Annotated in this window: 37 protein-coding genes and 1 pseudogene (1 of these 38 only partly in view); 27 read left to right on the top strand and 11 right to left on the bottom strand. The window is 71.1% G+C overall.

Translation table 11 applies throughout. The features are described from left to right. Nucleotides 1-257: 257 nt before the first annotated feature. Complete coding sequence (locus H488_RS28635) at nucleotides 258-1,760, bottom strand: GntP family permease (RefSeq protein ID WP_031283075.1); 1,503 nt, start codon at nucleotides 1,758-1,760, stop codon at nucleotides 258-260. 188 nt (nucleotides 1,761-1,948) lie between these two features. Between H488_RS28635 and H488_RS28630 the strand changes: the two genes are divergently transcribed. Next, nucleotides 1,949-2,710 (top strand): FadR/GntR family transcriptional regulator, encoded by a 762-nt coding sequence (locus H488_RS28630; RefSeq protein ID WP_017833614.1) that lies wholly within the window; start codon nucleotides 1,949-1,951, stop codon nucleotides 2,708-2,710. A 1-nt stretch (nucleotide 2,711) separates the two neighbouring features. After that, complete coding sequence (locus H488_RS28625; RefSeq protein ID WP_017833613.1) at nucleotides 2,712-3,488, top strand: SDR family NAD(P)-dependent oxidoreductase; 777 nt, start codon at nucleotides 2,712-2,714, stop codon at nucleotides 3,486-3,488. A 67-nt stretch (nucleotides 3,489-3,555) separates the two neighbouring features. Here the strand turns inward: H488_RS28625 and H488_RS28620 are convergent, their stop codons facing one another. From H488_RS28620 to H488_RS28610, 3 genes are all read right to left on the bottom strand, one after another. Further along, on the bottom strand, nucleotides 3,556-4,971 hold the full coding sequence (locus H488_RS28620) for an alpha/beta hydrolase family protein (protein WP_017833612.1): 1,416 nt from the start codon (nucleotides 4,969-4,971) through the stop codon (nucleotides 3,556-3,558). A gap of 113 nt (nucleotides 4,972-5,084) precedes the next feature. After that, nucleotides 5,085-5,561, bottom strand: coding sequence for a MarR family winged helix-turn-helix transcriptional regulator (locus tag H488_RS28615; RefSeq protein WP_017833611.1), 477 nt, complete (start codon nucleotides 5,559-5,561; stop codon nucleotides 5,085-5,087). Between the two features lie 134 nt (nucleotides 5,562-5,695). Beyond that, nucleotides 5,696-6,679: an aldo/keto reductase gene (locus tag H488_RS28610; RefSeq protein WP_017833610.1), complete on the bottom strand. Its 984-nt coding sequence runs from the start codon at nucleotides 6,677-6,679 to the stop codon at nucleotides 5,696-5,698. A 190-nt stretch (nucleotides 6,680-6,869) separates the two neighbouring features. Between H488_RS28610 and H488_RS28605 the strand changes: the two genes are divergently transcribed. The 8 genes from H488_RS28605 to H488_RS28570 all read left to right on the top strand — a co-directional run bounded on the left by H488_RS28605 (nucleotide 6,870) and on the right by H488_RS28570 (nucleotide 17,176). Continuing rightward, on the top strand, nucleotides 6,870-7,910 hold the full coding sequence (locus H488_RS28605; RefSeq protein WP_017833609.1) for a LacI family DNA-binding transcriptional regulator: 1,041 nt from the start codon (nucleotides 6,870-6,872) through the stop codon (nucleotides 7,908-7,910). Nucleotides 7,911-8,081: 171 nt separating this feature from the next. Further along, a complete protein-coding gene (gene araB, locus H488_RS28600) occupies nucleotides 8,082-9,770 on the top strand; it encodes a ribulokinase (protein ID WP_017833608.1) in 1,689 nt (562 codons plus the stop codon). Next, the gene (locus H488_RS28595; RefSeq protein WP_017833607.1) at nucleotides 9,767-10,519 is read left to right on the top strand and encodes an L-ribulose-5-phosphate 4-epimerase; all 753 of its coding nucleotides are present in this window, start codon (nucleotides 9,767-9,769) and stop codon (nucleotides 10,517-10,519) included. Before araB ends, H488_RS28595 begins: the two co-directional genes overlap by 4 nt. Beyond that, nucleotides 10,494-12,008 carry an L-arabinose isomerase gene (gene araA / locus H488_RS28590; RefSeq protein WP_017833606.1) on the top strand — a complete coding sequence of 505 codons (1,515 nt, stop codon included), beginning with the start codon at nucleotides 10,494-10,496 and terminating at the stop codon, nucleotides 12,006-12,008. Before H488_RS28595 ends, araA begins: the two co-directional genes overlap by 26 nt. A 137-nt stretch (nucleotides 12,009-12,145) precedes the next feature. Continuing rightward, complete coding sequence (chvE, locus tag H488_RS28585) at nucleotides 12,146-13,264, top strand: multiple monosaccharide ABC transporter substrate-binding protein (RefSeq protein ID WP_017833605.1); 1,119 nt, start codon at nucleotides 12,146-12,148, stop codon at nucleotides 13,262-13,264. A gap of 82 nt (nucleotides 13,265-13,346) precedes the next feature. Continuing rightward, a complete protein-coding gene (gene mmsA / locus H488_RS28580) occupies nucleotides 13,347-14,876 on the top strand; it encodes a multiple monosaccharide ABC transporter ATP-binding protein (protein ID WP_017833604.1) in 1,530 nt (509 codons plus the stop codon). 3 nt (nucleotides 14,877-14,879) lie between these two features. Then, nucleotides 14,880-16,133: a multiple monosaccharide ABC transporter permease gene (gene mmsB / locus H488_RS28575; protein WP_017833603.1), complete on the top strand. Its 1,254-nt coding sequence runs from the start codon at nucleotides 14,880-14,882 to the stop codon at nucleotides 16,131-16,133. Further along, on the top strand, nucleotides 16,130-17,176 hold the full coding sequence (locus H488_RS28570; protein WP_017833602.1) for an aldose epimerase family protein: 1,047 nt from the start codon (nucleotides 16,130-16,132) through the stop codon (nucleotides 17,174-17,176). The genes mmsB and H488_RS28570 overlap by 4 nt, the downstream gene beginning before the upstream one ends. Before the next feature lie 213 nt (nucleotides 17,177-17,389). Here H488_RS28570 and H488_RS28565 read toward each other — a convergent pair whose 3' ends face one another. The 4 genes from H488_RS28565 to H488_RS28550 all read right to left on the bottom strand — a co-directional run bounded on the left by H488_RS28565 (nucleotide 17,390) and on the right by H488_RS28550 (nucleotide 21,721). Further along, on the bottom strand, nucleotides 17,390-18,238 hold the full coding sequence (locus H488_RS28565) for a formate/nitrite transporter family protein (RefSeq protein ID WP_017833601.1): 849 nt from the start codon (nucleotides 18,236-18,238) through the stop codon (nucleotides 17,390-17,392). A gap of 185 nt (nucleotides 18,239-18,423) precedes the next feature. Further along, nucleotides 18,424-19,365, bottom strand: a complete 942-nt coding sequence (locus H488_RS28560; protein WP_017833600.1) for a sugar phosphate isomerase/epimerase family protein — start codon at nucleotides 19,363-19,365, stop codon at nucleotides 18,424-18,426. 89 nt (nucleotides 19,366-19,454) lie between these two features. Then, a complete protein-coding gene (locus H488_RS28555; protein ID WP_017833599.1) occupies nucleotides 19,455-20,231 on the bottom strand; it encodes an SDR family NAD(P)-dependent oxidoreductase in 777 nt (258 codons plus the stop codon). A 65-nt stretch (nucleotides 20,232-20,296) separates the two neighbouring features. Next, nucleotides 20,297-21,721 carry a GntP family permease gene (locus H488_RS28550; protein ID WP_017833598.1) on the bottom strand — a complete coding sequence of 475 codons (1,425 nt, stop codon included), beginning with the start codon at nucleotides 21,719-21,721 and terminating at the stop codon, nucleotides 20,297-20,299. Nucleotides 21,722-21,927: 206 nt separating this feature from the next. Here H488_RS28550 and H488_RS28545 point away from each other — a divergent pair, with 206 nt between their 5' ends. From H488_RS28545 to H488_RS28525, 5 genes are all read left to right on the top strand, one after another. Next, nucleotides 21,928-22,641, top strand: a complete 714-nt coding sequence (locus H488_RS28545; RefSeq protein WP_017833597.1) for a GntR family transcriptional regulator — start codon at nucleotides 21,928-21,930, stop codon at nucleotides 22,639-22,641. Nucleotides 22,642-22,818: 177 nt separating this feature from the next. Next, nucleotides 22,819-23,814 carry a 3-hydroxyacyl-CoA dehydrogenase family protein gene (locus H488_RS28540; RefSeq protein ID WP_109268466.1) on the top strand — a complete coding sequence of 332 codons (996 nt, stop codon included), beginning with the start codon at nucleotides 22,819-22,821 and terminating at the stop codon, nucleotides 23,812-23,814. A gap of 95 nt (nucleotides 23,815-23,909) precedes the next feature. Further along, nucleotides 23,910-25,646, top strand: a complete 1,737-nt coding sequence (locus tag H488_RS28535) for a dihydroxyacetone kinase family protein (RefSeq protein WP_031283068.1) — start codon at nucleotides 23,910-23,912, stop codon at nucleotides 25,644-25,646. Between the two features lie 9 nt (nucleotides 25,647-25,655). Continuing rightward, entirely contained in the window at nucleotides 25,656-26,462 is an 807-nt protein-coding gene (locus H488_RS28530; protein ID WP_017833594.1) for a triose-phosphate isomerase, read from the top strand. Next, nucleotides 26,462-26,926 carry a ribose-5-phosphate isomerase gene (locus H488_RS28525; RefSeq protein ID WP_017833593.1) on the top strand — a complete coding sequence of 155 codons (465 nt, stop codon included), beginning with the start codon at nucleotides 26,462-26,464 and terminating at the stop codon, nucleotides 26,924-26,926. Before H488_RS28530 ends, H488_RS28525 begins: the two co-directional genes overlap by 1 nt. An 82-nt stretch (nucleotides 26,927-27,008) precedes the next feature. On the opposite strand, the gene H488_RS28520 is transcribed toward H488_RS28525, so the two are convergent. After that, nucleotides 27,009-27,875 (bottom strand): alpha/beta fold hydrolase, encoded by an 867-nt coding sequence (locus H488_RS28520; protein WP_017833592.1) that lies wholly within the window; start codon nucleotides 27,873-27,875, stop codon nucleotides 27,009-27,011. 134 nt (nucleotides 27,876-28,009) lie between these two features. Between H488_RS28520 and rocD the strand changes: the two genes are divergently transcribed. Beyond that, nucleotides 28,010-29,275, top strand: coding sequence for an ornithine--oxo-acid transaminase (gene rocD / locus H488_RS28515; protein ID WP_017833591.1), 1,266 nt, complete (start codon nucleotides 28,010-28,012; stop codon nucleotides 29,273-29,275). 6 nt (nucleotides 29,276-29,281) lie between these two features. Here rocD and H488_RS28510 read toward each other — a convergent pair whose 3' ends face one another. Next, the gene (locus tag H488_RS28510; RefSeq protein WP_017833590.1) at nucleotides 29,282-29,788 is read right to left on the bottom strand and encodes a glutathione peroxidase; all 507 of its coding nucleotides are present in this window, start codon (nucleotides 29,786-29,788) and stop codon (nucleotides 29,282-29,284) included. A 93-nt stretch (nucleotides 29,789-29,881) separates the two neighbouring features. Continuing rightward, complete coding sequence (locus tag H488_RS28505) at nucleotides 29,882-30,604, bottom strand: GntR family transcriptional regulator (protein WP_017833589.1); 723 nt, start codon at nucleotides 30,602-30,604, stop codon at nucleotides 29,882-29,884. 148 nt (nucleotides 30,605-30,752) lie between these two features. Between H488_RS28505 and H488_RS28500 the strand changes: the two genes are divergently transcribed. The 11 genes and pseudogenes from H488_RS28500 to H488_RS28445 form a co-directional block, all read left to right on the top strand. Continuing rightward, entirely contained in the window at nucleotides 30,753-32,090 is a 1,338-nt protein-coding gene (locus tag H488_RS28500; protein WP_035923529.1) for an ABC transporter substrate-binding protein, read from the top strand. A gap of 66 nt (nucleotides 32,091-32,156) precedes the next feature. Continuing rightward, the gene (locus tag H488_RS28495; RefSeq protein ID WP_017833587.1) at nucleotides 32,157-33,134 is read left to right on the top strand and encodes a carbohydrate ABC transporter permease; all 978 of its coding nucleotides are present in this window, start codon (nucleotides 32,157-32,159) and stop codon (nucleotides 33,132-33,134) included. Between the two features lies 1 nt (nucleotide 33,135). Then, nucleotides 33,136-33,996: a carbohydrate ABC transporter permease gene (locus H488_RS28490; protein WP_017833586.1), complete on the top strand. Its 861-nt coding sequence runs from the start codon at nucleotides 33,136-33,138 to the stop codon at nucleotides 33,994-33,996. A gap of 52 nt (nucleotides 33,997-34,048) precedes the next feature. After that, complete coding sequence (gene nagB / locus H488_RS28485; RefSeq protein WP_031283062.1) at nucleotides 34,049-34,837, top strand: glucosamine-6-phosphate deaminase; 789 nt, start codon at nucleotides 34,049-34,051, stop codon at nucleotides 34,835-34,837. Further along, nucleotides 34,834-35,820, top strand: coding sequence for a family 43 glycosylhydrolase (locus tag H488_RS28480; RefSeq protein WP_017833584.1), 987 nt, complete (start codon nucleotides 34,834-34,836; stop codon nucleotides 35,818-35,820). Before nagB ends, H488_RS28480 begins: the two co-directional genes overlap by 4 nt. A 5-nt stretch (nucleotides 35,821-35,825) precedes the next feature. Then, on the top strand, nucleotides 35,826-37,055 hold the full coding sequence (gene nagA, locus H488_RS28475) for an N-acetylglucosamine-6-phosphate deacetylase (RefSeq protein WP_017833583.1): 1,230 nt from the start codon (nucleotides 35,826-35,828) through the stop codon (nucleotides 37,053-37,055). Nucleotides 37,056-37,122: 67 nt separating this feature from the next. After that, nucleotides 37,123-37,941, top strand: a pseudogene (locus H488_RS36600) (IS5 family transposase). A gap of 333 nt (nucleotides 37,942-38,274) precedes the next feature. Further along, a complete protein-coding gene (locus H488_RS28460) occupies nucleotides 38,275-39,045 on the top strand; it encodes a HEAT repeat domain-containing protein (protein WP_202804020.1) in 771 nt (256 codons plus the stop codon). Nucleotides 39,046-40,690: 1,645 nt separating this feature from the next. After that, nucleotides 40,691-40,867 carry a thiomuracin/GE37468 family thiazolyl RiPP peptide gene (locus tag H488_RS28455; protein ID WP_017833579.1) on the top strand — a complete coding sequence of 59 codons (177 nt, stop codon included), beginning with the start codon at nucleotides 40,691-40,693 and terminating at the stop codon, nucleotides 40,865-40,867. A gap of 95 nt (nucleotides 40,868-40,962) precedes the next feature. Beyond that, nucleotides 40,963-43,611, top strand: coding sequence for a lantibiotic dehydratase (locus H488_RS28450; protein ID WP_017833578.1), 2,649 nt, complete (start codon nucleotides 40,963-40,965; stop codon nucleotides 43,609-43,611). After that, nucleotides 43,608-44,147, top strand: partial view of a lantibiotic dehydratase C-terminal domain-containing protein gene (locus H488_RS28445; RefSeq protein ID WP_017833577.1) — the 5' portion only. Its footprint extends 399 nt past the window's final position; the window shows 540 of its 939 coding nt (coding positions 1-540); the start codon lies at nucleotides 43,608-43,610; the stop codon falls past the right edge of the window. Before H488_RS28450 ends, H488_RS28445 begins: the two co-directional genes overlap by 4 nt.

Below are 44,147 nucleotides of genomic sequence, written 5' to 3'. Positions count from 1 at the left end.
ACGATTCAATAACCCATCGCGCCGCCGTCCCGGTCGCGTCCTCGATCCCGCACGGAAGATGTGAAACCCATGACTGCATTCGACGACATAAAACCCCTTCGAAAACCGATGACGCGTTGGTGAGCACGGCACACCCTTTCAGGAAGCGGGAGGGAGGATCTCCGGACAGCGTAGACGGGGCGGCGTGCCCTGGCACGCCGCCCCGTCCCGGTCGGAGCCCGGCTGTCCCGCCGGGTCGGACCATGGTCCGCCCGGGTTCAGCCCAGGATGAGGTTGAGGACGAACAGCAGCGGGATGGACCCGGCCCAGACGGCGGTGGTGATCCCGGACCAGCCCTTCAGCGCGTCCGTGCCCTCCAGCCCGGTGAAGCGGGTGACCACCCAGAAGTAGGAGTCGTTGAAATAGCTGAACACCATGGAGCCCGCCGTGCAGGCCACGGCGGCGACGACGGGGTCGATGCCCAGGGTGGTCACCAGCGGCGCCGAGACGGAGGCCGCGGTGATCATGGCCACCGTGCCGGAGCCCTGGGCGATGCGCACGAGGGTGGCGATGAGGAACGGCACGAGGAATGCGGGCAGCGGGGTGGAGGCGATGGCCTCGGCCAGGGCGTCGCCCACGCCGGAGCTGCGGAGCACCTGGCCCAGCGCGCCGCCGGCGCCCGTGATGAGCAGGATCAGACCGGCCGAGGCCGCGGCCTCGGCGAACCAGCCGTGGGCCTTGTTCCGGGGCGTCCACCGGGGCAGGAGCACGTAGAGGGCCAGGACCATGCCGATGATCAGCGCGACCACCGGGTTGCCGATGAAGGCGAACGGGACCGCCCAGGCGGAGGGCTCGTACCCGTCGCCGCCCACGACCCCCTGGGCGTTCTGGTCGATCGCGCCGGTGACCGTGTTGAGGATGATCAGCAGCAGCGGGATGACCAGCGGCAGGGATCCGACGAACGCGCCGATCCGGTGCGGCTCGGCGCCGGCCGGCGGCTCGCCGAGGTCGTGGGGCGGCTCCGCGGCGGGCGCCTGGGCAGCCTCGTCGTCGAGACCGTCCCGGGGGCCCTCCTCCAGGTCCGTGCTCCCGACATGGGAGCTGCCCCCGACGCCGGCCGTGGCAACGGTGCCGTAGACGGCCTCGCGCACGTGCTCCTCGATCTTGGGCTCGAGCTGAGGGCCGATCCACTTGGCGTAGAAGACCACGACGGGCAGCAGGAGCACGGTGAAGGCCAGGCCGACGAGGATGATCGCTCCGATGTCCGCGCCGAGGATGCCGGCCACGGCCAGGGGGCCCGGGGTGGGCGGCACGAGGTGGTGGGTGAGCGTCATGCCGCAGCCCAGCGCCAGGGCGAGGGTCACGTAGCCGGCGCGCTTCACCCGGGCGATGGACCGGGCGAGCGGGTTCATGATCACGTAGCCGGAGTCGCAGAACACGGGGATCGAGACCAGGGCGCCCACGCTGCCCATCGCCCACGGCTCGCGGCCGTGGCCGAAGACGCGGAGGAAGGCGAGGGCGAGCGCGTTGGCGGCCCCCGACACCTCGAGGATCTTGCCGATGCCCACGCCGAGGCCGATCACGATGCCGATCGAGGCCAGGGTGTTGCCGAAGCCGGTGGTGATGGCCGAGACGATGTCGAGCACCGGCTGGCCCGCGACCAGACCGGTGACGAGGGCGGCGATGAGCAGCGCCACGAACGCGTCCAGGCGCGTGCGCAGCACCAGGACGATGATGGTGGCGATGCCCAGCACGAGTGCCAGGAGTAGTTGCAGATCCACGGTGATCGGCTCCTCGGGGACGTGGGACGGCCGGGCTGCTGCCCGGGCGCGGGAATTGACGAGAGCGGCGCTCCATGTGAGGCTAGTCACACATATGACGTCTGACAAGAGGCAGGTACGCGCCGTGAACCCCGATCCCGACGTGCGCACCGCTCCCCCCGCGAGGGCCGCGGCGCACCGGCGAGCCGATGGCTAGGAAGTCGCTGGTCGAGGCCGTCGCCGAGGACCTGCTCGAGCGCATCCTCGGCGGCGAGGTGGCCCCGCACGAGGCCCTGCCCCCCGAGGCCGAGATCGCCCGGGAGTCCGACGTCAGCCGGCTCACCGTGCGCGAGGCCCTCAAGGCGCTCCAGGCGCAGAACATCGTCTACGTGCGGCGCGGCCTCGGGACCTACGTCAACCCCCCCGACGCGTGGACCGGCCTCGAGGCGATCCTGAAGGCCGCCTCCCGGGGGGCGACCTCCCACCAGGTGGCGCTGCGGCTGCTGGAGGTGCGGCGCATGGTGGAGACCGGCTCCGCGGAGCTGGCCGCCGTGCACGTCACCCCGGAGGACCTCGCCGCGATGGAGACCGCGGTCCGGGACCTCCAGCGCGCGCACGAGGCGCGGGACCTGGACGGGGTCACCCGTGCTGACATGGCCTTCCACGACGCGGTGCTCCGGGCCTCGGGCAATCCGTTCGTGCCCGTCCTGCTGGCCCAGCTCTCCCAGCTGCTCTACGCCGAGCGGCGGGCGACCTCCGCCTTCCCCGAGGTGCAGCGGCACGCCATCGAGCACCACCGGCTCGTCCTGGAGGCCATCGGCGCCCGCGACCCCGAGACGGCGCGCAAGGCCATGGAGGCCCACATCGACCAGACCTACGCCGACTACGAGCACTACATCGGCCGCGGGGCCGCACCCGGCGGTCCCGACCCGGCACCCGGACCCTTTCCCCACAGCACAGGAGACGACTGACATGACCGAGACCATTCCCTTTCCCGCCGAGCGCACCGCCGTGCTCACCGGCGCCGCCTCCCCGCGCGGCATCGGCCGCGCCACCGCCGACCTGCTCGCGAGCCAGGGCTGGAACGTCGCCGTCCTCGACATCGACGGCGAGGCCGCCGCGGAGGCCGCCCAGGACATCGCCGGACGGCACGGGGTGCAGGCCCTCGGGCTGCGCACGGACGTGTCCGACCAGGCCTCCGTGGACGAGTCCGTCGCACGGGTCGAGGCGGAGCTCCCGCCGATCGTGGCCCTCGTCAACCTCGCGGGCATCAGCTCGCCCACGGAGTTCATGCAGGAGACCCGGGAGGCGTGGGACCGGGTCTTCGCCATCAACATGACCGGCACGTTCATGGTGACCCAGCGCGTGCTGGCCGGGATGATCGAGCGCAAGGTCGGCCGCGTGGTCAGCGTCTCCTCGATCTCCGCCCAGCGCGGCGGCGGGACCTACTCCAAGGTGGCCTACAGCGCGTCCAAGGCTGCGATCATCGGCTTCACCCGGGCCGTGGCGCGCGAGATGGGCGAGCACGGGATCACCGTGAACTGCATCGCCCCCGGCCCCGTGGACACCGACATCATGGGCGGCACGCTGAGCGACGAGCGCAAGGCGGACATGTCCAAGGACATCCTGGTGGGCCGCGTGGGCACCGTGCGGGACATGGCGGCCCTGCTCGCGTTCCTCGTGGGACAGGACGCCGGATTCATCACCGCGGCGACATACGACATCAACGGGGGGCTGCAGATCTCCTAGCCGGACCGCGGGAACCGGGCGGGAACCCCTGGGGTCCCGCCCGGTCCGCATCCTGCAGGGCCCCGGATCAGGGCGCGGCGTACCAGGTGCGGTCGCCGACGAACTCGTCCGGTCGGTGGTCGACGAAGGCTGCGCCGTCGAGATCGAGGGACTCGGCGCTGCGCTGGAGCGAGGCCGTCCTGGCGAGGGATCCCCAGCGGCCCGTCTCCAGGCGCTCGTCCATGGCCTCGACGGCGGCGACGTTCTCGGCGACGGTGAAGGTGCAGTGCCCCTCCCGGTCCACGAAGGCCTGCCGGAACAGGGACTGCTCGCCGGCCCGGCGGACCGTCTCGGCGTACTCCTCCTGGTACTCGACCGGGGCCAGCAGGTCGACCAGCGTGTGGGTGGCCAGCACGGGGACCTGCAGCTCGCCGGTGGGCGTCGAGGTCCGCAGCATCCACTCCAGGCCGTCCTCGTCCGGGGTGATGTCGGCGCTGCGGCTCAGCGTCCCGAGGTCCGCGGCGAGATCGAGGCCGGCGAGCCGGTACAGGTGCCGGACCTGGTGGCGCTGGTCGGAGGAGCGCAGCAGCCGGGCGTAGTCGACCCCGGCGGTCCAGCCGCTGTCGCCGCCGGCGGCCTCGACGATGGTGTGGCGGCGCTCGATGACGGTCGGCAGGGTCTGCAGCACCAGTTCGGCCTGGGCGGCCGCCAGCACCTCGGGGTCCTCGGCGTCCACGCCGTCCAGTTCCGTGGGGGTGTGCAGCAGGGCCGCCACCAGGGCGATGCGGGCCCGGCCCTCCGCGGAGCCGCGGGCCTCCTCCAGGGCCTCGCGCAGCGCGGTGATCGTCGCGTCGGACTGGCCCGGGGCGGTGAAGCCGGTCAGCTGCACGTCCTGACCCGGCAGCAGCAGCTCCGCCGCGGCGTGGGCGGCATCCAGCTGGTAGTTGTTCAGGGCCACACCGCCGCCCACCAGCCCGCAGGTGCTGACGGCGCCGTCGATGCCGGCCCCCGGCACCTCCGCCATCAGACTCGTGACGAGCCCGCCCATGGAGCGGCCCATGGCGATGACCCGGTCGGCCTCGCCGAAGCGCTGCTCGAAGGCCGCGAGGGTGTCCAGCTGGTCCTGGACGGCCGTCTCCAGGGCCCATCCGGTCGCGGCGTAGGACGACGACGCGACGGCGTAGCCCCGGCGGATCAGTTCCTGCGCCGTCGGGTCGAACCCGGCGTCCCAGGCGGGGTTGGCGGGCCCGGGGCGGAAGCCGTGGGCGAACAGGACCACCTTGCCGTTCCAGTCCGCCGGCACCTCCGCCCGCCAGGCGGCACCGTTGTCCAGGGTTCCGGTGGCCACGGTCGGGGCCGCCGAGGCGGCCGTGCCGGGGGAGGCAACGACGGAGGCGTCCGGGGCGGCCACGGCGGGGAGGATGCCGGCGGTGGTGGCGAGAGCGGTGGCCAGGGCGGCGACCGGGACGAGCGCGGTGCGACGGAACCGGGGGGAGCGGACCACGAGATACCTCCAGAAGTGAACAGTTCAGTTAGTGAACTGATCCTGCGCCCGCCGGCCGGGTGTGTCAAGGGTCACAGTCCATGGGAGGTGCCCAGTGCGCGTCCCTCCGGACGTCAGAAGGCGACCTGTCGCAGCAGGCGTGCCAGGTCCTCCCGGTCCTGGGGTGCGAGGTCCCCGAGCGACCTCTCGGCGGCGAGGTCCACCGCCGCCTTGGCGCTCGCGTAGAGCTCCCGCCCCGCACCGGTGGGGGCCACGATCTTGGAGCGGCGATCCCGGGGGTCGGGCTGCCGCTCCACCAGGCCGCGCTGCTCCAGCTCGTCGAGGAGGGCCACGGTCTGGCTGGGCTTCATCCGCAGCAGGTCGCCGAGCTCCCGCTGCGTCGGCCCCGTGCCGCTGCAGGCCGCCGCCAGGAGGGAGTAGCTGCGGACCTTCAGCCCGAGCGGGGCGAGCCCCTGGTTGGCCGTCGACGAGCCCAGCGCCGCCGCCCGGGCCATGAGGAAGATCGGCTCCGAGGCCAGGTCGATCTCCGTCAGTCGTGCGAGACCGTCGGGTGCGGGGCCGGGGTGGTCCGCGGCGGGGCTGGGGGACATCGGGGCGGCTCGCTTTCACGGGTGGATCCGGACCATCCTACGAGCCGGAGCCGCCCCGGGCGGCACCGCCCCCGGCGTCGCCCGGGACGATGCCGGCACCTCCCGGCGCTCTTCCGGGGAGGTGCCGGAGGGGCTCACCAGCGGGGGTGGATGTCCGCCCGGAAGTACGCGTCGTAGATCCTGCGGACCCCGGCATCGATCTCCCGGCCCAGGTCCCCGGTGTCCGCCGCCGAGGCGTTGCCGCGGACCTGCTCCACGCTGCGCGCCCCGGGGATCACGGTGCTGACGCCGTCCTGGGCGATGATCCACGCGATCGCGGCCTGCGCCGTGGTCACCCCGTCCGGGAGCAGTTCGGCGAACTCGCGGACTGCCTCGAGGCCGCGCTGGAAGTCCACCCCGGAGAACGTCTCGCCGACGTCGAAGGCTTCGCCGCCGCGGTTGTAGTTGCGGTGGTCGTCGGCGGCGAACCGGGTGTCCGCCGTGTACTTCCCGGACAGCAGGCCCGAGGCCAGCGGCACCCGGGCGATGATCCCCACGCCGGCCTCCTTCGCCGCCGGCAGCACGGCGTCCAGCGGCTTGAGGCGGAAGGCGTTGAGGATGATCTGGACGGTGGCGGTGCTCCCGCGGGCGATGGCCGCGAGCGCCTCGTCGGTGCGCTCCACGCTGACGCCGTAGTGGCGGATCGCGCCCTCCTGGACCAGGGTGTCCAGGGCGTCGTAGACCTCCTGGTCGCTGTAGACCGGCGTGGGCGGGCAGTGCAGCTGGACCAGGTCGAGGGTGTCGGTGCCCAGGTTCCGGCGCGAGCGGTCCACCCACTGCCGGAAGTTCGCGAGGGTGTAGTTCTCCGGGACCTGGTCCGCGCGGCGGCCCATCTTCGTGGCCACGGTGATGTCCAGGTCGGGGCGCTCGCGCAGGAACGCGCCGATGGTCTGCTCGCTGCGGCCGTCGCCGTAGACGTCGGCGGTGTCGAAGAACGTGACCCCCGACTCCACGGCGGCCTCCAGGACGGCGGTGGCCTCGGCGGGGTCGACGTCCCCCCAGTCCGCGCCTAGCTGCCACGTGCCCAGGCCCACGGTGGAGACCTTCCGTCCGGTCCTGCCGAGTGTGCGTTGCTCCATGCGTAGAATCCCGTTCCGCGATCGGTGGAGGGTCTCCCGGGTGCCCGGGGGACGGCGGCCCGGGTTCCGGGTACGCCGGGGACCACCATGCGGTGCGACGTGTCCGCCGCGCAAGCACCGGGGGGAGGGACATCCCTCCCGGGGACCCCTCCACTGGGTCCGTCCGGTGCCGTGCAGTACCGTTCTGGCCATGACCGTCGAGGGTGGTGCGAACTCCGCACGGCCTCCGCGCGCCCCCAACATCCGGGACGTGGCCCGCGCGGCCGGGGTCTCCCACCAGACGGTCTCCCGGGTGATCAACGGGCACCCCGCGCTGCGCGACTCGACCCGGCAGCGGGTGCTGCAGGCCATGGAGGAGCTGCGCTTCCGGCCCAACCGGGCCGCCCGCGCCCTGGTCACGAGCGAGTCGAGGACCATCGGCGCCCTCGTCTCCTCGGGCGCCGAGTACGGCCCGTCGGCCAGCCTCCGGGCGGTCGAGACGGCGGCCGACGAGGCCGGCTACGTCGTGGACACCGCCCACATCGACCACGCGGACCGCGCCTCGATCGAGTCGGCCCTGGACCGGATGGTCGGCCACGCGGTGGAGGGACTGGTGATCCTCGCGCCGCAGTCGCGCACGCTGGAGGTGATCGAGCAGCTGTCCATCCGGATCCCGTTCGTCACCGTGCACTCCCTGCACAGCGAGGACCACCGGATGTCGGTCGACCAGCTGGCCGGGGCGCGGCTGGCCACCCGTCACCTGCTGGAGCTGGGGCACCACCGCGTGGTCCACGTCCCCGGCCCCGAGGGGTGGGTCGAGACGGACGCCCGCCGCCAGGGCTACCGCGAGGAGATGACCGCCTGGGGGTTCGAGCCCGTGGTGGTCCCCGCCGGGGCGTGGACCGCGGACTCCGGCTACCGCGCAGGGCTCGGACTGCGCGGGCGCCGGGGGCTCAGCGCGGTCTTCTGCGGCAACGACCACATCGCGCTCGGCCTCGTGCACGCGTTCGCCGAGGCCGGGCTGGGCGTGCCCGGGGACGTCAGCGTGGTGGGCTTCGACGACGTCCCGGAGGCCGCGCACTTCCTGCCGCCGCTGACCACGGTGCGCCAGGACTTCCCCGAGCTGGGCCGGCGCTGCATGGCCGTGCTGCTCGCGGAGCTGCGGGGGGAGCAGCCGGTCCGGCCGGGGGACGTGGAGCCCGTGCTCGTGGTCCGCGAGTCCACGGCCGCGCCCGCCTCCGACCAGGGCTGATGGACCCCCCGGCACGCCGTTACCAAACTGTTATCAAGTGATGTGGGACACGTGCTTCCACGCTGCGGTAGGTTGACCCGAACATCAGATGTGACCGTTCACATTCCGAGGTGGGCCGACCGGCGGCCGCCCCTTTCGGAACGTGCGGCTCGAACGACAACGAGGTCCTCCGTGAGCCAGCCCAGCCCAGATCCCACGTACGTCATCGGCGTCGACTACGGCACCCTGTCGGGGCGGGCCGTCGTCGTGCGGGTGCACGACGGCGCCGAGATGGGCTCCGCGGTGCACGAGTACGAGCACGGCGTGATGGACACCGTGCTCGCCGCCACGGGGGAGGCCCTGCCGCCCGAGTGGGCGCTCCAGGTCCCCGCCGACTACGTGGACGTCCTGCGGCACGCGGTGCCCGCCGCCGTCCGCGCCGCCGGCGTGGACCCGCGCGACGTGGTGGGCGTGGGCACCGACTTCACCGCGTGCACCATGGTCCCGGTCCGGGCCGACGGCACGCCCCTCAACGAGCTGCCCGGCCTGGCGGGCCGCCCGCACGCCTACGTGAAGCTGTGGCGCCACCACGCCGCGCAGGGCCAGGCGGACCGCATCAACGATCTCGCGGCCCGGCGCGGAGAGCGTTGGCTGGCCCGCTACGGCGGTCTCATCTCGAGCGAGTGGGAGTTCGCCAAGGGCCTGCAGCTGCTCGAGGAGGACCCCGAGCTGTACCACCTCATGGACCACTGGGTGGAGGCCGCCGACTGGATCGTGTGGCAGCTGACGGGCAGCTACGTGCGCAACGCGTGCTCCGCCGGGTACAAGGGCATCCTGCAGGACGGCGAGTACCCCGACCGCGAGTTCCTCGGCGCGCTGAATCCCGGGTTCGCCGGGTTCGCCCAGGACAAGGTCGACCACCCGATCGGGGCCCTCGGCACGGCCGCGGGCACGCTCAGCGCGCAGGCCGCGGAGTGGACGGGCCTGCCCGCCGGCATCGCCGTGGCGGTGGGCAACGTCGACGCGCACGTGAGCGCCCCCGCCGCCCGGGCCACCGCGCCGGGTCAGATGGTGGCGATCATGGGCACCTCCACCTGCCACGTCATGAGCTCCGACACCCTGCGCGAGGTCCCCGGGATGTGCGGCGTGGTGGACGGCGGGATCATCGACGGGCTCTACGGCTACGAGGCCGGGCAGTCCGGGGTGGGCGACATCTTCGGCTGGTTCACGGCCCACTTCGTGCCGGGGCGGCTCCAGGAGGAGGCCGCCGAGCGCGGGCTGAGCGTGCACGAGCTGCTCACCGAGCAGGCGAGCCGCGAACCGGTGGGCGCGCACGGGCTCCTGGCCCTGGACTGGCAGTCCGGCAACCGGTCCGTGCTCGTGGACCACGAGCTCTCCGGGCTGCTCGTCGGCCTCACCCTGGCCACCCGCCCGCACGAGGTCTACCGCGCCCTGCTGGAGGCCACCGCTTTCGGGACCCGCACGATCGTGGAGGCCTTCGCCGCCTCCGGGATCCCCGTCACCGAGTTCGTGGCGGCCGGCGGGCTGATCAAGAACGCGTTCCTCATGCAGATCTACGCCGACGTGCTGGGCATGCCGATCTCGGTGATCGGCAGCGACCAGGGCCCGGCCCTGGGCTCCGCCATCCACGCGGCCGTGGCCGCCGGCGCCTACCCGGACGTCCGGGCGGCCGCCGCGGCGATGGGCCGGCTCGAGCGCAACGCCTACACCCCGAACCCCGCGCACACCGAGGCCTACTCCGTCCTCTACGAGGACTACACCGCGCTGCACGACCACTTCGGCCGCGGCGGCAGCGACGTCATGCGCCGGCTCAAGGCGCTCCGGCGCAACGCCCGTTCCACCCAGGAGGTCTCCGCGTGAACGCCCTGACGCCCGAGCTCGAGGAGCGGATCGCCCGCGTGCGGCGCGAGGTCGCGGACCTGCACGCCGAACTGGTCCGCTACGGGCTGGTGGTCTGGACGGCGGGCAACGTGTCCGGGCGCGTCCCCGGCACGGACCTCTTCGTGATCAAGCCCAGCGGGGTGAGCTACGACGACCTCGGCCCGGACAACCAGATCCTGTGCGACCTGGACGGCCGGCCGGTCCCCGGCACCCCCGGCGCGGAGCGCTCGCCGTCCAGCGACACCGCCGCCCACGCCTACGTCTACCGGCACATGCCGGAGGTCGGGGGAGTGGTCCACACCCACTCCCCCTACGCCACGGCCTGGGCGGCCCGCGGCGAGGCCATCCCCTGCGTCCTGACGGCCATGGCGGACGAGTTCGGCGGGGAGATCCCCGTGGGGCCCTTCGCGATCATCGGCGACGACTCGATCGGCCGCGGCATCGTGGACACCCTCTCCGGCCACCGCTCCCGCGCGGTCCTCATGCTCAGCCACGGGCCGTTCACCATCGGCAAGGACGCCCGGGACGCCGTCAAGGCCGCGGCCATGCTCGAGGACGTGGCCCGCACCGTGCACCTCTCCCGCCAGCTGGGCGAGCCGCTGCCCATCGACCCCGCGCACGTCGACTCCCTGTTCGACCGCTACCAGAACGTCTACGGCCAGCAGCCCGCGGCCGTCCCCACCACCCCAGGAGCGCTCACCCGTGAATCCTCTGCCCACCGCCCTTGACCACTACGAGGTCTGGTTCCTCACCGGCAGCCAGGACCTCTACGGCGAGGACACCCTGCGCCAGGTGGCCGAGCAGTCCCGCGAGATCGTCCGCGTGCTGGGCGAGGCCGGGCTGCCCGTCGAGGTGGTCTGGAAGCCCACGCTCAAGGACGCGGACTCGATCCGCCGCACGGCCCTCGAGCTCAACGCCGCGGACGGCGTGATCGGGGCGATCGCCTGGATGCACACCTTCAGCCCCGCCAAGATGTGGATCACCGGCCTCGACGCCCTGCGCAAGCCGCTGCTCCACCTGCACACCCAGATCAACGTCGAGCTGCCGTGGGGCGAGATCGACTTCGACTTCATGAACCTCAACCAGGCCGCGCACGGCGACCGGGAGTTCGGCTACATCCAGACCCGGCTCGACGTCCCGCGCAAGACCGTGGTGGGCCACGTCTCGACCCCCGGCGTCACCGCGCAGATCGCCTCCTGGCAGCGCGCGTGCGCCGGCCGCGCGGCGGTCCAGGGGCTCAGGGTGGCCCGGTTCGGCGACAACATGCGCAACGTCGCCGTGACCGAGGGCGACAAGACGGAGGCCGAGCTGCAGTTCGGGGTCTCCGTGAACACCTGGGGCGTCAACGACCTCGTGGCCGTGGTGGACGCCCAGTCCGAGGACCGCGTGGACGAGCTCGTCGCCGAGTACGAGGAGCTCTACGACGTGGCCCCCGAGCTGCGCCGCGGCGGGGAGCGCCACGAGTCCCTGCGCTACGGGGCCCGGCAGGAGCTCGGGATGCTCCAGTTCCTGGAGGAGGGCGGCTTCGGGGCCTTCACCACGAACTTCGAGGACCTCGGCGGGCTGCGCCAGCTGCCGGGCCTCGCCGTGCAGCGGCTCATGGCCCGCGGCTACGGGTTCGGGGCGGAGGGCGACTGGAAGACGGCCCTGCTGGTGCGGGCGGCCAAGGTCATGGGCGCCGGGCTGCCCGGGGGCGCGTCCCTCATGGAGGACTACACGTACCACCTGGTGCCGGGGGAGGAGAAGATCCTCGGCGCCCACATGCTGGAGGTCTGCCCGAGCCTCACCACGGCGCGACCCTCCCTCGAGGTGCATCCGCTGGGCATCGGCGGACGGGAGGACCCCGTGCGCCTGGTCTTCGACACCGACGCCGGCCCCGGCGTGGTCGTGGCGATGTCCGACATGCGGGACCGGTTCCGGCTCACCGCCAACACCGTGGACGTCGTGCCCCCGGACGCCCCGCTCCCGAACCTGCCGGTGGCCCGGGCCGTCTGGCGGCCGCACCCCGACCTCGCGACCTCGGCCGCGGCCTGGCTCACCGCCGGCGCCGCCCACCACACGGTCCTCAGCACCGCGGTGGGCGCCGACGTGGTCCGGGACTTCGCCGACATGACCCGGACCGAGCTGCTCGTCATCGACGACACCACCACCCTGCGGGAGTTCCAGCGCGAGGTGCGGTGGAACGCGGCCTACTACCGGCTCGCCCAGAAGCTCTGAGCGGGACGACCGGGACGGCCGGAACGACCATGATGACCAGGACCCCCGACGACCACCACGAGATCTCACCAGCACCGACCTCGATCGAACACTCCCACCACCGGGCAGTGCGGCCCGGACCGACGAAAGGCACGACCATGACCCCGAAGATCGACCTGAAGAAGACCCTCACCGGGGTGACCGCCCTGACCCTCGCGCTGGGCCTCACGGCCTGCGGCGGCAACCGCGGCGGCGGCGCGGAGGCGGGCTCCAACGAGGGCGCCAAGATCGGCGTGGCGATGCCCACGCAGCAGTCCGAGCGCTGGATCGCCGACGGCGAGAACGTCAAGGCGCAGCTCGAGGAGCTCGGCTACGAGGTGGACCTCCAGTACGCCAACGACGACATCCCCACCCAGATCTCCCAGATCGAGAACATGATCAACGGCGGGGCCAAGGCCCTGGTGATCGCCTCGATCGACGGCACCACGCTGACCAGCGTGCTCGACACGGCCGAGACTCAGGAGATCCCCGTGATCGCCTACGACCGCCTCATCAACGAGTCGGACACCGTGGACTACTACACGACCTTCGACAACTACGAGGTGGGCGTGCAGCAGGGCACGTCGCTGCTCACGGGCCTCGGGGTCCTCGACGAGAACGGCGAGCCCACCGGCGAGAAGGGCCCCTTCAACGTGGAGCTCTTCGCCGGCAGCCCCGACGACAACAACGCGACCTTCTTCTGGGACGGCGCGATGGACACCCTCAAGCCCTACCTGGACGACGGCACGCTCAACGTTCCCAGCGGCCAGACGGAGTTCGAGCAGGCCGCCATCCTGCGCTGGCTGCCGGACACCGCCCAGGACCGGATGGAGGACCTCATCACGGTGGGCGGCGGCGACCAGCTCGACGGCGTGCTCTCCCCGTACGACGGCCTCTCGATCGGCATCATCTCCGCGCTGCGCTCCGGCGGCTACTCCCAGGACGAGCTGCCCGTGGTGACCGGCCAGGACGCCGAGGTCGGCTCGGTGAAGTCGATCGTCAACGACGAGCAGTACTCCACGATCTTCAAGGACGTCCGCGAGCTCGGCGAGCGCGCGGTGCTCATGGTGGACTCCCTGATGCAGGGCGAGGAGCCCGAGGTCAACGACGAGGAGACCTACGACAACGGCGTGAAGGTGGTCCCCGCCTACCTGCTCGAGTCGCAGATCGTCACGAAGGACAACTACCAGGAGGTCCTCGTGGACAGCGGCTACTACGAGGCGTCCGAGCTCGAGTGATCGCGACCGGCCGGGCGGCCCTCCGCCGCCCGGCCGGTCCGTCCCTTCCACCCACCCACCAGCTCGAGACGAGGAGGCCCGCATGAGCGAGCACGTTCTGGAGATGCGCCGGATCAGCAAGTCCTTCCCCGGCGTCAAGGCGCTGCAGGACGTCACCCTGGCCGTCGCCCGCGGCGAGGTCCACGCGATCTGCGGGGAGAACGGCGCCGGCAAGTCCACCCTCATGAAGGTCCTGTCCGGCGTGTACCCGCACGGCACCTACGAGGGGGACATCGTCCTGGAGGGCGAGACCGTCTCCTTCCGGGACATCAAGGACAGCGAGCGCAGCGGGGTGGTCATCATCCACCAGGAGCTGGCCCTGTCCCCGTTCCTGTCCGTCGCGGAGAACATCTTCCTCGGCAACGAGCGCGCCACCCGCGGGTTCATCAACTGGAACGAGACCAACGCCAGGGCCGCCGACCTGCTCCGGCGCGTGGGCCTCGACGTGAACCCCAGCGTCCCGGCCGGGGACATCGGGGTGGGCAAGCAGCAGCTCGTGGAGATCGCGAAGGCGCTCTCCAAGGACGTGAAGCTGCTCATCCTCGACGAGCCCACGGCCGCCCTCAACGACGAGGACTCCGCGCACCTGCTGGGCCTGGTCCGCGGGCTGCGCGAGGACGGGATCACCTGCATCATCATCAGCCACAAGCTCAACGAGATCCGGGCGATCGCCGACTCCGTGACGATCCTGCGCGACGGGCAGACCATCGAGACCCTCAGCCTGCACGACGGGTCGGTCACCGAGGACCGGATCATCAAGGGCATGGTGGGCCGCGAGCTGACGAACCGGTACCCCGAGCGGGTTCCCGACATCGGCGCGGAGGTGCTCCGCGTCGAGGACTGGACCGTGCACCACCCCCGGGAGCACTCGCGGGTGGTGGTGGACAACGCGCACCTGTCCGTGCGGGCGGGCGAGATCGTGGGCATCGCCGGGCTGATGGGCGCCGGGCGCACGGAGCTGGCCATGAGCATCTTCGGGCGCAGCTACGGGTCCAACATCACCGGGCGGATGTACAAGAACGGCGAGGAGATCACGGCGCGGACGGTCAGCGAGGCGATCCGGCACGGCATCGCCTACGCCACGGAGGACCGCAAGCGCTACGGGCTCAACCTGATCGACGACATCAAGCGGAACATCTCCTCGGCGGCGCTGGGCAAGCTCACGTCCGCGGGCTGGGTCGACGGCGGGCGCGAGACGCTCGTGGCGCAGGACTACCGCACCAGCATGAACATCAAGGCGCCCTCGGTGTCCTCGATCACCGGCAAGCTCTCCGGCGGCAACCAGCAGAAGGTCGTCCTGTCCAAGTGGATGTTCGCCGACCCCGACGTGCTCATCCTCGACGAGCCCACCCGGGGCATCGACGTGGGGGCGAAGTACGAGATCTACACGATCATCAACAGGCTGGCCGCGCAGGGGAAGGCGGTGCTGGTCATCTCCTCCGAGCTGCCGGAGCTGCTGGGGATCTGCGACCGGATCTACACGCTCGCCGAGGGCCGGATCACCGCCGAGGTGCCCATCGCCGAGGCCACCCCCGAACGACTCATGCAGCACATGACCAAGGAAAAGGACTGACCCATGGCTTCCACCCTCGTCGACGAGGACCGGGCTCTCGACAGCCGGGGCCCGCAGAAGGCCTCCACCGTGGCCGGCGCCGGCCGGTTCCTCATGAGCCGGCTCCGCCAGATCGGCATCTTCCTGGCCCTGCTGGTGATCGTGACGCTGTTCCAGGCCCTGACCGGCGGCGCGCTGCTGCAGCCGGACAACGTCTACAACATCATCGTCCAGAACAGCTACATCCTGCTGCTGGCGATCGGCATGGTCATGATCATCGTGGCCGGGCACATCGACCTGTCGGTCGGCTCGGTGGCCGCGTTCGTGGGCGCCATGTCCGGGATCATGATCCGGGACTGGAGCCTGCCGTGGTGGGTGGCCCTCGTCGCCGCCCTCGCGGTCGGCGCGCTCGTGGGCGCCTGGCAGGGCTTCTGGGTGGCCTACATCGGGATCCCCGCCTTCATCGTGACCCTCGCCGGCATGCTGGTCTTCCGCGGGCTGACGCAGATCGTGCTCGAGAACCAGCGGATCACCGGCTTCCCGCCGGAGTACCGCCAGCTCGGCGGCGGCTCCCTCTTCCCGGGGCTGTTCCCGCCGGCGACCAACATCCTGGACTGGACCACGGTGGGCATCGGCCTGATCGCCACGGCCATGCTCGTGCTGAGCCAGCTCCGGGGCCGGGCCAACCGGGCGAAGCTCCACCTCGAGGACGAGCCGCGCGCCTGGTTCCTCACGCGGCTGGTCTTCGGCGTCGTCGTCATCCTCGCGCTCACCTTCCTGCTGGCCAGCTCGCGCGGCGGGACGCCGATCGTGCTCGTGGTCCTCGGCGTGCTGGTGGTCGCCTACAGCGCCGTCATGAACCGGACGGTGTTCGGCCGCCACGTGTACGCCCGCGGCGGCAACCTCCAGGCGGCCCAGCTGTCCGGTGTGAACACCAAGCGCGTCGACTTCCTGCTCTTCGTCAACATGGGCGTGCTGGCCGCGCTGGCCGGGCTGGTGTTCACCGGCCGGCTCAACTCCGCCGGGCCGGGCGCCGGAAACCTGTTCGAGCTGGACGCGATCGCCGCGGCCTTCATCGGCGGCGCCGCCGTGACCGGTGGCGTGGGCACCATCATCGGCGCCATCACCGGCGGTCTGATCATGGGCGTGCTCAACAACGGCATGTCCCTCATGGGCGTGGGCATCGACTACCAGCAGTTCATCAAGGGCCTGGTGCTCCTGCTGGCGGTCGGGTTCGACGTGTTCAACAAGCGCCGCGCCTCGAACGCGCTCAAATGACCGCGCCCGCCCCGCGGTCCTTCGGGACGCTGCCCGACGGTCGGGAGGTCACCGCGCACACCCTCGCTACCCCGGGCGGGCTGAGCCTGCGCGTGCTCGACCTCGGCGCCGCGGTCCAGGCCCTGCACCTGCCCGGCCCGGCCGGGGGCCCCGGCACCAACGTGGTGCTGGGGCACCCGGACGCCGCCGGCTGCGCGGCACCCCCGGAGGCCTTCCTGGGGGCGGTGGTCGGCCGCTGCGCCAACCGGATCGCCGGGGCCCGCTTCGACCTCGACGGGACCACCGTGGAACTGGCGGCCAACGAGGGCGGCAACACCCTGCACGGCGGCCCCGACGGATTCCACCGTCGCACCTGGCGGACGGTCTCCGCGAGCCGCGACGTCCTGGTGCTGGAGCTGGTCAGCCCGGACGGTGACCAGGGCTTTCCCGGCGAGGTGGTCCTCCGGGCCCGGTACGCCGTCACGGACGACGTCCTCGCTCTGGACCTGGAGGCCCGCACCGACGCCCCGACCGTGGTCGGGCCCGCGAGCCACGTCTACCTCAACCTCGCCGGGGAGGGGTCGGGGAGGGTCGACGACCACACGCTCACCGTCGAGGCCGACCGGTACCTGCCGGTCGGCCGGGACGGGGTGCCGCTGGACGGCCTCGCCGCCGTGCGCGGGACGCCGCTGGACCTCACCGCCCCCGCCCGGCTCGGGGACCGGGTGCGGGCGGAGCACCCGCAGATCGCGGCCGTGGGCGGGATCGACCACTCCTTCCACCTGCGCGGCACCGGGCTGCGCGCCGCCGCCCGGCTGGAGCACCCGGCGAGCGGGCGGTCCGTGGAGCTGTGGACCGACCAGCCGGCCCTGCAGGTGTACACGGGCAACGCCCTGGACGGCACCATCACCGGCACCGGCGGGCGCGCCTATCCGCGGGGAGCGGGGATCGCCCTGGAGCCCCAGTACCACCCGGACTCGCCGAACCGGCCGGAGCTCTCCGACCCGGTGCTGCGCCCGGGGCAGACCTACCGCTCCCGCACCGAGTGGCGCTTCCGGTACTAGCGGCCGCCGGCCTTGTTCTCGCGCCGCTTCGCCATGATGCGGCCGAAGACCGCGGTGCCGACCATGAACAGGATCCTTCGCATGCTGGTGCTCCTTCTTCTCGCTGGGGTGCTGCTCGGATGACGTGCCCAGTCCACGCTACGGGGTGTCCCGGCAAAAGGTAAGTGAGCTGAAGAGTTTTCGGCCGAGAGCGAGCACGCCGGGGGCCCCGCGTCAGCGGGTGCGGGGGCGGTAGCCGGCGTCGTCGTTGACGTACGCGTAGTAGAAGCCGATCAGGACCCCGCCGCCCAGGAAGTTGCCCAGGAGGGCGATCCCCACGTTGGCGCCCGCGGCCCCCACGTCGAGTCCGTCCTCCAGTCCCACCACGGTGAACAGGACCGTGTTGGCCACGGAGTGCTCGAGACCCAGGAACGCGAAGAGGAAGACGGCCACGATCATGATCAGGCTCTTCATCAGGTCGTCCTTCACCAGGCCGTTGTAGACGAGCAGCATCGCCAGGTTGATGAGGAAGTTGCACAGCACCGCGCGCAGGAACAGGTCCGTCCACCCGGTGCCGCCGCTGGTGACGAACTCGAGCTTGTGCGCCACGGCGGCCTCCATCTCCGCGTGCGCGGGCCCGTCCGTGATGGTGCTGAAGCGCAGCACCACGGCCACGAGCAGCCCGCCCAGGAAGTTGCCCAGATAGCACAGCCCGAGCAGCCGCACCGCCTTGAACCACGAGGTGCGGCGGTAGTAGGCGCCGATGGAGACGATCATCATGTTGGACGTCAGGAGCTCGGACTTCGAGTAGTAGATGAAGACCAGCGCCCAGCCGAAGGTCACGGCGCCCAGCAGGCGTCCCAGGGGGCGCAGCGTCGCGTCCCCGGCGGGCACGGCGTCGAACGCGGCGACGACGGCGAAGTTCGCGGCGAACAGGACACCGATGATCATCCCGGCCATCCCGGCGCGCTGCAGGTAGCGCCGCGCCAGCTCGCCGGACATGGTCGTCTTGGTCTCCAGCGCCGCGAGGACGGTGCTGATGAACTGCTTGCCCGGGAACAGCTGCTGCGGGTCGGAGGTCATGCTCGGCGCCCGTCTCCAGAGGTGGCCGTGGACCCGGGCGGCGTCCAGGAGCCGCCCGGTGGGACCATCCTAGGCGCGGGCCCGCGCCCCCGGTCCCGGGGACCCGGCGCCGGCGCCGCCACCGGCATCGACGACGGAACGGCCCCGGTGCCGCACCGGAGCCGTTCCGTCCGTCCTGCCGGAGATCATGCCTCCGGGAGCTTGGCCGCGAGGATCCCCCGGATGTAGTCCCGGTTCATGGCCGTCACCGTGAGGCCGTCGCCGCCGTAGTGCTCCACGCACATGGGGCCGTCGAAGCCGGCCTCCAGCGCCATGCCGATGGCCTCGCGGTAGTCGATGAAGCCGAGGGCCAGCGGCGCCGGCGCCGAGGCGTAGGAACCGGTCGCGGGGTCGTGGTCCCGGAAGTAGTTCTTGAGCTGCCAGTAGTTGGTGTGGGGAAGCATCTTGGTCAGCATCTCCCGCCAGTCCTCGACCTCCCGGTGCAGGCGGACGATGTTGCCGATGTCGGGGCACAGCCCCACGTTGGTCAGGTCCACGGCGGTGACGAGCTGCACGGAGCTGTCGGCGGTGCCGAGGAAGGTGCCCTCGTACATCTCCAGCGACACGCTGACCCCACGCTCGGCGGCGTACTCGCCGAGCTCGCGGAAGCGGGCGGCGGCCTTCTCCCGGTTCTCCGGGGTCTCCTCGTCCTCGGCGCCCTCCGCGAGCCAGAACCAGGTGGCCTGCTTCTGCGGCTCGGTGAACGGGTCGTGCAGCCCCAGGCACACCATGGGCACCTCGAGGTCCGCCGCGGCGTCGATGGTCCGCTTCGTGTAGGCCATGTTCTCCCGGGCCCGGTCCTCGTCCGGGGTGATCACGCTCTTGCGGGTCACGGCGATGTCGCTGAAGGCGAGGTCGTAGGAGCGGGCCGTCTCGAGCAGCCGGCGGCGGCCGTCGGTGTCGAGGTCGGCGGGCCGGACCCAGGAGTCGGTGAGGTCGACGTGGTCGAAGCCCGCGAGGCGGACCTCGCGCAGCGTCTGCCTCCAGGCCTCGGGGCCGGCGGTGGTGCGGTCGCGGCCGTCGGCGGTGGTGCCGGTGAAGTTCAGCAGGGCGGCGCCGATCGGCCAGGTCTCGGGGGTGTGCGGCATGGTTCTCTCCTTGTCGGGCGCCTCGTCGGGCGCCGTGCTGGGTGGTGTCCGGGGTGCGCGGTGGCACCGGTGCTCGGGGCGGCGCGGGCTCACACCATGTGCTTGCCGCCGTCGATGAAGTACGAGGCGCCGTTGACGAACCCGGCCTCGTGGCTGGTCAGGAAGGCGACGAGGGCGGCCACGTCCTCCGGCTGCCCGACGCGGCCGGCGGGGATGCCCGCGGACATGGCGGACTTGCGGTCCTCGGTGAGCGCCCCGCCCATGATGTCCGTGTCGATGGGGCCCGGGACGAGCGCGTTGCAGGTGATCCCGTGCGCCCCCAGCTCCCGGGCGCCACCGCGGGTCAGACCGAGGACCGCGGCCTTCGCCGCGGCGTACCCGGTCTTCGAGAACGTCCCGCCGCCGTCGTAGGCCGTGATCGAGGACGTGTTGACGATCCGGCCGCCGTGGCCGCCCTCGACCATGCGCCGGGCCGCCGCCTGCATCATGAGCAGCGTGCCCGTGGCGTTGACGTCCATGACCCGGGTCCAGACGTCCCTCGTGAGCTCGAAGAAGGAGTGGGGGCTGGCGATGCCGGCGAGGTTCACCTCGGCGAGCACGGGCGGCAGGTGGGCGTCGATCTCCTCGAACGCGGCGTCCACGGAGGCGGGGTCGGCGACGTCGACCGGGATGCCGCGCACCGGGCTCTCCGTCCGTCCGGCGAGCTCGGCGGCGAAGGAGCGGACGCCGTCGGCGTCGACGTCCAGCACCGCCAGGGCCCACCCCTCCCGTGCCAGGCGGCGGGCGACGTGGCGGCCGATGCCGCGCTCGGCCCCGGCGCCGGTGACCACCGCCGTCCGGTGCGCGGGGAACTGTCCGTCGGTCATGAGAACTCCTTCGGGGCGATCAAATGCGGGGCGATCAGGTGCGGGGCGTGGTGTCGGTGGCCGGCTCACGCGGCCAGGGCGTAGACGACCCAGGCCAGGGCGAAGGCCATGAAGCCGATCGCGGTGCCGACCACCGACCAGGTCTTCAGCGTGGTCAGGGTGTCGAAGCCGCAGAACTTGCCGATGAGCCAGAAGCCCGAGTCGTTGACGTGCGAGAAGGTGATGGAGCCCGCCGCGATGCCGACGACGATGGCGGCCAGCCCGACGCCGGACAGGCCCAGCTCCGCGACGGCGGGCGCCATGATGGAGCCTGCCGTGGTCGCGGCCACGGTGGCCGAGCCCTGGGCCACGCGGAAGGCGATCGCCACGAGGAAGCCGGCCAGGATCACCGGGAGCCCCATCGCGTCCAGGCCGCCGGCGATGGTGCCGCCGATCCCGGTCTCGGTGAGCACCCGGCCGAAGGCGCCGCCGGCGCCCGTGATGAGGATGATCGAGCAGACCGGGGCGAGGGCGTGGTCGACCAGGTCCTCCAGGGCGCCGCCGATCGAGCCGCGGCCGCGCCGCGGCCGCAGGTACAGCAGGTACATCGCGAACAGCGTGGCGATCAGCAGCGCGATCGGGGTGTTGCCGATGAGCCGGGACAGGCGGAACAGGACGTTGTCCTCGCCCACGGACCCGCTGGCCTCCAGCGTGGTGAACAGCGTGTTGAAGAAGATCAGCACGAGCGGCAGCAGCAGGACGAAGATGATCGTCCAGAAGCCGGGCCGGGGCATGTCGTCCTCGAGCTCCACCTCGCCCAGGAGGTTCGGCACGGGCATGTCCGGGTAGCGCTTGGCGATGACCAGGCTGAGCCGGTAGCCGGCGAGGTACCACGTGGGCAGGCCGACCAGGAGCGAGACGAGCACGACCATCCCGACGTCGGCGCCCATCACCGTGGCGGCGGCGGTGGGGCCCGGGTGCGGCGGGGTGAGGGCGTGCATCATCAGGAAGGCGCCGATGGAGGGCAGCACGTAGAGCATGAAGGAACCGCCCAGACGCCGCGCCACCGTGTAGATGATCGGCAGCATCACGATGAAGCCGGCGTCGAGGAAGATCGGGAACGCGTAGAAGAGGGAGGCCACCGCCAGGGCGAGCGGGGCCCGCTTCTCCCCGAACCGCCGCAGCATCGCGTCGGCGAGCACCTGGGCGCCGCCCGAGACCTGGACCAGGCGGCCGAGCACCGCGCCGAAGCCCACGAGCAGGGCCACGTTGCCCACGGTGGTGCTGAACCCCGCGACCACCACGCCCACGACGTCGGCCACGCCGATGCCGGCGGCCAGCGCCGTGAGCAGGCTGATGATGATCAGGGAGAAGAACGCGTGGACGCGGAGCTTGATGATCAGGAAGAGCAGCGCGGCGATGGCCGCGACCGCGATGGCGAGCAGAGCCCACGTGGGCCTCTCCGCCAGGACGAGCGCGTCCGCCGTGGCGGCGGGAAGAAGGATGTGCATAGCTGAATCACCTTTGATCAGAACGCGGGCGGGCCACCCTGATGCTGTGGCGTGGACCACATTCAACGGCCATTGGCCAATACCCTATAGGATATTGGTTAACTGTCCAGTGGGTGGGGCGTTGTCAGGAGCGGTCCGGCCGCCCTCCGCGCCCGCTACTGCGTGGGACAATGCCTGTTACGGCGGACGCGAGTGAGGAAATCGGCATGGACACGACTGTTCCGGGCGGGACGTGGGTGCAGCGCAGCATCCTCGCGGACCAGGTCTACAAGGAGATCCTCGCGCGCCTCATGGACGGTGACCTGAAGTCCGGGGACCCCATCAGCATCGACGGCACGGCGCGCGCGCTGGGCGTCTCGCCGACCCCGGTCCGGGAGGCCTTGGCGCGGCTGGAGTCCACGAACATGGTGGTCCGCGCCGCGCTGCGCGGCTACCGCGTGGCACCCCTGCTCACGCACGAGGAGCTGCTGGACCTCATGGACGCGCGCCTGCTCATCGAGCCGTACAACGCCGAACTGGCGTGCGGCCGCGCGGACGCGACCTTCCTGGAGTCCCTCGAGCGGTCCATCGACGACCTCCGCGAGGCGCCGAACGGGCCCCACTTCTCCGACTACCGCTCCTACTGGGAGGCGGACGAGCGCTTCCACCGGCTCATCGCGGAGCAGGCCGGCAACAAGTTCGTCCTCGGCGCCTACGAGTCCCTCGGCGGGCACGTGCACCGGTTCCGGCTCTTCAGCGGACTGGGGGTGCAGGACGCGCGGAGCGCCATCGAGGAGCACGCGCGGATCCTCCAGGCGCTGCGCCGCGGCGACCCCGCGGCCGCGCGGATCGCCATGGCCGGGCACATCTGCGGCGTGCGGGAGCGGGCCATCCACGAGCACGAGAGCGCCGGCCAGGACGCCCGGAGCGAGAGCGCCTGAGGCCCCTCCCGCACCCCTCGACACCTCCCGGTGTGGTTGACACCACACTCCGGTGCGTGGATCCTATAGGAAACACGGCGAAGACCTGATCCGGTTCCCGCGGTCGCTCGCGACCCGCGCTCCGATGCCGCCGTGTCCCACGGACAGAACATGTGCACATCAGAGGAGATGGGGATCATGGCTCAGCGCTCGGTAGCAGTAGTCGGTTCGGGATACATGGGCGGGGGCATCGCCCAGGTGCTCGCCCTCGGCGGCGCGCGGGTCGCGCTCGCCGACATCTCGCAGGAGATCGCCGAGAAGAACCTCGAGCGCCTGCTCGGGGAGGCGGAGCAGTTCGTCGCCGACGGGCTCTTCCCGGCGGACGCGGTCGAGCGCCTGCGGGAGAACCTGTGGGCCGCTCCCAGCATCGAGGAGGCCGTCGCGGACGCCTCCTACGTGGAGGAGGCCGTCCCGGAGAAGCTCGACATCAAGCACGGCACCCTGCGCCGGATCAGCGACGCCGCTCCGGCGGACGCCGTGATCGGCTCCAACACCTCCACCATCTCCATCGCCCAGCTCGCCGAGGTCGTCGAGAACCCGGGCCGCTTCCTGGGGGTGCACTTCTCCAACCCCGCGCCGTTCATCCCCGGCGTCGAGGTCATCCCGCACGCGACCACCACGCCCGAGACGGTCGCGGCGGCCCAGGAGATCGTCGAGCTGACCGGCAAGAAGTCCGCCGTGGTCAAGGACGTCACCGGTTTCGTGCTCAACCGCCTGCAGTACGCCCTCTTCCACGAGGCCGCCCAGCTGGTCGAGGAGGGCATCGCCACCGCCGAGGACGTCGACACGCTCGTGCGCACCACCTTCGGCTTCCGGCTGCCGTTCTTCGGCCCCTTCGCGATCGCGGACATGGCCGGACTGGACGTCTACTCCTTCTGCTACGCCTCCCTGCAGACCTCCTTCCCCGAGCGCTTCGCCACGCCCAAGGCCCTCCAGGACCTCGTCGACGCCGGGAAGCTCGGCACCAAGTCCGGCGCCGGCTTCCTGCAGATCCCTGCCGAGCGCTCGAACGACCTCGTCGCGTACCGCAACAAGGCGTACGTGGCCATGGGGCAGCTCCTGAACGACCTGGGCCCCAGCCCGGTCGACGAGGAGACCGCCCAGCAGGGCGGCGCGTCCGCCCCCGCCGGCTGAGCCGGCGCCACCGCACACCCCGCCGGCCGGAGCGGCGCTCGACGTCGATCGCCGCTCCGCCCGGCCACCCTTCTGAGACCACCGAGGCTGGAACGATGACTTTTCTTGTGAACGATCCTGCGGAGTTCGCGTCCGACGCGCTGCGGGGCTATGTGGCCGCCCATCCCGAGCACGTGGTGGCCGCCCACGGCGGGGTGGTGCGCGCCTCCGAGACGCCCGCGGGCCAGCCGGCGCTGGTGATCGGCGGGGGGTCGGGGCACTACCCGGCGTTCGCCGGGTGGATCGGGCCGGGGATGGGCCACGGCGCCCCGTGCGGCAACATCTTCTCCTCGCCCTCCGCCTCCCAGGTGTACTCCGTGGCGCGCTCGGCGGAGAACGGCGGGGGTGTGGTCCTGGGCTTCGGCAACTACGCCGGGGACGTGCTGCACTTCGGCCAGGCCGCGGAGAAGCTGCGCGCCGAGGGCGTGGACGTGCGGATCATCCGGGTCTCCGACGACATCGCCTCGGGCCCGGCCGAGGCCCACCGTGAGCGCCGCGGCATCGCCGGGGACCTGCCGGTGTTCAAGATCGCCGGGGCGGCGATCGAGGCCGGGGCCGATCTGGACGAGGCCGAGCGGGTGGCGTGGAAGGCCAACGACGCGACCCGGTCCTTCGGGGTGGCCTTCGAGGGCTGCACCCTGCCCGGTGCCGGCGAGGCGCTGTTCCACGTGCCGGCCGGGGAGATGGCGATCGGGCTCGGGATCCACGGCGAGCCCGGCGTGCGCGAGGTGCCGATGGGCACGGCCGACGAGGTCGCCGACCTGCTGCTCGACGGGGTGCTGGAGGAGGAGCCCGTCCGGGTCGAGGGCGGCTACCAGGGGCGGGTGGCGGTGCTCGTCAACGGTCTGGGCACGGTCAAGTACGAGGAGCTGTTCGTGGTCTACGCCCGGGTGGCCGCCCGGCTGGCCGAGAAGGGGCTCACCGTGGTGGCCCCGGAGGTCGGGGAGCACGTCACCAGCCTGGACATGGCAGGGTGCTCGCTGACCGTGGTGTTCCTCGACGAGGAGCTCGAGCGATACTGGCTGGCCCCGGCCGACACCCCGGCGTTCCGCCGGGGTGCCCCGGACACGGCCGGGCGGCCGGCGCGGACCGGGGTGCACACCCCCGGCGCGGAGGAGGTGCCCGAGGCCACCGCGGAGTCCCGGTCGGCGGCCGAGCGGGTCGTGGCGGCCCTGGCGGTGCTGGAGGCGACCGCGGCCGAGCACGAGGAGCACTTCGGCAAGCTGGACGCCATCGCCGGCGACGGCGACCACGGCCAGGGCATGGCCTACGGGACCCGGGGCGCGCTGGCGGCCGCCCGGGACGCGGCCGCGGCCGGTGCCGGGGCGCGGACCGTGCTGCTGCGCGCCGGGGATGCCTGGGCCGAGGAGGCCGGCGGCACCTCCGGTGCCCTGTGGGGCGCGGCGCTGACCGCGGCCGGCGGGGTCTTCGACGACGCCGCCGGGGCCGGGTCGGACGAGGCGGTGGCCGCCCTGGTGGCCGGGATCGACGCGGTCGTGCGGCTGGGCGGGGCCCAGCCGGGGGACAAGACCATGGTCGACGCCGCCCTGCCGTTCCGCGAGGCGCTGCTGGCCGAGTTCGAGACCTCCTCCGACCTGGCGGGCGCCACGAAGAAGGCCGCCGCCGTGGCGCGGGAGGCCGCCGAGGCCACCGCGGACATCACCGCCCGCCGCGGGCGCTCGAAGGTGCTGGGCGACAAGAGCCTGGGCACTCCGGACCCCGGGGCGCTGTCCTTCTCCGTGCTCATGGACGCCCTGGGCGATCTCTTCGCCCGGACCCCGGACGCCCGGTAGGAGGCGGTCGTGACGGTGTGGGTCGGCACGAGCTGGAAGATGAACAAGACCCTGGCCCAGGCCACGGACTGGGCCCGGGGCCTGGCCGAGGCCCTGGCCGGGCGGGACCTCGGGGACGTGCAGCCCTTCGTGATCCCCCCGGCCACGGCGATCGCCGCGGTGGCCCAGGTCCTGGCGGAGGAGCCCCGGGTGCTGGTCGGGGCGCAGAACGCGCACTGGGCCGAGGCCGGTGCCTGGACCGGGGAGGTCTCCGTGCCCCAGGTCGCCGACGCCGGGGCCCGGATCGTGGAGATCGGCCACTCCGAGCGCCGCGAGCACTTCGGCGAGACGGACGAGACCGTCCGCGCCAAGGTCGCCGCGACCCTGGCCCACGGGCTCGTCCCGCTGCTGTGTGTCGGGGAACCGGCGGAGGTGCAGGCCGCCGGCGGGTCCGGCGCGCACGTCCTCGGCCAGGTCGAGCGCGCCCTGGCCGGCCTCGAGGCCGAGCAGCTGTCCCGGGTGCTGATCGCCTACGAACCGATCTGGGCGATCGGCGAGCACGGCCGCCCGGCCACCGTCGCGGAGCTGGCCGAACCCTTCGCCGCCCTGGGTGCGCACTGGGGGTCCCGGGTGCGCGGGCTGCTCTACGGCGGGTCGGTCAACCTGGACAACGCCGCGGACCTGCTCGGCATCGACCACGTGGACGGCCTGTTCGTCGGCCGCACGGCCTGGCGGCTGGAGGGCTACCTGCGCCTGCTCGAGATCGCGCGGAGCGCTGAGGCGGCCCGCGCGAGGACCATCAACGACGAGAACGACGACAAGGAAAAGGTGAAGTGATGAGCGAGAAGAAGCTGCGGATCGTGATCGGCGGCGACGACGCCGGGTTCGACTACAAGGAGGCCCTGCGCCGGGACCTCGAGGCCGACGACCGCGTGGAGAGCGTGGTCGACGTCGGCGTCTCGAAGACCGAGAACACGGACTACCCGCACGTGGCCGTCGAGGCCGCCCGGAAGGTCGCCTCCGGGGAGGCCGACCGGGCGCTGCTGATCTGCGGCACGGGCCTGGGCGTGGCGATCTCGGCGAACAAGGTCCCCGGGATCCGGGCGGTGACCGCCCACGACTCCTACTCGGTGGAGCGCTCGGTGCTCTCCAACAACGCCCAGGTGCTGTGCATGGGCCAGCGGGTCGTCGGCCTGGAGCTGGCCCGGCGCCTGGCCAAGGAGTGGCTGGGCTACACCTTCGACACCACCAGCGCCTCGGCGGCCAAGGTCGAGGCCATCACCGGCTACGAGAACGGCTGACCGCACCCCGGCACCAGCCCCGCCGGGCCTCGGCACGGGACACCGTGCCGGGGCCCGGCGCGTGTCCGCGCCGGGGCCGCGACTACGTCCGCGCAGCACGCAGGTGCGCCAGGACGGCCGCCCCCACCTCCTCCGGCCGCTCCTCGGCGAGGAAGTGGCCCGCGTCCACGGCCCGCCCCGTGGCCCGCGGGAACTGCCGCCGCCACAGCGCGAGCGGGTCCTCCCGCGCGCCGACCCGCCCCCGGGCGCCCCACAGGACGAGGGCGGGCAGGTCCCGCTGCTCGTGCTCGTCCGCCTCGTCGATCTCCCGGTCCGGGCCGGCGGCCGCGCGGTAGTCGCGGCACCAGGCGTCGACCACGGCGGGATCCCGCGCCGCGTCCTCGTAGGCGGCGAGCGCCGCCGGGTCGAACGGGACCTGCGTGCCGCTGAGCCCCTGGAGCGTCCGGCGCACGAAGTACACGGGGTCGTGGCCGATCAGGGTCTGCGGCAGGCCCTCGCCCTGGGCGAGGAAGGCCCAGTGGTAGTACTGCAGGGCCATCCACGCGTCCATCGACCGCCACACCGCCTGGGTGGGCAGGATGTCCAGCAGGGCCACGGAGGCCACCGCGCCGGGGGCGTCGAGCGCCATCCGGTGGGCGGTCCGGGCGCCGCGGTCGTGCCCGACGACGGAGAACCGCTCGTGACCCAGCGCCCGCATGAGCTGCACCTGGTCGGCGGCCATCGCCCGGAAGGTGTGCTCCTCGCTGCTCGTGCGCGAGCCGCCGTAGCCGCGCAGGTCGGCCGCGACCACGGTGAACTCCTCGGCCAGCACGGGGGCGAGGTGGTGCCACATGGCGTGGGTCTGCGGGAAGCCGTGCAGCAGGAGCACGGGCGGGCCGTCGCCGCCCGTGCGGGCGTGGATCGTGCCGTCGGCCACGGGGACGTGGTGGGCGGTGAAGTCGGGGAACACGGTTCCTCCTGCAGGTCGGGGACGGGCCGCGCGGCGCGGGCCCGGGACTGTAATGCGGGCCCGGCGGCGTTGTACGTGATGGGCTGGACCGCACACGCTCCAGACAACACCAGCGAGGAACCGGGAGAAACCCCATGAACCACGCCCCGACGCAGTTCGTCGACCCCGCGGCCCCCACCGGTCACGGCACGAGCACGCGGGAGCTCGTGGAGACCGCCGAGCGGTACACCGCGCGCACGTACTCCCCGCTGGACGTGGTGGTGGCCCGTGCCCAGGGCACCACCGTCACGGACGTGGAGGGCCGGGAGTACCTCGACTTCCTCGCCGGCTACTCGGCGCTGAACTTCGGCCACGGCCACCCGGCGGTCCTCGAGGCGGCCCGGACCCAGCTGGAGCGCGTGACGCTGACCAGCCGGGCCGTCCACAACGACCAGCTCGGCCCCTTCGCCCGGGACCTGTGCGAGCTGCTCGGCCAGGACATGATGCTGCCGATGAACACCGGCGCCGAGGCCGTGGAGTCGGCGATCAAGGTCGCCCGCAAGTGGGGCTACGAGCGCAAGGGGGTGGCCCCGGGCCGGGCGCAGATCGTGGTGGCGGCGGGGAACTTCCACGGCCGCACCACCACGGTCATCAGCTTCTCCGACGACGACGAGGCGCACCGCAACTACGGCCCCTACACGCCGGGCTTCGTGACCGTCCCGTTCGGGGACCTCGCCGCCCTCGAGGCGGCCGTCACCGAGGACACCGTCGCGGTGCTGCTGGAGCCCATCCAGGGCGAGGCCGGGGTGATCGTGCCGCCGCCGGGGTACCTGCAGGGTGTGCGGCGGTGCACGGCCGAGCGCGGCGTCCTGCTCGTCGCGGACGAGATCCAGTCCGGGCTGGGCCGCACCGGCCGGACGCTGGCGTGCGAGCACGAGGACGTGGAGGCGGACCTCTACCTGCTGGGCAAGGCCCTGGGCGGGGGAGTCCTGCCGGTGTCCGCGGTGGTGGGCCGGGCGGACGTGCTCTCGGTGCTGCGGCCCGGCCAGCACGGCAGCACGTTCGGCGGGAACCCGCTGGCCGGCGCCGTCGGCCGCGCCGTCGTCGCCCTCCTCGCCACCGGGGAGCCCCAGGAGCGGGCGCGGGTCATGGGGGAGAAGCTGCACGCCGGCCTGGCGGAGCTGGCGCCGCTGGGCCTGACCGAGGTGCGCGGGCGCGGGCTGTGGGCCGGGATCGACATCGATCCGCGGCTCGGCACCGGCCGGGAGTGCTGCGAGCGGCTGGTGGCCCACGGGATCCTCGCCAAGGACACCCACGGCTCCACCATCCGGCTGAGCCCGCCGCTGGTGATCACCGACCGGGAGCTGGAGCGGGGCCTGACCGCGCTCGCGGACGTGCTGCGGGAGATGGCCGGCCGCTGACCCGCCTCAGCCCGTCCCGGCGGGCGCCTCCCCGTGGGCCAGCGCCGACTCGATGCTGCCGGCGAGCTGCGCCGGCGAGGTCTTCGGGGCGAAGCGGCGGATCACCCGCCCGTCCCGGCCCACGAGGAACTTGGTGAAGTTCCACTTGATGGCGTCGCCCATGATCCCGCCCCGCTCCCCGCGCAACCACGACCACAGGGGGTGGGCGCCGGGGCCGTTGACGTCGACCTTCTCGAACATCGGGAACGTCACGCCGTAGTTGCGGCTGCAGAAGTCGGCGATCTCCTCCTCGCTGCCCGGCTCCTGGTGCCCGAACTGGTTGCAGGGGAAGCCCAGGACCACGAGCCCGTCCTGCCGGAAGTCCCGCCACAGCTGCTCGAGGCCCTCGTACTGCGGTGTGAACCCGCACTCGCTCGCGGTGTTGACCACGAGCACCACCTTCCCGGCGTACTCGGACAGCGGCTGCTCGCGCCCGTCCAGGGTGGTGGCGGTGAAGTCGTGCAGCGTGGTCATGGGAGCCTCCGGAGCGGTCGGGGACGGCGGTCTGCTCCCATTCTGCCGCCGACGCGCCGCCCGCGCCCGCGAGAGCGCCCGCGATCCCGCGGGTCAGTGCTGCGGCCCCTTCATCCGGGCCAGGAAGCGGAACCTGTCCCCGCGGAACACCGAGCGGGTCCACTCCACGGGGGAGTCGTCAGCCGTGAACCCGAGCCGGTGGATCAGCAGCAGGGGAGCCCCCATCTCGATGCCCAGGAGCCGGACGTCGTCCGGGCCGGCGAGCCGGGTCTCCACGGTGTCCTCGGCCGCCACGATGTCGATGCCGAAGTCCTGGCGCAGCGCGGTGTACAGGGAGCCGGTCCGGTCCAGGTGCGCCGCCAGGCCGGGCAGCGCTCCGGCGAGCAGGGCGACCTCGTGGGCCAGCGGCTCGCCGTTGATGAGGCGGATCCGCTCCACCCGCGCGAGCTCGGCGCCGACGGGCACGCGCAGCCGGGCCGCTGCGTCGTCGTCGGCGGCCGTGCGGCTCACGTCGAGGACCGTGGAGGAGCTCACGAGGCCCTGGGCGTCGGCGTCGTCGCTGAACGAGGTGAGCTGGCGGACGTAGGTGAACCGCGGCGGGGCCACGAAGGTCCCCCGGCCCTGGGCCCGGCCCAGCACCCCTTCCGCCACGAGCTCGCCGATGGCCTGGCGGACCGTGGTCCGGGAGGTGGCGTACTGCTCGGCGAGCGCCCGCTCCGTGGGGATGAGCGCGCCGGGGGTCGCGTCCCGCACGAGCGCCCGGAGCTGCTCCTTGAGCAGGTAGTACTTCGGGACGGCCCGCGGCTCCGCGCTCATGGGGCCAGCATATCGACCGCGCCGCCCGGTCCTGCGGGCACCGTTTCCCGAGGTGTGAGCATTGACACACAAATTGGTCTAGTCCAAGCTGGGGGAACGACAGCTGTGACGATCGCGAACACTGCGGCCGAGAGAAGGGGAACTGCTCATGAGTGCACGAACGAGGCGTCGGTCCCGGGCCGTGGTGCTGGGGACCGGCCTGTCGATGGCCGTGGTGCTGGCCGCCTGCGGCGGCGGTGGGGAGAGCGCGAGCGGCAGCGGGGAGGGCGACGGCGTGATCGAGGTCTGGGCCCACAGCGGCCAGGCGGCCGAGGCCGAGGCGCTCGAGGCCCTCGTCGCCGAGTACAACGACTCGCAGGAGGACGTCAGCGTCGAGCTGACCCTCATCCCCGAGCCGGACTACACCAGCACCGTCCAGGCGACCGCCGCGGAGGACCTGCCCGACGTGATGGAGATGGACGCCCCGACGATGGCGTCCTTCGTCTACGACCGCAAGCTCGTGCCCCTCGACGACGTGGTGTCGCAGGAGACCCTCGAGAACCGGATCGAGGGCGTGCGGGAGAGCGGCACGTACCAGGACCAGACCTACGCTGTCGGCATGTTCGACGTCGGGCTCGGGCTGTGGGGCAACCAGCAGCTCCTCGACGCCGCGGGCGTGGAGGCCCCGGCCACCGCCGACGAGGCGTGGACGGCGGAGGAGTTCGAGCAGAACCTGCAGAAGCTGGCGGAGGTCAGCCCGTCGGGCAACGCGATCGACCTGGGCGAGGCCAACGGCTTCGCCGCCGAGTGGGGAACCTTCACCACCTCCCCGGTCCTGTGGTCCAACGGCGGCACGCTGATCCGGGACGGCGCGGCGGAGGGTGTGCTCAACAGCGCCGAGAACGTGGAGGCCCTCGAGGAGTGGGCCTCGTGGAAGGAGCACACGGACCCGAACACCAGCGGCACCGCCTTCCCCGACGGGGACGTCGCCCTGACCTGGACGGGCAACTGGATGTACCCCACCTTCAGCGAAGCCCTCGGCGAGGATCTGGTCCTCATGCCCCTGCCCGACCTCGGCAACGGCACCAAGGCGGGCCACGGCTCCTGGCAGTGGGGCGTGACGCCGGCGGCCGGCGGCGACCAGGCCGCGGCCGGTGCCTTCCTCGACTTCCTGCACTCCGACGAGAGCATCGCCACGATGGTCGAGGCCAACGCGGCGGTGCCCGGCACCACGAGCGCCCTCGAGGGCAGCGAGCTCTACGGCGAGGGCGGGCCGCTGGAGCTGTTCGCGTCCAACCTGGCCTCGGCCTGCAGCTCGGAGGAGGTCACCCCGGAGTGCATCGCGGTGGCGCGGCCCATCACCCCGGGCTACCCCACGGTCACGAGCTCCTACGGCAGCGCCCTCGCGGCGATCTGGGGCGGGGCGGACCCGCAGGAGGAGCTCGACAGCGCGGCGCGGGCCATCGACGCCGACTTCGAGGACAACAACGGCTACCAGGACGAGTGACCGCCGTTTTCGAACCTTTTTTTCCAGCCGGCCGNGGCCCCGCCGCGCACCTGCGAGGAGTGCACCATGACCACCACACCGGGCCTCGCGGCCCCCGCGTCCGCCCCGGCGGACGTGCTAGAGGCTCCACCGCCCCGCAGGGGGCTCCGGCGGGACGGACTCGCCGGGGTCCTCATGGCGGGTCCCGCCGTGCTGCTGCTCGTCCTGTTCGTCGCGGTCCCGTTCGTCGCGGCCATCGGCTTCTCCTTCCACAACGTCCGGCTCGGCGACCCGCGCGATCCCGCCTTCATGGGGCTGACCCAGTACGCCCGGATCTTCACCGACCCCGACGTGTCCAGCCGGTTCCTCAGCGCGCTGCTCCACAACCTGGTCTTCGCGGCCGTGGTGGTCCCGGTGCAGACCGCCCTCGCGCTCGCGCTGGCCCTGCTCGTGCAGAAGACCGTCCGGGGGATCGGGATCTTCCGGTCCGTCTTCTTCCTCCCCGTCGTCTTCCCCATCGCCCTGGTGGCCCTCATCTGGCGGCTGATCCTCGCCCGCGGGGACGACGGCCTCCTCAACTCCCTGCTCGGGTTCTTCTCGGGCGGCGCCTTCGGGGCCCAGGACTGGCTGGGCTCCGAGCTCACGGCGCTGGCCTCGGTCATCGTCCTGTCGATCTGGCAGGGCGTCGGCTTCCAGATGGTGATCCTGCTGGCGGCCCTGCAGCAGGTGCCCGCCGACCTCTACGAGGCGGCCCGCCTGGACCGGGCCGGTGCGTGGCAGCGCTTCGTGCACGTCACCCTGCCCGGGATCAACACCACCCTCGTCTTCGTGGCGCTCTACACGATGATCCTGTCGCTGCGCGTGTTCGACCAGATCTACGTGCTGGCCCGCTCCGGCGGGGGGCTCAACGAGGACGCCACCCGCACCGTGATGTACGAGGCGGTGACGTCCGCCTTCGACGAGAACAACATCGGGCGCGCGAGCGCCATCTCCGTGGTGTTCTTCGTGATCGTGGTGGTCCTGTCCCTCGTCCAGCGCCGCGCCACCCGCGAACGAGAGGACTGACATGACGCAGACCGCCGCCGCCGCCCGCCGCCGCCGCCGCAGGACGGACGTGCCCCGCTACGCGGTGCTCGTCGTCACGAGCCTCCTGTTCTTCGCCCCGGTCGCCTACATGGTGGCGGCCTCGCTGGCCCCCCCCTCCCGCACGCTCGCCGGCTTCGAGGTCTTCGACCCGCGCGAGTGGGGCCTGCACAACTACACCGGCGTGGCCTCGAGCCTGTCCTCGGACAGCACCGGCCACCTGTGGCGGTTCTTCTTCGTGTCCGTCACCGTCACGGTCTGCGTGGTGGGGCTCGGGCTGGTCGTGAACTCGATGGCGGCCTTCGCCCTGTCGCGGCTGACCTGGCGGGGCAGGAACCTGGTGCTCCTGGGCGTCCTGCTGCTGCTCATCGTCCCGTTCGAGGCCGTGGCCGTGCCCATGTTCTACCTCTACAACGACGCCCGGAACACCCTGTGGATCCAGATCGTCCCCTTCATCGGCAACGCCCTGTCGATCTTCCTCTTCTACTCGTTCTTCTCCGGCATCCCCCGCAGCATCGACGAGGCCGCGCGGATGGACGGCGCCGGGCCGCTACGGGTGTTCTGGCAGATCATCGCGCCCATGAGCAAACCCGCGTACGCGTCGGTGGCGGTGCTGACCTTCCTGACCCAGTGGGGGGCGTTCCTGTGGCCGGTGCTGATGATCTCCGAGCCGAACCTGCGCCCCCTGCCCCTCCAGATCAGCGTCTTCGCGGGCCAGCTCCCCCCGGCGTGGGGCGAGGTCATGGCCTTCGGGGTGCTCCTGGTGGTGCCCGTGATCGTCGTGTTCCTCGTCTTCCAGCGCTGGTTCATCGAAGGCGTGGCGAGCTCCGCCGTCAAGGGCTGAGCCGGACCGCCCCGGCACCGCCCACCTCCACCCGTCGTCCGGAAGGACCCCCATGCAAGTGCTCGTCCTGCCCACGGCCGGCGACGTCGACGCGCGCGCGGCGGACCTCGTCGCCGAGCAGGTCTCGCGCCGGCCGGACACCGTGCTGGGCGTGGCCACGGGCTCGTCCCCCCTGGGGGCCTACCGGGAGCTCGCCCGCCGCCAGGCCCACGGTCTGCTGGACCTCACGCGGCTCCGCTGCTTCGCCCTCGACGAGTACGTCGGGCTGCCCTCCGGGCACCCGGCCGGCTACGCCGCCGTCCTGGAGCGCGAGCTCGCCCGGCCCTTCGGCCTGCCCCCTTCCCGGGTGCAGGTCCCGGACGGCTCCCGGGGCGACCTCGGAGCGGCCTGCCGCGACTACGAGGAGGCCGTCGCCCGCGCCGGCGGCATCGACCTCCAGATCCTGGGCATCGGCGCCAACGGCCACATCGGCTTCAACGAACCGGGGTCCTCGCTGTCCTCCCGCACCCGGGTCAAGGCACTGTCCGCGCGGACCCGTGCCGACAACGCCCGGTTCTTCGAGGCCCCCGACCACGTCCCCACCCACTGCGTGACCCAGGGGCTGGGCACGATCCTCGACGCCCGCCGGGTGCTGCTCGTCGCCCAGGGCGAGCGCAAGGCCGCCGCGGTGGCCGCAGCCGTGGAGGGGCCCGTGTCCGCGATGTGCCCGGCGTCCGTCCTGCAGTTCCACCGGGCGGTCACGGTCGTGGTGGACGAGGCGGCGGCGAGCCGGCTCGTCCTGACCGACTACTACCGGTTCGTGGCCGAGGCCGAGCACCGGCTGCCCCGGGAGGAGGGATGACGTTCCGCCTCGCGGACCACTGGGTCTGGGACAGCTGGCTGGCCGACGACGGACAGGACTACCACCTGTTCTTCCTGCGGGCCAGCCGCGCCCTGCGGGACCCCGACCGGCGTCACCGCCGGGCCTCGATCGGGCACGCCGTCTCGTCCGACCTGGAGAACTGGACCCTCCTGCCGGACGCCCTCGTGGCCGGCGACGAACCGTCGTGGGACGACATGGCGACCTGGACGGGCAGCACCGTCCAGGGCCACGACGGCCGCTGGCACCTCTTCTACACCGGTGTCAGCCGCGCCGAGGACGGGCTGCGGCAGCGCATCGGATCGGCCGTCTCGGACGACCTGATCAGCTGGGAGCGCACCGGTGCGGGCCCGCTCGAGGCGGACCCCCGCTGGTACGAGAAGCTCGGGGAGGGCACGTGGCCGGACGAGGCGTGGCGGGACCCCTTCGTCTTCTACGACGACGACAGCCGGCAGTGGCAGATGCTCGTGACGGCACGGGCCGCCACGGGGGACCCGGACGCCCGCGGCGTGGTCGGCCACGCCGTGAGCGACGACCTGGAGCACTGGATGGTCCGCCCCCCGCTGACCGCGCCCGCCGGCTTCGGGGAGATGGAGGTCGTCCAGTCCCAGGTCGTGGACGGGACCGCAGTGCTCATCTTCTCCTGCCTCCCGCGGCTGGCGCCCGGCATCCCGTTCTCGGAGACGAGCACCGGGACCTGGATCGCCCCCGGCGCCGGCCGGCTCGGGCCGTGGGAGCTCGAACGGAGCTCCAGCTTCTTCGTGCCCGGCGTCTACGCCGCCCAGCTGGTCCGCAGGCGCGACGGCCAGTGGGTCGTCTTCGGCTTCCAGAACGGGGTGGACGGCAGCTTCGTCGGCGAGATCGCGAGCCCGGTGCCCCTGGCGGACCTGCTGACGGAGGGCCGGCTCTTCCCCGACGACGACCGGGCACCCCGCCCCGTTCCCCGCACGAGCAGCAGGAGGTGAGCCCCGTGACCACCGAGGACTCCCCGCGCAGGACGGTCCTCTCGGGCCGCGTGCACACGGGGCACACCGAGCACCCGGACGGTCTCGTGGTCGTCGAGGGCGACCGCGTCGTCCACGCCGGGCCGCGGTCCGGCCACCCCGGTGGCGACCCGGGAGAGCACCACGTCCTGGGCCCCGGACAGACGGTGCTGCCGGGGCTCGTGGACGTGCACTGCCACGGTGGTTTCGGCGCGGACTTCTCCACCTCGGCGGAGGAGGAGATCCGCGCCACCCTCGAGCACGTCCACCGCCAGGGCACCACGACGCTCGTGGCCAGCCTGGTCACGGCCTCACGGGAGGACCTGCTGGGCGCCGTGCCGCTGCTGGCGGCGCTCACCGGGGAGGGCCTGATCGCCGGGATCCACCTCGAGGGCCCGTTCCTGTCCACGGCCCGGTGCGGGGCGCAGGACCCCGCGTGGATGCTGGAACCGGACCTCGGGCTGGCCGCCGACCTCGTCGCCGCCGCGGCGGGGACGCTCCGGACGATGACCTTCGCCCCGGAGCTGCCCGGCTCCCGGGACCTGGCCGAGCTGCTCGTCGCCCACGGCGTGATCCCCTCCCTCGGGCACACCGACGCGGACACCGCGACCGTCGACGACGCGCTGCGCCACCTGCAGGAGCTGCTCCGCGACGCCCCCGGGGACGGCCCGCCCCGCTCGCCCACGGTGACGCACCTGTTCAACGCCATGCCCGCCATCCACCACCGGTCGCCCGGGCCGGTGCCGGCCTGTCTGCGCGCCGCCGCGCAAGGCCGGGCCGTCGTCGAGCTCATCGCGGACGGCACCCACCTGGACCCCGGCATCGTGCGGTGGGCGTTCGAGCTGACCGGCGCGGACAGCATCGCGCTGGTCACCGACGGGATGGCCGCGACCGGGCTGACGGACGGCACCTACACGCTCGGTGCGGCGGAGGTGCGGGTGCAGGACGGGGTGGCCTCCCTGGTCTCCAACGGCTCGATCGCCGGAGGCACGGCCACGATGCTGGAGGTCCTGCGCCGGACGGTCGCGGCGGGTGTCCCCCTCGGGGACGCGCTGCGCTCGGCCACGGTGGTCCCGGCCCGCGTCCTGGGCCTGGCCGGGGAGGCCGGGAGCCTGACGGCGGGCGCGCTCGCGGACCTCCTGGTCGTGGGGGAGGACCTCCGGCTGGAGGCCGTCATGCGCCGGGGCGAGTGGATCTCCGGGACCCCGCCCCGTTGAGAAATGGTTTCAATAGTTGTGGGTGAGGCATTGAGCGGTGCCTGCCTGGCTGGTGATCATGGCTGCCATGACGAGTCAGAAGACTTCCGGGCGGCTGGTCAGCGACCAGTTGTGGGAGTTGCTGGAACTCTTGATCCCACCGCCCCAGCCGGCGAAGAACGGGCGGACCGGGCGACCGCGCGTGGATGACCGAGCTGCCCTCAACGGCATTCTGTTCGTGGCCGAGAACGGCAACGCCAAAGAAGAAGCTGCCCGTGGAGCTGGGCTTCGGCTCCGTGATCACCTGCTGGCGCCGGCTACGCGCTTGGCAGGAAGCCGGGGTGTGGGAGAAGCTTCACCACGCCGTGCTCGAACAGCTCGGGCACGCTGGGGCGCGGGACTGGTCGAGGGCTTGCCTGGACTGGAGTGAGTGTCCGGGCGAAAAGGGGGGCTGACGGGGCCCAACCCCACGGATCGCGGCAAACTCGGCACGAAGTACCACCTACTGGTGACCGCTGACGGGCTGCCGCTGGCGGTGGCCATCACCGGGGCCAACCGCCACGACTCCATGCTGGTCGAGCCGATCCTGGACGGTTTGAGCCCGGTCAAGGGCCGAGGCCGCAGCCGTCCACGGCGCCGGCCGGTCAAGCTGCACGCGGACAAGGCCTACGACAGCAAACGGGTGCGCCGCTACCTGCGCCGGCGCGGGATCACCGCACGCATCGCCCGCATCGGCGTGGACTCCAGCGAATGCCTCGGCCGGCACCGCTGGGTCGTGGAACGCACCATCTCCTGGCTGCTGGCCTTCCGACGCCTGGCCGTGCGTTACCACCGCAGCGCCACCACGATGGCCACCTTGGCGATCACCATCATCTGCGCCCGGCGACTACCCCGGAAGGACTATTGAAACCACTTCTGAGTCATAGGTTCTTGTCTACCCCAGACTGCGCAGGTCGTCGAGACAGCGGAGCATGCCTCGATGTAGAAGCCGTCCATGGTGGAAACCACGAAACGGTTCAAAACTTGTGCGGAGCCCTTTTACATTTAGCGCCCAATATATTTCGACGCGCTGCTAGACTTTCAGAAACAGAACCACCAAAAAGTCAAGTGGTAGTAACCACTATTGTCCATGAGGGCTCAATGCAAGGAGCTGGCAGGTGGCTCTGTTAGTATTCCGAGCATGTCACCGACACCTCCCCAGGTTGACCCTACGGTAAACGCCTCAGCGACAGATGAACTGTTGCTGAAACTGACCGACCCTGATCGTGACATACGACAGGCTGCGGCACTCGGCCTAGGGGAGCGCGCTGATTCCACCTGTGCACTATCGCTCGTGGAAAGGCTCTGGGTCGAGGAGGACTTCTTCGTGCGGGAAACTATCACTTGGGCCATTACCCGAGTGAAGGAATCCGCCTTGCCGGCTGTTCTGGCGGGTCTGCGAGATGACAGATCGGTGGAGGTTCGTACCCAGGCACTGCACGTGCTCAGCAAGTTCGCGGATCCCGAGACGATAGACGAGGTCCTGCCCTTGGCCGATGCCCCGGACGAGTCAGTAGCGCGCAAGGCCCGATGGGCGCTGGCGCGCATCGGGGATGTGCGGGCGGTGCCTTATCTGGTCGATCTGATGGGCGGACCGGACGGGGAGGAGAAGAATTCCCTCACCAATGACCTGGCCGCTTTCGGCGCCGAGGCCGTACCTGCGCTCGTGAGCATCCTCGAGTCTTCCGAGGCTGATTTGCGCCGGCACGCCGCCGATGTCTTGTGCTTTATTGGTCATCCCGATGCTGAGAATGCCGTTGATGCCCTTGGATCAACCGCCCAGGATGCGGATTCTTTGGTAGCGGTGTCTGCGCTCATGGCCCTAGATGAACTGCACACGGAGCAGGCACGCCAGTATGTGGAGGATGCCCGCTCAGCGAGCGACCCGCGAGTGCGGGCTGTGGCTGACCGTCTCGCCACCCGTCGCCGGTCTCGCCGTCCCCGGCGATCGACTTCCCGCCCCTCCAGCTGAGCTGAACCAGTGATGCTGGCCCTTTCTGTCGCGTCCGGTTCAGGGGGGGGTGGGGGGGGCGGGCGTGGCGGGGACGGTGGGTCGGCCTCTTGGTGCCTTCAGGCAGACCAGCCGAACGTCGGGAGCGTAGGCAAGGCAGGGACGCAGGCACACATCAGTAGATGGTCGATGACCAGTTCTGGGAGCTGATCGCTCCACTGCTCCCAGAACAATCACCACACCGGGGCCAGGTGGGCGGCTTCGGATTGATGGCAGGTCCGCGTTGGAGGGCGTTCTCCTCGCACTGCACACTTCGGTGCCGGTGGCGTGACTTGCCCAGGGCGCTCGGTTGCCGGTCCAGGCGCACGGCTTGGCGAGGTCTGCGCCATGGGCCGGAAACCGGAGTTCGGGAAAAGCTTCATGCAGTCGTGTTCGAGGAGCTCTCCGCGGGGCGGATCCTGGACTGGGTGTGGGCGAGCATCAAGTTGATATCCGTGCGCGCCAAAATGAGATGAGCCGACGGGCTCGAATCTCATGGATCCCGGGAATCCAGGCTCCAAATGCCACCTGCTCACGGGCGCCCATGGCCTGCCCCTGCACCTGCTGATATCGCCGGCGAACACGCATGACAGTCGACTTGTCGAGCCACCGTGGGCGACCACCCCGGTGTGCGCGTCCGTGGAGGTATTGGGGCCAGCCCCGACGGCGCGCGGGGAAATGCATGCAGACAAGGGCTTTTGGTCTCCCCAGGTGGCGCCGCTACCTCCGAAGATGCAGGATCAAGGTGCACATCACCCGGCGCGGGGTCGAGGACAAGAATCGCCGAGGCCGACACCGCTAGGTCGTGGATCACGGTCTTTTTTGGATGCTGCGTTCCCAGCCCTGAGGAATCTGCTGCAGCCGCCCCAAGACACACTGCTCCCACTGTTGCTGCTCGCCGTCACGCTCATATACGTCCGCCGACTGCATCAGACGAGCGAACTGTGAGACCAGGTGTAAGAGGCATCCACAGCATCGGCTCCTGGGCTTACTGGCACTGCTTCAGCGCACGGTGCGCCGCCCTGCAGCAGGCGTAGGACTGGCCAAGTGATCCAAGGGCGCCCCCAGTGGCCTCATGACCTGAAGCACAGTCCCGGTGTAGACCCCAGAGTCCATGCCGGCTCCCCACCGATCCACGGTGGTCAGGGAAGGGGTCTAGTGCTGCCATCGACCGACCGCACCGAGGAAAAGCCCTTATGGACTGGACTTCATAATCAGGGAGTTATGGCAGGTCACGGCATTGTATTTTTTCGACTTCTCGCGTTGCTGTCCTGGTCGTCCTGGACGGATCTTATTTTCTTGCGAAGGCTCAGGAACCTGCGGATCCTTCAGGATGGAAGCCAATTTTTCCACTTCCCCCGGGCTCACTATGGGATCTCTGATAACAAAGACACGGCAGGCTGCAATCAGTATGTTCCATCGAGGGTAATGGTGGCGGGTAGCAGGTTGCCGCCGGTTGTGAGAGTGCACTTATGTCCAGTGTTTATTTTGCTAGCGGCGCGATCGCAGTGAGGGTAATTTCCGGTTAGGACGGGCTCCCGCTCGTCCCAACGCGCTGGTAACCGGAGTAGGTTCAGGCCATTCCGGGCCCCAGCACTGGTAAGGCTCCACGACAGGAGAAATCATCATGGACCGTAAGCCCACTGATCTCGTCGACCTTCCGATGGACGTGTTCGAGCTGGAGGACCAGGGAATGGACATCACCTCCCTGACCGCCGGTCACGGCATGACCGAGGTCGGCGCCTCGACGAACTGCTTCTGCTACCCCTGCTGCTCCTGCTCGGCTCCTTCCAGCAGCGCCTGAGCTGACGTGCGGTGAGGTGGTTCAGCGGACGCGTTGAGCCACCTCACCCGACAGGCTTTTTACCCTCCACGTCGCTCCAGTAAGGAAGGTGGGACATGTCCACCGCTCAGCCCCAGGCCACGCTTCTCCCGGCCGAGGAAGCCGGCCCCGGCGACGTGTATGACGTGCGGATCTCCGTGGTTTCCGCCGAGACATTGCGCGCTCTGCGGTTCACCCGCACCAGCGATGCCATGAACGAGCTCCAGCGGTGCCGCGCAGTGCTTGCGTCCAGTAGCGCCGATGCCCTATGCGCGCTCTACGCCGCCATCGGCGTCCCGGGACTGGACCCGCAGGATAAAAAAGAGTTGCTTCGTCTCAAACGGGCCCTCGCCCGCGGCAAGATGTCAGGACACCGCATGGGCAAGAGCCTTCCACTGGCCTTGACCACTGAGCTTGATCGACTCGAGGCTCGGCACACGGATGCCCAGAATGCCTTGGCACAGGTAGAGCTCGTCTTTGCCGCGGACCACGATCGTACCCGGGCCCTGCTGGCTGAGCTGGCCCGTTCGCCCTTAGTGCGCAACGGGATCTTGCACTCGGCGCCCAGCCTGGAAGCCCTCATGGACACACCCACGTGGGCTCAATCAACGGCCTCAGACAAACGCGCCACCCGCCTCGCCCAGTTCGTCTACCGTGCTGCGGCTAAGACCAGCCCTTTCTCCACGTTCACCTGCACTGGACGCCCCGGCGCAGAGATCACCATGGAGGCAACCTCCGTCCCCGTCCCATCCGCGACTCGGCTCGTGCGCCAGCTCGACGGCAAGATCTGGGCGCTGCTTCTCCATAACCTCGAGGAACGTCCCGAGATCGCCGCAGCCTGGCAGCTGCGGCCGAACCCGTCATTGACCTTCCTTCCCGCCCTTGACAAGTTCGCGCTGCTCGGCCCGCCACCTGCTGAGGAGCTGCGTCTGCTTCCCGACCATCCGCTGATCCGTCGGGTTGCCGCAATGGACCCTGATCCGGCCCCGTTCCTCGACTGGGCAAAGCGCCTCACAGGCCCCCGCAGCGCTGGCAGTGTTGAGCAGGACAGCGGGGAAGTACCCATGCTGGTGCGGGCCGGTGTGCTCCACCCGGTGGCTCCGGTGTCCGAGAACACGGATCAACCACTTGAGGACCTCCTCCGGTGGCTTGACGATCATGAGCTGACCGACACCCTCCCGTATGCCAAGATCCTCCGTCGGGTGAGCGCTGCGCTGGCGCCGTCCCCGTCCCTGCTGGATCCTGTGACCTTGGGCAACACTCACCACGCCCTACTGGAGGCCGTATCCGACCTGGTCACCGGGCTTGGCCACGACACCCGGGACCTCGGAGCGGACCTGCAACTTGTGCACGAATCCGCCGTGCTGGAATCCCCGGTTCTCACCGCTAGCATCCCATCACCGGAGCAGCTGTCGACGATTGCGGCCGCACGGTCGTGGTTGTCGGTACTGGACCTCAAATGGCCGGGCCGACTGGCCGTGGCTACCTACGCTGATGCCGTCATGCCCCCTGCAGGCTCCATGCCACTGCTGGATCTGTACCGGAGGGTTCATCACGAACTGCGCCGCGGTGACGGAGAACTCGCCCGCCATCTGCGCACATGGTTTTCGGCCGTTCCGGTGCAACCGGGACCGCTCACCCCTACCGACCAGCTCGACGACACTCTTCGCACTCTCGCCCAAGAACGGCAACGGTGCATCCAGTTGGCCACCACGGCCCCGGAGGCGGGCACGACGAAGCTGCAGCTAACCGAGGTGATCGCCCATCTAACTACGAGGCCGGAGGCTTTGCGCTCCACTGCACCCGCGGCCGTGTACCTACAGGCCACCGGGGCTGCTGATAGTCGCTGGGTGGTCAACGTGATGCACGGCGGACACGGGCGAGGCCGCGCCCGCACCGATCACCTCATGCGGTGCGCCGGCCTGAGCCCGGCCCCAATCCACCTACCCGAAACCCCCGGCACCCTGCCGGCTGAGTACAGCGGAACGCACGGCTCATCGCTAAACGCCCGCCGCCCTGTCCTGCCCGCGGCCATCGATTATCCCTACACCCCTACTGTCGCATCGGACCAGCAACGGATCCCCGTGAGTCGTTTGCACGTCCGCCGCACGGCTGGGGGCCTGATCGAACTCTTTGATGCCCGCTGCGGCACACGCATCGAGCCGGCCCATGTAGGCATGCTCGCCGACTACCAACTGCCGCCTCTAGCGAGGTTCGTGGAACGGGTGTTCGGGGATGCCTACCTACTGCATCCCAGCACGCCCCCTTTCGCCTCCGATTTGGCCCTTGACCGGCTTACCGACATCACCCGGATCCCCCGGGTGCAAATCGACGATGTTGTCATCCAACGCCGTCGATGGATCTTCCCGTCCGCTGTGCTTCCCCGACCCCGGGCCGGTGAGCACAGCACTGGCTATCTGCACAGCTTGCAGGAGTGGTTTGTCGCCCACGAGTTGCCGCCCACCGCATTCGTCCGGGCCTGGGGGCAGGAGTTGCGCGGAAACAAGGTCAAGTCTCGTAAACCGATGCTCTTGGACCTCCACTCCTGGTGGACGGTGACGGAACTGCTGCGCCATAGCACCGGGGCGGACTTCATAGTGCTCGACGAGGCACTGCCGGACCCCTTCGGCCGCGACCTTGGAGCGGCGGCGGTCGAGCTGCTCGTCGAGGTCCCGGCGTACCGCATCAACGGCGCGAGCACAGACACGGGAAAGGGACGCGCATGACAGCTATCGACCGGACACACGAGTCTCACCACACCCCTGACGCTTCCCTGGACTGGCTTTCCCTGCACCTGCGCTGTGACGGCAACACTGATGAGTTCCTCCGCGGTCCTATCCAAATGGTGCTTGAGGAGCTGGATGCGCGCGGTACCGCCTCATCGTGGTTCTACTTACGGTACTGGGAGGGAGGACCACACATCCGCCTACGTCTACTGCTCCCGACCCATGACCATGCTCTGGCAGCAGAGTTAGTGCGGGAGCAGACCCGCCCGTGGCTGAACGCCCACGATCCCGAGTACCCGGGTGCTACGGAGGCCTATGCGCAGATCGCCCGCAGCTTAGCCACGCGAGAAGCGGAACATCGCGAGCTGCTGCCCTGGCAACCCCACGGGCGGATCTGGGAACAAACCTACGTTCCCGAGACTGCCAAATACGGGGCCGGCGCCTCGCTGCAAGCCTTCGAACAGCATTTTCGGGACAGCTCCGAGCTGGCGCTGCGCGTGTTACGCCAGCAACCGTCGACCACCCAGGTGCTCTCC

Source organism: Kocuria sp. UCD-OTCP (genome assembly GCF_000349605.1).
GTDB classification, from domain to species: Bacteria; Actinomycetota; Actinomycetes; order Actinomycetales; family Micrococcaceae; genus Kocuria; species Kocuria rosea.
The sequence above is the reverse complement of the archived record's forward strand: the minus strand, read 5'-3'. Positions and strand labels throughout refer to the sequence as shown.

What these genes read in the sequence shown, in the direction of transcription:
- H488_RS28535 (WP_031283068.1), top strand. Translation starts at nt 23,910, where the DNA reads ATGACTTTTCTTGTGAACGATCCTGCGGAGTTCGCGTCCGACGCGCTG.
- H488_RS28450 (WP_017833578.1), top strand. Translation starts at nt 40,963, where the DNA reads ATGTCCACCGCTCAGCCCCAGGCCACGCTTCTCCCGGCCGAGGAAGCC.
- H488_RS28495 (WP_017833587.1), top strand. Translation starts at nt 32,157, where the DNA reads ATGACCACCACACCGGGCCTCGCGGCCCCCGCGTCCGCCCCGGCGGAC.
- chvE (WP_017833605.1), top strand. Translation starts at nt 12,146, where the DNA reads ATGACCCCGAAGATCGACCTGAAGAAGACCCTCACCGGGGTGACCGCC.
- H488_RS28570 (WP_017833602.1), top strand. Translation starts at nt 16,130, where the DNA reads ATGACCGCGCCCGCCCCGCGGTCCTTCGGGACGCTGCCCGACGGTCGG.
- H488_RS28625 (WP_017833613.1), top strand. Translation starts at nt 2,712, where the DNA reads ATGACCGAGACCATTCCCTTTCCCGCCGAGCGCACCGCCGTGCTCACC.
- H488_RS28525 (WP_017833593.1), top strand. Translation starts at nt 26,462, where the DNA reads ATGAGCGAGAAGAAGCTGCGGATCGTGATCGGCGGCGACGACGCCGGG.
- H488_RS28550 (WP_017833598.1), bottom strand. Translation starts at nt 21,721, where the DNA reads ATGCACATCCTTCTTCCCGCCGCCACGGCGGACGCGCTCGTCCTGGCG.
- H488_RS28540 (WP_109268466.1), top strand. Translation starts at nt 22,819, where the DNA reads ATGGCTCAGCGCTCGGTAGCAGTAGTCGGTTCGGGATACATGGGCGGG.
- H488_RS28480 (WP_017833584.1), top strand. Translation starts at nt 34,834, where the DNA reads ATGACGTTCCGCCTCGCGGACCACTGGGTCTGGGACAGCTGGCTGGCC.
- H488_RS28610 (WP_017833610.1), bottom strand. Translation starts at nt 6,679, where the DNA reads ATGGAGCAACGCACACTCGGCAGGACCGGACGGAAGGTCTCCACCGTG.
- H488_RS28505 (WP_017833589.1), bottom strand. Translation starts at nt 30,604, where the DNA reads ATGAGCGCGGAGCCGCGGGCCGTCCCGAAGTACTACCTGCTCAAGGAG.
- mmsB (WP_017833603.1), top strand. Translation starts at nt 14,880, where the DNA reads ATGGCTTCCACCCTCGTCGACGAGGACCGGGCTCTCGACAGCCGGGGC.
- H488_RS28605 (WP_017833609.1), top strand. Translation starts at nt 6,870, where the DNA reads ATGACCGTCGAGGGTGGTGCGAACTCCGCACGGCCTCCGCGCGCCCCC.
- H488_RS28500 (WP_035923529.1), top strand. Translation starts at nt 30,753, where the DNA reads ATGAGTGCACGAACGAGGCGTCGGTCCCGGGCCGTGGTGCTGGGGACC.
- H488_RS28565 (WP_017833601.1), bottom strand. Translation starts at nt 18,238, where the DNA reads ATGACCTCCGACCCGCAGCAGCTGTTCCCGGGCAAGCAGTTCATCAGC.
- nagB (WP_031283062.1), top strand. Translation starts at nt 34,049, where the DNA reads ATGCAAGTGCTCGTCCTGCCCACGGCCGGCGACGTCGACGCGCGCGCG.
- H488_RS28555 (WP_017833599.1), bottom strand. Translation starts at nt 20,231, where the DNA reads ATGACCGACGGACAGTTCCCCGCGCACCGGACGGCGGTGGTCACCGGC.
- H488_RS28490 (WP_017833586.1), top strand. Translation starts at nt 33,136, where the DNA reads ATGACGCAGACCGCCGCCGCCGCCCGCCGCCGCCGCCGCAGGACGGAC.
- rocD (WP_017833591.1), top strand. Translation starts at nt 28,010, where the DNA reads ATGAACCACGCCCCGACGCAGTTCGTCGACCCCGCGGCCCCCACCGGT.
- H488_RS28615 (WP_017833611.1), bottom strand. Translation starts at nt 5,561, where the DNA reads ATGTCCCCCAGCCCCGCCGCGGACCACCCCGGCCCCGCACCCGACGGT.
- H488_RS28455 (WP_017833579.1), top strand. Translation starts at nt 40,691, where the DNA reads ATGGACCGTAAGCCCACTGATCTCGTCGACCTTCCGATGGACGTGTTC.
- H488_RS28630 (WP_017833614.1), top strand. Translation starts at nt 1,949, where the DNA reads ATGGCTAGGAAGTCGCTGGTCGAGGCCGTCGCCGAGGACCTGCTCGAG.
- H488_RS28560 (WP_017833600.1), bottom strand. Translation starts at nt 19,365, where the DNA reads ATGCCGCACACCCCCGAGACCTGGCCGATCGGCGCCGCCCTGCTGAAC.
- mmsA (WP_017833604.1), top strand. Translation starts at nt 13,347, where the DNA reads ATGAGCGAGCACGTTCTGGAGATGCGCCGGATCAGCAAGTCCTTCCCC.
- H488_RS28545 (WP_017833597.1), top strand. Translation starts at nt 21,928, where the DNA reads ATGGACACGACTGTTCCGGGCGGGACGTGGGTGCAGCGCAGCATCCTC.
- H488_RS28510 (WP_017833590.1), bottom strand. Translation starts at nt 29,788, where the DNA reads ATGACCACGCTGCACGACTTCACCGCCACCACCCTGGACGGGCGCGAG.